Annotated in this window: 35 protein-coding genes (1 of these 35 only partly in view); 13 read left to right on the forward strand and 22 right to left on the reverse strand. The window is 68.4% G+C overall.

Features of this window, described 5'->3' with window-relative positions:
• The 7 genes from AC1DW0_RS27705 to AC1DW0_RS27735 all read right to left on the reverse strand — a co-directional run.
• On the reverse strand, positions 1-1,084 hold the beginning of the coding sequence (locus AC1DW0_RS27705) for a xanthine dehydrogenase family protein molybdopterin-binding subunit (protein WP_477949239.1). Its footprint begins 1,103 nt before the window's first position; the window shows 1,084 of its 2,187 coding nt (coding positions 1-1,084); it begins with the start codon at positions 1,082-1,084; its stop codon lies off the left edge, out of view.
• On the reverse strand, positions 1,081-2,070 hold the full coding sequence (locus tag AC1DW0_RS27710; protein WP_457321984.1) for an FAD binding domain-containing protein: 990 nt from the start codon (positions 2,068-2,070) through the stop codon (positions 1,081-1,083). The genes AC1DW0_RS27705 and AC1DW0_RS27710 overlap by 4 nt, the downstream gene beginning before the upstream one ends.
• Positions 2,067-2,588, reverse strand: coding sequence for a (2Fe-2S)-binding protein (locus tag AC1DW0_RS27715; RefSeq protein WP_457321982.1), 522 nt, complete (start codon positions 2,586-2,588; stop codon positions 2,067-2,069). Before AC1DW0_RS27715 ends, AC1DW0_RS27710 begins: the two co-directional genes overlap by 4 nt.
• Before the next feature lie 89 nt (positions 2,589-2,677).
• Entirely contained in the window at positions 2,678-3,472 is a 795-nt protein-coding gene (locus AC1DW0_RS27720; protein WP_457389661.1) for a helix-turn-helix transcriptional regulator, read from the reverse strand.
• Positions 3,473-3,612: 140 nt separating this feature from the next.
• Positions 3,613-6,045 carry an apolipoprotein N-acyltransferase gene (lnt, locus tag AC1DW0_RS27725; RefSeq protein WP_477949241.1) on the reverse strand — a complete coding sequence of 811 codons (2,433 nt, stop codon included), beginning with the start codon at positions 6,043-6,045 and terminating at the stop codon, positions 3,613-3,615.
• An 11-nt stretch (positions 6,046-6,056) separates the two neighbouring features.
• Positions 6,057-6,719: a hypothetical protein gene (locus tag AC1DW0_RS27730; protein ID WP_200955206.1), complete on the reverse strand. Its 663-nt coding sequence runs from the start codon at positions 6,717-6,719 to the stop codon at positions 6,057-6,059.
• A 16-nt stretch (positions 6,720-6,735) separates the two neighbouring features.
• A complete protein-coding gene (locus AC1DW0_RS27735) occupies positions 6,736-7,848 on the reverse strand; it encodes an SGNH/GDSL hydrolase family protein (RefSeq protein WP_477949243.1) in 1,113 nt (370 codons plus the stop codon).
• A gap of 251 nt (positions 7,849-8,099) precedes the next feature.
• On the opposite strand from AC1DW0_RS27735, the gene AC1DW0_RS27740 reads away from it, so the two are divergent.
• The gene (locus AC1DW0_RS27740) at positions 8,100-9,296 is read left to right on the forward strand and encodes a hypothetical protein (protein WP_477949245.1); all 1,197 of its coding nucleotides are present in this window, start codon (positions 8,100-8,102) and stop codon (positions 9,294-9,296) included.
• A 34-nt stretch (positions 9,297-9,330) separates the two neighbouring features.
• On the opposite strand, the gene AC1DW0_RS27745 is transcribed toward AC1DW0_RS27740, so the two are convergent.
• The gene (locus AC1DW0_RS27745) at positions 9,331-10,851 is read right to left on the reverse strand and encodes a TonB C-terminal domain-containing protein (protein ID WP_477949247.1); all 1,521 of its coding nucleotides are present in this window, start codon (positions 10,849-10,851) and stop codon (positions 9,331-9,333) included.
• Between the two features lie 253 nt (positions 10,852-11,104).
• On the opposite strand from AC1DW0_RS27745, the gene AC1DW0_RS27750 reads away from it, so the two are divergent.
• Complete coding sequence (locus AC1DW0_RS27750) at positions 11,105-11,365, forward strand: hypothetical protein (RefSeq protein ID WP_157281053.1); 261 nt, start codon at positions 11,105-11,107, stop codon at positions 11,363-11,365.
• Position 11,366: 1 nt separating this feature from the next.
• Here the strand turns inward: AC1DW0_RS27750 and AC1DW0_RS27755 are convergent, their stop codons facing one another.
• Positions 11,367-12,299 (reverse strand): NAD(P)-dependent oxidoreductase, encoded by a 933-nt coding sequence (locus AC1DW0_RS27755; protein ID WP_457389655.1) that lies wholly within the window; start codon positions 12,297-12,299, stop codon positions 11,367-11,369.
• 162 nt (positions 12,300-12,461) lie between these two features.
• On the opposite strand from AC1DW0_RS27755, the gene AC1DW0_RS27760 reads away from it, so the two are divergent.
• The 3 genes from AC1DW0_RS27760 (at position 12,462) to AC1DW0_RS27770 (ending at position 17,945) form a co-directional block, all read left to right on the forward strand.
• The gene (locus AC1DW0_RS27760; RefSeq protein WP_477949249.1) at positions 12,462-14,519 is read left to right on the forward strand and encodes a M13 family metallopeptidase; all 2,058 of its coding nucleotides are present in this window, start codon (positions 12,462-12,464) and stop codon (positions 14,517-14,519) included.
• Between the two features lie 176 nt (positions 14,520-14,695).
• Positions 14,696-16,270 (forward strand): MFS transporter, encoded by a 1,575-nt coding sequence (locus AC1DW0_RS27765; protein ID WP_457351110.1) that lies wholly within the window; start codon positions 14,696-14,698, stop codon positions 16,268-16,270.
• A 295-nt stretch (positions 16,271-16,565) separates the two neighbouring features.
• Positions 16,566-17,945, forward strand: a complete 1,380-nt coding sequence (locus tag AC1DW0_RS27770; protein WP_457320531.1) for a TAXI family TRAP transporter solute-binding subunit — start codon at positions 16,566-16,568, stop codon at positions 17,943-17,945.
• Positions 17,946-18,167: 222 nt separating this feature from the next.
• Here AC1DW0_RS27770 and AC1DW0_RS27775 read toward each other — a convergent pair whose 3' ends face one another.
• A complete protein-coding gene (locus tag AC1DW0_RS27775; RefSeq protein ID WP_056191920.1) occupies positions 18,168-18,770 on the reverse strand; it encodes a DUF4337 domain-containing protein in 603 nt (200 codons plus the stop codon).
• Between the two features lie 91 nt (positions 18,771-18,861).
• Here AC1DW0_RS27775 and AC1DW0_RS27780 point away from each other — a divergent pair, with 91 nt between their 5' ends.
• On the forward strand, positions 18,862-19,884 hold the full coding sequence (locus AC1DW0_RS27780) for an alpha/beta hydrolase-fold protein (protein WP_457351104.1): 1,023 nt from the start codon (positions 18,862-18,864) through the stop codon (positions 19,882-19,884).
• Between the two features lie 20 nt (positions 19,885-19,904).
• Here AC1DW0_RS27780 and AC1DW0_RS27785 read toward each other — a convergent pair whose 3' ends face one another.
• The 5 genes from AC1DW0_RS27785 to AC1DW0_RS27805 form a co-directional block, all read right to left on the reverse strand.
• The gene (locus AC1DW0_RS27785; RefSeq protein ID WP_477949253.1) at positions 19,905-22,619 is read right to left on the reverse strand and encodes a response regulator; all 2,715 of its coding nucleotides are present in this window, start codon (positions 22,617-22,619) and stop codon (positions 19,905-19,907) included.
• 168 nt (positions 22,620-22,787) lie between these two features.
• Entirely contained in the window at positions 22,788-23,351 is a 564-nt protein-coding gene (locus tag AC1DW0_RS27790; RefSeq protein ID WP_477949255.1) for a YfiR family protein, read from the reverse strand.
• An 8-nt stretch (positions 23,352-23,359) separates the two neighbouring features.
• A complete protein-coding gene (locus tag AC1DW0_RS27795) occupies positions 23,360-25,678 on the reverse strand; it encodes a TonB-dependent siderophore receptor (RefSeq protein ID WP_477949257.1) in 2,319 nt (772 codons plus the stop codon).
• Positions 25,679-25,788: 110 nt separating this feature from the next.
• Positions 25,789-26,949 carry a GGDEF domain-containing protein gene (locus tag AC1DW0_RS27800; protein WP_477949259.1) on the reverse strand — a complete coding sequence of 387 codons (1,161 nt, stop codon included), beginning with the start codon at positions 26,947-26,949 and terminating at the stop codon, positions 25,789-25,791.
• The gene (locus tag AC1DW0_RS27805) at positions 26,946-28,139 is read right to left on the reverse strand and encodes a GGDEF domain-containing protein (protein ID WP_056191933.1); all 1,194 of its coding nucleotides are present in this window, start codon (positions 28,137-28,139) and stop codon (positions 26,946-26,948) included. Before AC1DW0_RS27805 ends, AC1DW0_RS27800 begins: the two co-directional genes overlap by 4 nt.
• Positions 28,140-28,453: 314 nt before the next feature.
• On the opposite strand from AC1DW0_RS27805, the gene AC1DW0_RS27810 reads away from it, so the two are divergent.
• Positions 28,454-29,194, forward strand: coding sequence for an SDR family oxidoreductase (locus AC1DW0_RS27810; protein WP_056191934.1), 741 nt, complete (start codon positions 28,454-28,456; stop codon positions 29,192-29,194).
• On the opposite strand, the gene AC1DW0_RS27815 is transcribed toward AC1DW0_RS27810, so the two are convergent.
• A complete protein-coding gene (locus tag AC1DW0_RS27815; protein WP_477949262.1) occupies positions 29,191-30,084 on the reverse strand; it encodes a septal ring lytic transglycosylase RlpA family protein in 894 nt (297 codons plus the stop codon). The genes AC1DW0_RS27810 and AC1DW0_RS27815 overlap by 4 nt on opposite strands.
• 28 nt (positions 30,085-30,112) lie before the next feature.
• Between AC1DW0_RS27815 and AC1DW0_RS27820 the strand changes: the two genes are divergently transcribed.
• Positions 30,113-30,811, forward strand: a complete 699-nt coding sequence (locus AC1DW0_RS27820; RefSeq protein WP_477949264.1) for a fumarylacetoacetate hydrolase family protein — start codon at positions 30,113-30,115, stop codon at positions 30,809-30,811.
• A 2-nt stretch (positions 30,812-30,813) separates the two neighbouring features.
• On the forward strand, positions 30,814-31,689 hold the full coding sequence (nadC, locus tag AC1DW0_RS27825) for a carboxylating nicotinate-nucleotide diphosphorylase (RefSeq protein ID WP_477949266.1): 876 nt from the start codon (positions 30,814-30,816) through the stop codon (positions 31,687-31,689).
• Here nadC and AC1DW0_RS27830 read toward each other — a convergent pair.
• The 3 genes from AC1DW0_RS27830 to AC1DW0_RS27840 form a co-directional block, all read right to left on the reverse strand.
• The gene (locus tag AC1DW0_RS27830; protein ID WP_056191942.1) at positions 31,686-32,780 is read right to left on the reverse strand and encodes a PEP-CTERM sorting domain-containing protein; all 1,095 of its coding nucleotides are present in this window, start codon (positions 32,778-32,780) and stop codon (positions 31,686-31,688) included. The two genes, nadC and AC1DW0_RS27830, sit on opposite strands and share 4 nt — an antisense overlap.
• A 193-nt stretch (positions 32,781-32,973) precedes the next feature.
• On the reverse strand, positions 32,974-33,711 hold the full coding sequence (locus AC1DW0_RS27835) for a proteasome-type protease (protein ID WP_056191944.1): 738 nt from the start codon (positions 33,709-33,711) through the stop codon (positions 32,974-32,976).
• Between the two features lie 33 nt (positions 33,712-33,744).
• Positions 33,745-34,749: an NAD-dependent epimerase/dehydratase family protein gene (locus AC1DW0_RS27840; RefSeq protein WP_477949269.1), complete on the reverse strand. Its 1,005-nt coding sequence runs from the start codon at positions 34,747-34,749 to the stop codon at positions 33,745-33,747.
• 91 nt (positions 34,750-34,840) lie between these two features.
• Between AC1DW0_RS27840 and AC1DW0_RS27845 the strand changes: the two genes are divergently transcribed.
• Positions 34,841-35,731 carry a LysR family transcriptional regulator gene (locus AC1DW0_RS27845; protein WP_477949271.1) on the forward strand — a complete coding sequence of 297 codons (891 nt, stop codon included), beginning with the start codon at positions 34,841-34,843 and terminating at the stop codon, positions 35,729-35,731.
• A gap of 276 nt (positions 35,732-36,007) precedes the next feature.
• Here AC1DW0_RS27845 and AC1DW0_RS27850 read toward each other — a convergent pair whose 3' ends face one another.
• Positions 36,008-36,517, reverse strand: a complete 510-nt coding sequence (locus AC1DW0_RS27850) for a DUF4142 domain-containing protein (protein ID WP_477949273.1) — start codon at positions 36,515-36,517, stop codon at positions 36,008-36,010.
• A gap of 232 nt (positions 36,518-36,749) precedes the next feature.
• Between AC1DW0_RS27850 and AC1DW0_RS27855 the strand changes: the two genes are divergently transcribed.
• Positions 36,750-37,301 (forward strand): pyridoxamine 5'-phosphate oxidase family protein, encoded by a 552-nt coding sequence (locus tag AC1DW0_RS27855; protein WP_477856427.1) that lies wholly within the window; start codon positions 36,750-36,752, stop codon positions 37,299-37,301.
• Between the two features lie 305 nt (positions 37,302-37,606).
• On the opposite strand, the gene AC1DW0_RS27860 is transcribed toward AC1DW0_RS27855, so the two are convergent.
• The gene (locus AC1DW0_RS27860; RefSeq protein WP_477862263.1) at positions 37,607-38,356 is read right to left on the reverse strand and encodes a TIGR02391 family protein; all 750 of its coding nucleotides are present in this window, start codon (positions 38,354-38,356) and stop codon (positions 37,607-37,609) included.
• 601 nt (positions 38,357-38,957) lie between these two features.
• Here AC1DW0_RS27860 and gapS1 point away from each other — a divergent pair.
• Together gapS1 and AC1DW0_RS27870 are read left to right on the forward strand one after the other, a co-directional pair.
• Positions 38,958-40,577 (forward strand): GapS1 family protein, encoded by a 1,620-nt coding sequence (gapS1, locus tag AC1DW0_RS27865; RefSeq protein ID WP_477949275.1) that lies wholly within the window; start codon positions 38,958-38,960, stop codon positions 40,575-40,577.
• Positions 40,574-41,077: a peptide arginase family protein gene (locus tag AC1DW0_RS27870; RefSeq protein ID WP_477949277.1), complete on the forward strand. Its 504-nt coding sequence runs from the start codon at positions 40,574-40,576 to the stop codon at positions 41,075-41,077. The genes gapS1 and AC1DW0_RS27870 overlap by 4 nt, the downstream gene beginning before the upstream one ends.
• On the opposite strand, the gene AC1DW0_RS27875 is transcribed toward AC1DW0_RS27870, so the two are convergent.
• On the reverse strand, positions 41,027-41,237 hold a 211-nt coding region (locus AC1DW0_RS27875; RefSeq protein ID WP_477949279.1), incomplete at its 5' end, for an integrase core domain-containing protein. The two genes, AC1DW0_RS27870 and AC1DW0_RS27875, sit on opposite strands and share 51 nt — an antisense overlap.

The following is a 41,237-nucleotide window of genomic DNA, read 5'->3' on the forward strand; positions in this document are numbered from 1 at the left end:
GGGCCAACTCGTCGAGCGCCGATTCGAGCGCAAAGCTTCCAGGGCCTTCTCCCGGGGCGCGCATCGGGTTCGGCTGCGGTGCATTCACGCGCACCAGGCGCTGCGTGGTCGCCACATGGGCGCAGCCGTACAACACCCGACTCGGGGTCGCGACTGGATCGAGGTGTTCTGCGAATGTCGACGTCTGCGCAAGCGCGTCGTGCACGATGGCACGCAGACGGCCATCGGCATCCATGCCGATCTTCAGGTCCTGCACCGTCTCCTGCCGCCTGCCAACTGCACAGAACATTTGTGCGCGCGTCAGCTCCAACCGGACGGGTCGCTGCACGTGCCGCGCCGCCATGACTCCCAACACCAGCGCCGGAAACCACGCGCGACCCTTGGATCCGAAGCCACCCCCGACGTACTGGGCGACGACGCGCACCCGCTCCGGCGGCAAATCAAAACAATGCGCAAGAATGCGTCGCGAGCCGAACACCGCCTGGGTGGAGGTGTGCACCGTGAGGCGGCCCTGCTCCCAATGGGTGACGACGGCGTGCGGTTCGAGCGGAAGGTGGTTGTGCGTCGGCGTGGTGTAGCGCTGCGCGAGGACGTGCGCAGCTTGCGTCAACTCGCGTTCGGGCTCGCCGCGGCGGCTGTCCACAGCCACACCGCCGGCCGCCTCTTTGGGTGAAACCACTTCGCCGAGCGCGGCGTTCATCGCGGTGATGGCCGGTGCCGGTTCGATATCGACTTTCACGGCCGCAGCGGCGCGCAGCGCCTGCTGCGGCGACTCAGCGATCACCAGCGCAACGGGCTGCCCGGCGAAATGAACGGTCGCGTCCTGCAGCAGCGCAAGAAAACCGCCATTGCGGACCCTCGGCGCGTTTGCGTGCCAGAGCAACGCGACCACCCCCGGCATTGCCAGCGCGGCAGTGGCATCGACGTTGCGCACCACGCCGCTGGGCACATCTGCCTGCACGAGCGCCGCGTGAAGCAGTCCCTGGACTGTTTGTTCGGCAGCGTAGCGGGCTGCGCCGGTCACTTTCAGTTCGGCTTCAAGCCGCGGCGTGGCACGACCGTTTGGACGCTCAGGTACGGTCATGACCGGTCCCTCGTCTGCAGTAGCGCGCGCAGTACCGCACGGGGCAGCAGATCTACCTTGAATGCGTTGTGACGCAGCGGCGCCGCCCCGACCGAGGCCAACTCGGCAGCACGTTGCAGACTCTCGTCGTCGCAGCGAGCGCCGAGCAGCGCCTCTTCGCAAGCGGGCAGCCGCCACGGCACCGTGCCGACGCCCCCGGCCGCGATGCACGCTGCGCGCACGATGCCATCGGCGATTGACAGGCCGGCAGCAACCGAAACGACGGCGAACTCGAACGACTCACGGTCGCGCAGCTTCAGATAGCTCGATTGCCGCATGCAAGGCGCAAGCCGCAACTCGACGTGGGTGATCAGTTCGCCGGGCTCAAGGTTGGTCTCGCATTCGGGCCGGTCGCCCGGCAGGCGATACAAGCGCTGCAGCGCAAGGCGCCGCTCGCCGCGCGGCCCGATCAGACGCAACTGGGCGTCGGCCGCAATGAGCGCGACTGCCAGGTCCGACGCATGCGTCGCGACGCAGTGTGCACTCGCGCCGAATACCGCATGCAGGCGGTTTTCACCGTCGATGGCGCCGCAGCCGCTGGCCGGCTGCCGCTTGTTGCAGAGGGCCAAGCCGTTGCGGAAGTAGCTGCAGCGGGTTCGTTGCAGCAGGTTGCCTCCGACAGTGGCCATGTGCCGCACTTGCGGTGAAGCGCTTGCGAGCAGCGCCTGCGCGACGGCCGGCGCTTCGCGGCGCACGTCCGCGTTTGCCGCAACGTCGCTCAAGCGTGCCAGCGCGCCGATCGACAACGTGCCATCGTCAATCGCCACTGTGGCTAGCGGCAACCGACCGATGTCCACGACCCGCGTCAACGAGGCGAGGCCGGCCTTGTGCAAAGGGATCAACTCCGTGCCGCCGGCAATGAAAGCCGCACCCGGTTCGGCCTGCACCGCGACAAGCGCGGATTGCAGGTCGACCGCCCTCACATACGAGAACGGGTGCAGGGTCATCGTTGGCCCACCACCTGGAGTATTGCGTCGACGATGTTCGGGTAAGCGCCGCATCGGCACAGGTTGCCGCTCATCGAGGCCTCGACACTGCCGCGATCCGTCACGCCGTCCTCTTGGAGGAGGCCGAGTGCTGAAACGATCTGCCCCGGCGTGCAGTAGCCGCACTGCAGTGCGTCGCAGTCGATGAAAGCCTGCTGCAGTGGGTGCGTCAGGCCGTCGCGCGCCACACCTTCAATCGTCGTGATCTCGCGTCCGTCCTGCATGGCCGCCAACGTCAGGCAGGCGTTGATGCGGCGCCCGTCGGCGAGCACGGTGCAAGCACCGCAGGCGCCCATGCTGCAGCCCTTCTTCGTACCCGCCAGCCCCAAGTGGTCGCGCAACAGGTCCAGCAACGTGGTCGAAGCCGGCACCGTGAGCGTGTAGGCTCGGCCGTTGATCGACAGGCACACAGACGTGCGGTCATCGGCGTTGCCGGCAACACCTGGATCGACGGCGGGTGGGAAAGATTCGGTTCGCATGCGTCGAGGATATCGACGCTGCGTCACCCAACAAGTGCGTTCGCCATACGGGTATCGCCACTACCCGGCTTGCGGAACTGACCGCGCCGTCACACCACGGGTGGTTCGGGCCTGAAGATGGTGAGCCGCAAGTCGGGAGCTCCGTCGGGCGTGAAGGACGTGATGTTGTAGGGGACCTCGCCATGCACGGGGTGCCGTAGCGTCTTTCGAACGGTCGATCGATCGGCCACCACGTCGTGATGAGCCCACCAGGCGCGGAACTCGGGGCTTGCCGCCGCGGTGCGCGCGACCAAGGCTGCAAAGCCGGGGTCCCCGTTCGAGCGGCCGAAGTCGACACGGAAGCGCGCGAGCACGTCCCGCGCGTCGATCTCCCAGTCCGCCATCCGCTCGCGGTAGAGCGGGCTCGTGAAGGTGAGCCATAACTGGTTGCGCGCCTCGGCCGGCAGGCTGCTGAAGTCGCCGAAGAGCTGACACAGCGGTTCATTCCACGCCAGCAGATCCCAACGTTTCGTCTTCAGGTAGGCCGGCAAGGTCAATGATCCGACCAGCGCTGAAAGGTCGTCCACGACGCGGCCGATGGCGGCTGACTCGACAGCCGGCGCAGGGTGGCCCGCGAGCGCCAACAGGTGCGCCCGTTCGGTGCTGCCCAGGCGCAACGCGTCGGCCACCCGTTCGAGTGCGCTCGCCGAAACGCGAATGGGCCGCGCCTGTTCAAGCCACGTGTACCAGGTGACGCCGATGCCGGCCAGCGCCGCGACCTCCTCGCGGCGAAGCCCGCGAGCGCGCCGCCGCGCACCGCTCGGCAGTCCCACGTCGGCCGGTCCCAGGCGAGCCCGGCGGCTGGTGAGGAAGACTGCCAGTTCCTTGCGTGCATCGAGGGTCACGTGAAAATTATCAGGCCTCGCAATCGACTGCCAGCGTGTGACAGCTTCTCGGCAATCAAGGCGGAGAAGTGAATGTCGCTGATAGGCCGATAGCCGGCATTTGCCCGCGCTTCGCTGAAGGACCGCAATCAGCGGCGGATTCAACCGGGCACAGTCCGCAGCAACAACCAAGCGGGCAACCCCAGATATAGCGCCAGCAACCCGAGTCGTTCCAGCCCCGCGCGCGCCGCTGTCGCCCACCCCGGGAGTACCAGCCAGCCAGCAAACGCGCCCAACTCGATCACCGCCCGCACCGCAGCCGCGCACAGCACCACGCCGGCAATCCAGGCCGCCCACCACAGCCCGAAGGCGGTCAGATAGGCCGCCAGCCCGTAGCTGTAGAACTCCCCGAAGGCGCTGCCGTAGGCGATCTTCTGGTGCAGCTGGAAGGCGGGCACGGCCAGCAGGAAAGGCAGCAGCAGGAACTTGAACGCCGGCTGGGCGAGGCGGCTGGGCGGCAGTTGTGCGCGGCTGCGGGCGTAGGCCCACCAGGCAAGCCAGGGCGGCTGTTCATGCATGGGCAGCCCGAGGGCACGGGCCAGGGCCCAGGGGTCGGGCAGGGCGAGGCCGTGGAGCCAGCGCTCGCCTGAGTTCAGACGCAGCGAGGCGCCTGAGCCAGGCAGGTGCAAGCACCAAGGCTCGATGGCGGCGATGTCGCTCAGTGGGACCTCCAGTCGCCGCGAGCCGCGCGTCAGCACCAGTAAGCCTTCCGCCAGCGTGACCTGGGCTGTGCAGGCGCGCAACAGGGCCCAGGCCGCTGCCTCGGGGATGAGGCACAGGGCCGTGAACATGCGCAGCAGCGCGAGGGTGTTGGTCTGCAGCGTGCCATCGCCCCACAGCCAGATTGCACCCATGGCCAGCGCGCCGCCGCGCGAGATCAGCTGCAGCAGGCCCGCCACGGCGCGGGCGGCAGGGGGCAGCACGACGAACTGGCTCGCAAGAGTGGCTGGCAACTCGACGGGAGAGATACCCACCCAACGCCGCAGCACCGACCACATCGCCAGTCCGGCAATGAAGACCGCCGCCGCGCGCCCGACCCAGTCGCCCCAGCGGACCATCAGCGTGGGCGCCGGGTCGCGCACTGGCAGGTCGCCGATGACGAGGGTGCGTTCGCCCATGCGCGTGGCGGCGATGACGGTGCCGCGGGCATCGATGACGGCGCTGAAGCCATTGGTCGTGACGCGAAACTGCGGCAGGCGGGTCTCGATGCTGCGAAAGGCCGCGACGGCCTGGTGCAGGGAGGCGCCCTGCTCGTGGTCAGTGAACCACGAGTCGTTGGACATGGTCAGGATGACTTGCGCGCCCAGGCGTGCGCCGGCGATGGCGAGGCCGGAGTCGGTGTCGTCAAGGCAGATCAGCGGTAACACGGGCACCTCGCGCCTATCGGCCAGGCGCAGCGGGAAGACGCGCACGCCGCTGCCAGGCCGCCAGCTGCCGGCGCCGGGCAGCCAGCCCCGGACGGCGGGCGTGTCCAGCCATTCAGGCAGGGCTTCGGTGAAAGGGAAGAGCCGGGTCTTGCGATACATGCCAGCCAAGCCGCTGCGGGGCAGCACAAACGCGGCCGCGTTGTATTCCCCGTCGGCATCCCGGTCATAGGTGCCAAAGACGAAGGGCACACCTGCCGCGTCGACGATGGCCTGGATCTCGGCGTCCAGTTCGGCACCGGCCGCGCTCTTGGGCTGGCCGAAGCTGGTGGGGTAGACGGTCTCGGACCACAGCACCGCGTCGACATGCTGGCGCTCGACGGCGTCGTAGCTCATGGCGAAGTGCGTATCAAGGACCTCACGCACGACGGCGGCAGCACCCTTGTCGCGGCGCAGGCGCTCGTAGTCGGTGATGTTGGACTGCACCAGGCCCATGCGCAGTGGCTTGGCTGCTGAGGTTTGCTCAGGTTGCAGCGCGAAGAGGCCATAGCCGGCCAGCAGCAGTGGGCCGACGGCAGCAAGCACCAGCGGCGCAACCATCGCGCGCAGGCCTTCGCGGCGGCGCGCCAGTGCGGCGGCGACGGCCTCGTTGGCCAGCAGCAGCACGACGGTCAGCCCGGTGGCGCCGCCCAGCTCGGCGGCCTGGCGCAGCAGCGGCGCGGGGTAGAGGCCGTGGCCCAGCGTGTCGCCCAGCACATGCGGCAGCGCCCATTCGGTGGCGGCCCAGGCGGCCACGCCGGCCGCGGCAGCGAGGGCCGCGCCGTGATGGCGCCGCACCAGGTGGCGCACAACGGCGAAGACGAGGATCTGCGGCTGGAACAGCGGCGCGGCGAGCAGCAGCAGCGCCAGGCCCGCACCCGCGCCGATCTGCGTGTAGGCGCCGAGGGCGCTGCCGAACCAGAAGAACACGGCGGCCGTGTACGCAACCGACATGGCCCAAGCGCCGAGCAGCGTGCGGTCCAGACGGGCTTCGGCATCCAGCGTGCGCAGCCAGGGCACCAAAGCGACGAAGCCCAGCACCCACGAGGGGCCGCCGCGGGCGTACAGGCCGCAGAGCAGCGCGGCCACGACGACGCCGGTCCACCGGCTGCGGGCGAGCCGGCTGGGCAAGGCAGCGAGCGTCAACGCGGGCCGTCCACCGGCGCCGGCACGACGATGCGCCGGATCGGCAACCCCGGCGGCGCCAGTTCAGGCGGCACGACGCGGTCGGCCGGCACGGCGACGCTGCGGCCATTGATGACCAGCGTCTGCGCATCCGGCGAGAACATCAGCATGGGCTCGATGCGCTGGCCGTCGTCGGTGGCCTGGTGGTGGCGCACATAGCCGGGCGGCAACTCGAAGTTCTCGGGCACGGCCAGGCCGATGATGGGCGGGCGCGTGCCGGGGGGATTGAAGGCGCCGAGGCCCGTGCGCACGCCGGCCGCATGCAGGCGCTGGATCACTTCAGCCATGGTGGGGCGTTCGCCTTCGTTGACGTAGTCGGCCAGGTCGGGCGTCTGGTCGCCGTTGGGGTCGCGCAGACGCGGGATGCGGGCGACCGGCGCAGTGGCCGTCCCGGTCATGACCACGGCGACCGTTGTATCCGGGGCACTGGCCCAGGCGGTGGGTGTCTGGGCAGCCACTGATGCCGGCTGAGCCGGTGCCGCAGCAACCGCTGGCGATGCGGGTGCCTCAGCCGCCGGCCACCACCAGGCGAGCCCACCAACTACCACGGCGATCGCAACCACCAGCACCCAGGGGGAGGGCCCCCAGGTGGTGTTGTGGCGGTCGTTGGGTCGCGTCATGACAGCCCCGTTCAGTTCATGGCGCCGCCGGGTTGGACGTCGAAATCGCCCAGCCCATGCGCTCATGCCCGTACTGGTTCCAGATGGGGCTCTTGCCGTTCGTGAATGACGTGTAGCGCGCCGCGCCCGATCCGGTGGTACCGCCGAAGATGCCGGCGGACACAGTGCCGCCGCTGTAGGTCGGGTGGGTGTCGTCGGACTGGATGTAGTCGTAGCTGCTGCTGGCCGAGACGAACTTGGCGTTGGCGTCGCGCAGCGTCGATTTCAGCGTCGACGTGATGCGCGTGACGTAGCTGGCCTCGCTTTCGCCGGCCACATAGCGCAGCGCGTCGGAATCGATCACGCCGTCGCCGTTGCTGTCGTAGTCCGCGCCCATGTACTGCGCGAAGTTGTCGGCGCAAGTGAAGCCCTTCTGGCGCGCGTACTCGCACATCCAGTAGTTCATCGTCGCAATCTTGGGCAGGAAGCGATCGCGCATGTTCACAGTGGCGCCGGTGCTGGCGTCCTTGCAGCTGCTCTGCGTGTTGTCGGCGTTGTAGCCGGGGTAGTGCAGGTTGGAGATCTGCTTGAGCTTCACGCCGGCATAGGCATTGGCGTTGATGAAGTCCATGGCGGCAGCCACATAGGTCTTGCAGCTGTTCACGGCGGCGTCCATGCCTGCGTAGTTGCAGGTGCCGGTCTGGCTCTTGAAGGCGGAGCGGGCCTGCAGGCCGTCGTTGCCACACATCTCGAAGGTGACGACGCGGGTGGACGCCGCCTGCATGTACGACTTCTCGGCCACGATCTTGTTGTTGTAGACGTCGGAGGCGACGGCGCCGGACTTGGCGCGGCGCACGCTCTCGATGCTGGCGTTCCACTTCGCCGCAAGGTATTCCGCGTCCACCGTGGGCGCCGCGTATTTGGCGGCATTCAGCACCGAGCCGTTGTAGCCGGCATAGATGGAATCGCCATAGGCGACGACGCGGTATTTGGCGGTCGTGCCTGTGCGGTTGATGGTCCAGGACACGTTCTGCGTCAGCGTGCTGGCGGCGGCGGGTGTGGCGCATATGACCGCCAGCAGCGGTACGCCCAGGCGGCAGGCGGCGCGGCGTAGCGTGCATTGGATAGCGGCGCGAAGGGAAGTCCTCATCTGTGTCTCCTAGCTTGGTGTTTGCGACGGGAACCAACAGAGCGCCCGGTCGCCGCGTGGGCAGGCCGGAACCACGAACAACACTTCACGCTAGCACCCTGCCTGCGGGGCGAATCGGGGACATTCCCTCTGTGTGCGGTGCAGCAAGAGGGACGGCGGAACCCTGGTAATACGACCAAATCGCCGTGCCGAGGCCGCGGCGAAGATCGCGCACTTGCAGTTCGAGCCCAACAATCTCTGGCTACCGCTTCATGACTGAATTTGTCGTTTTTCTAGCAGTCTTGCTGGTTGTGAATGTGCTGGTGTCGCGCCGCGTCATCGCGACGGGGCGGCGGATACACCTGCCGGTGGGCATGCTGCTGGTGGCGATCTGGCTGTTCCCGTTGGGAGGCGCCTTCATCGCCTTCCTGTCCACACCATGGCGTCGTGTCGTGGACAAGGTCGTCGCGGACGCGGGCTATCGCGATCGCAGCAACGGGCAGGGTCCGGCGCCCGAGGATTTGGCTCACGCGGCGGGGGGTGCGAGTTTTTCAGTCATGGACCATTTGCAATGGGGCCACGAACTGCCGGTGCTGGACTGGCGCGCCCTGAACCGCTGGGCAGCGGGCGACGAGACCAGCCATGCAAGTGACGAGCAGCGCATCGCTGCGCTTGAGGCCGGGCGCCGGGCCTGGCTGCTGCACCTGGGCGAGGCGCTGGGGCCGCAGATGGGCCTGCTGGAGACGGAGGAGGCCATGGTGCTGTCGCCGCTGAACGAGCGCGAGGAGCGCGCGACCGCCGCCTACGTACATACGGCCCGCAGACGCATCGAGCGGCTGCTGGGGCCGCTTGCGAGCTTCCCTGCGGGCCAGCGCAGCCTTGTTCTGGTGCTCAACAGCGAGGACGACTACTACCGCTATGTTTCGCTCTACTACCCGGACGGCGAGTTTGCCGTTTCAGGGGGCATGTTCATAGATGCCGGCTGTCCACACTTCGTCGTGGTGCGTGCCCACCTCGGCGCTGTCGAGCCCGTCATTGCGCACGAGCTGACGCACAGCGCGTTGGCTCACCTGAGGCTGCCGCGCTGGCTGGACGAGGGCATCGCCGTCAACAGCGAACGCCGTGTGGCCGGTGCGCAGCCCTCGCTGCACACGGCGCCGCAATTGCACGTCCTACTGCGCGACCACTGGAATGCGGCCAAGGTGCAGCGGCTGTGGTCGGGCGAATCCTTCCTGCGCGCCGACGACGACACGCTGCTGTCCTATGAGCTGGCGCGCATCCTGGTGGAGCAGATGTCGCGGGACTGGGACGGCTTTGCTGCTTTCGTGCGCGCGGCCGCTCACGCGACCGACGCAGGTGGCAGCGCGGCGCGTGACGCGCTGGGGCTGGACCTGGGCGCCTGCGCGGCGGCGCTGGTGGAAGCGTCATCAGCCGAGGGCTGGTCGCCGCAACCGGCGCTCTGGCGCTGAGTGACGCCGGCAGACGGCTACTCCTGGCGGGCGATCAGTACAGCCGGATCGCCGAATCGAAATGCCAGGTACGGCGGATCTCGATGACGTCGTACTCGCGCGCCAGCGCCGGCGTGAAGGCCGGGTAGTTGGCCTGGCTCTCAATGACGCGGCGGATGGCCTCGTCCAGCGCCGGCACGCCGCTGGAGCGGTAGAAGCTGACCGACTCCACCGTGCCGTCGGCGCGAATGGCAACCGTCACGAGCGGGTCGGTGTAGGGTTGCTTGATCGCGTCGCGGACGAGGTCGAAGGTCTGGTTGAACTGGATCTTGCGCGCCCAGGCCTCGGCGTAGAGCACCATCTCGGCGTTGGCATCGGTGCGGCCGAAGAGGCGGCCGCGGCGGGCGCTGCTCCAGGACGAGGGCAGGTTGGAGGGGGCCTGGCGTGCAGCATCCCGTTGGGCATCACGCTTGGCGGCTTCCTCGTTGAGCTGCTGGCCGATGGCGCGCAGCCGGGCTTCGCGCTGCTCCTCGGCGGCCTTGGCCTCGGCCAGCTTGGCGGCCGCGGCGCGGGCGGCTTCCTGGCGAGCCGCCTCCTGGCGCCCGGCTTCCTGTCGTGCGGCCTCCTGCCTGGCGGACTCGGCGGCCTGACGGGCGGCTTCGGTGCGTGCAGCTTCCTGGCGGGCCGTTTCCTGGCGGGCTGCCTCTTGCCGGGCGGTTTCCGCACGAGCGGCCTCGGCGCGAGCTGTCTCCTGCCGAGCCGCGTCCTGTTGCGCCGCGAGTCGGCGTTCGGTCTCCAGCCGTGCCGCTTCCTGCTTCGCGGCGGCCTGGCGCTGGGCTTCCTGGCGTTCGGCTTCCAGCCGCGCCGCCTCGGCACGGGCCGCTGCCTCTTGACGTGCAGCCTCCTTGCGAGCGGCCTCCTGTCGGGTCGCCTCCTGTTTCGCAGCCTCCAGTCGTTCCGCTTCGGCCAGTTTTTCCGTCTGCTGCTGGGCTTGCTGTTGGGTGTCGCGCCTGGCGCGGTCGAGCTGGGCCATTTCGGCGGCGCGCTCGCGGGCCTCGCGGTCCAGTGCGGCGCGTGTGCTGTCGTCGCGCGTCAGCGTGGTCAGGGCGCTGGAGGCAGCCGAGAGGGCCGCGATGACGGGGGCGGAGGCCGGGGGTTGAGGCGGCACCGTCCAGGTCGTTTCGTTGGGCCGTTCCACGGCGATGACGGCCGGGGCGGGGGCGGGTGGCGGTGCCTCGTCGGCCGCCGGGGCGCGTGGCGCCGGCACAGCCGAGGTTTCGGACGGCGCAAGCGGTTCGGCGGGCAGGGGCGATGGCTCAGCGGCAGGCGCTGGCGGCGGGGTGACCAGCACGACGCGCAGGTCGGGCACCTCGGCGCGGCGGGCCTGCCAGGGCAAGCTCAGGCCGGGCAGGCCCAGGCCTTCACCGCCAAAGGTCAGGCTCAGCAGCAGCCCATGGGCCACCAGAGAGATCAGCAGGGCCCGCGCCGGGCCATGGCGCGATCTCCGCGGCCAGGAGGGGGCGGTTTCAGCGGCGAGCGCCTGCGCGAGGCTGGGGCCTGAAGACCAGCGGCTCAAGCCGGCCCCACCAGGCGGGGGCGAATCAGCTCGGGATGATCCTGGCAGCGCATGCGCCCATTGTCGTCAGACGTGCGGGCCGATCAGCACCGGGTTGCCATCAGGGGCGCCCGGCCCCGCGGATGCGGGGGGCGTGCTGGACCGGCACGCCACCCGCCAACCGCGGAATTAGGGAAGGGTTGATGCGGGGGCGTGTCGCTATCGGCGTCGCAATAACGTCTGTTCCACAAGCCTGACATTTTTCGGAGATTCCATGATGGCCTCCCTGCCCGATCCCCGCCGCCTGCTGACCCTGGATGCGCTGTTCGCGCGCCGACGTCCGGCGCGGGCGGAGCGCGAAGAGCCGCAGTTGACGCGCATGCCCGAAGACGCCGACGTGCTGATGATGCAGGAGATGGCCAGCACCCAGATGGGCCGACTGGCGGCAGAGGTGGCGCTTCAGGAGGGCAGCCGCCGCCAGTACGCCGCGCGCGAAGAGAGCGAAGTCATGGAGGCGCGGCGCGAGCGGCGCTGAATCAGATCGGCGTCAGCAGCGCCTCGCCGCGCCGCCAGGCGTCGACGTTGGCGATGAAGTTCTCCACCGTGGCGCGGATGGACTGGGGCGACCAGCCGGCCACATGGGGCGTCAGGATGACGTTGTCCAGGCCCAGCAGCTCCTGCGGCGGGCGGGGCTCGCTTTCATAGACATCCAATGCCGCACCGGCGATCTGCCCAGCCCGCAGGGCCGCGGCCAGCGCGGTGGTATCCACGCAGCTGCCGCGCGAGATGTTGACGACATGGCCGCCGGCGCCCAGCGCCGCCAGCACCTCGGCGTTGACGATGTGCCGGGTGGCCGCCCCGCCGGGCGTGGCGACGACGAGGTCGTCGGCCCAGGCAGCCAGGGCCATCACGCTGTCGAACCAGGCCGCATCGCCAGCATCCTCCCGCGGGCGGCGGTTGTTGTAGCCAATGACCATGCCGAAAGCGGCGGCACGCGTGGCGATCTTGCGGCCGATGCCGCCCAGGCCGATGACGCCGAGGCGCCTACCCTTGAAGTTGGGGAAGAGGGGCAGGGCGTCCCGCCAGACGCCGGCGCGCAGCGCCACGCCCAGCTGGGGCAGTGCCCGCACGCTGGCCAGCAGCAAGGCCAGGGCGTGGTCGGCCACGCAGTCGTCATTGGTGCCGGCGCCGTTGCAGACGAGCACGCCGCGCGCCTTGGCGGCCGCCACGTCGAGATTCTCGTAGCCGGCGCCCTGGGCGGCCAGCAGCTTGAGGTTGGGCAGCGCGGCGATCTCGTCGGCGGAGAAGCCGGTGCCGCCATTCGTCAGCACGAGGTCGATCTCGGCGGCGTGGGCCGCTATTGCCGCGGCCCGGCCGGTGGCGTCGGGGGCGTCGATGACGCGAAAGCGTTCCAGCAGCAGGGCCTTGTGTTCGGCGGCGATCGGGACGAGCAGCAGCAAGGTTTCCATGGGCAAATTGCAGCAATCAGAAAGCGCCCATCATGGCCGAACCTATCTGCTTCTCCTCCCCCGCCGAATTCCGCGACGGGCTGGCCGCTCCCCCAGGTCTGACGAATGGCTGCTGGCGCGCCCAGCGCCCACAATCGCCCCACTTCAAATTCCTCGCCCACCATGAAACGACTGCTGCTCCCCGCCTTGCTGGCGGCGACATTGGCCCACGCGGCCGGCCCCAATGCTGCGGAAGGTCCGCTGGATGCCCTGCCCTACACGCCCAGCCTGGACGTGACGGCCATGGACCGCAGCGCCGACCCCTGCGACGACCTCTACCGCTACGCCTGCGGCGCCTGGACCAAGACAAACCCCATTCCGGCCGACCAGTCGCGCTGGTCGGTCTACGCCAAGATGGCCAACGAGAACCAGCGCTACCTGTGGGGCGTGCTGAACAAGCTGGGCCAGCCGGGCGCCGAGCGCACGGGGCCTCAAGCCAAGCTGGGTGACTACTTCGCCGCCTGCATGGACGAGGGCGCCGTGCAGGCCACCGGGCTCAAGGGCCTGCAGCCGACGCTGGACCGCATTGCCGCGCTGAAGGACAAGAAGGCCCTGCCGCCCCTGCTCGCCGAGTTGCAGCTGGCGGCCGGCAATGACCGCCTCTTCTTCGGCTTCAGCGCGGGCCAGGACTTCGCCGACGCGACGCGCCAGATCGCCTTCGCCTCGGCCGGCGGCCTGGGCCTGCCCGACCGCGACTACTACCTCAAGCGTGACGACAAGACGCTGAAGATCCGCACCGCCTACGAGGCCCATGTGGCCCGCATCTTCGAGTTGCTGGGCGACACACCCGAGGCCGCCAAGGCGGGGGCGCGCAGCGTGCTGGCCACCGAGACCACGTTGGCCCGCGCGTCGCTCTCCAAGGTCGACAAGCGCGACCCCTACAAGACCTTCCACGTCGTCGACGCGCGCGGCCTGAAGGCGCTGATGCCCGGCTTCGACTGGGCCAGCTACCAGGCGGCCCTGGGCACCACGCCCTGGCATGCCCGCTACAACGTCACCGAGCCGGCCTTCTTCAAGGCACTCGGCGCGCGCCTCAACGCGATGAGCCTGGCGGACCTGAAGACCTATCTGCGCTGGCAGCTGGCCAGCAGCCTCAGCCCCGCGCTGGACAACGGTTTCGTGCAGGCCAATTTCGACTTCTACGGCCAGACCCTGCACGGTACGCCCCAGCTGAAACCGCGCTGGAAGCGCTGCGTGCAGCTCGTCGACGTGCAGATGGGCGAGGCGCTGGGCCAGGAATTCATTGCGCGCAACTTCACGCCCGACCTGAAGGCCGCGGCGGTGCAGATGACCGACGAGATCGAGGTGGCCATGGGCCGGTCCATCGACAGCCTGGCCTGGATGAGCGCCGAGACCAAGGCCCGCGCCCACGCCAAGCTCAAGGCCATCGTCAACAAGGTGGGCTACCCGGAGCGCTGGCGCGACTACTCGGCCTTTGCCGTGCAGCCTGGCGATTTCCTGGGCAACGTCACGCGCGGCAACGCCTTTGAGGCCAAGCGCCGCCTGGCCAAGATCGGCCAGCCGCTGGACCGCGGCGAGTGGGGCATGACGCCGCAGACGGTGAACGCGTATTACGACGCGCAGATGAACGACATCAACTTCCCCGCCGGCGTGCTGCAGGCGCCGCTGTACGACGCAGCTCTCGACGAGGCACCCAACTACGGCAACACCGGCGGCACCATCGGCCACGAGCTGACCCACGGCTTCGACGACGAAGGCCGCCAGTTCGACGCCCAGGGCAACCTGAAGAACTGGTGGACCAAGAAGGACGGCAAGGAATTCGAGAAGCGCGCCGCCTGCGTGGCCGACCAGTACGCCACCTACACCGTCGTCGATGACATCAAGATCAACTCCAAGCTGACGCTGGGCGAAGACCTTGCCGACCTCGGCGGCCTGGTGCTGGCCTGGGAGGCCTGGAAGGTGCACATGACCGGCAAGACGCTGGAGAACCGCGACGGCCTGACGCCCGAGCAGCGCTTCTTCGTCGGCTTCGCGCAGTGGGACTGCGCCGATGCCCGCCCCGAAGCCCTGCGCGTGCAGGCCAAGGTCGACCCGCACTCGCCGGCGCGCTGGCGCATCAACGGCGTCGTCGTCAACATGCCGGAGTTCGAGAAGGCCTTTGCGTGCAAGCCGGGCGCCAAGCTGGTGAAGCCGGCGGGGCAGCATTGCAAGGTGTGGTGATCTACACGGGCTGAGGGCGCTGCTCATTGCCGCCGCGATGAGCAGCGGCGTTGTCGGCAGCGGCCACTGACCGTGAAGGTAGCATTGCGCACGCAGGATGCGCCCATTTCCCGGCGTGCCTGGCGCGGGTGCCTTGGTGAAAGCCGGGTGGCACCTCGATTGCCCGCCGGAGTTCCATGACCGCTGCGCTGCATCCACCCTGCGACCAGGCCGCCATCCGCCACGGCCCTCCGGCATCGCCCTGCTCGCCGGCCAGGCAGCGGTGGGTGCTGGCGACCGCAATCCTCGCGTCCGGCATGGCCTTTATCGACGGCACGGTCGTCAACGTGGCGCTGCCGGCAATCCAGAACGAGTTGCATGCCACGCTGCATCAGGTGCAATGGGTCGTGGAGTCGTATGCGCTGTTGCTGGCCGCGCTGCTCCTGCTTGGCGGCGCGCTGGGCGACCGCTACGGCCGCCGCCGCATCTTCCTGATGGGTGTGGCGATCTTCGGCGTGGCCTCGGTGCTGTGCGCGCTCTCAAGCGGCGTGAACGCATTGATCGCGGCGCGCGCATTGCAGGGCGTGGGTGCAGCCCTGCTGGTGCCGGGGAGCCTGGCGCTGATCAGTGCGGCCTTTCCCGAGCATGAACGGGGCCGGGCCATCGGCACGTGGGCCGGCTTCAGCGGTATCACGGCCGCCGTGGGGCCGGTGATCGGCGGCTGGCTGATCGACCATTACTCCTGGACCTGGGCCTTCCTGGTGAATGCGCCGCTGGCCGCGCTGGTTGCGGCGATGGCGATGCTGCGGGTGCCGGAATCCCGCGACCCACAAGCCACGGGGCGGCTGGACTGGCCGGGGGCGGCGCTCGTCACGGTGGGCCTGGGCGGCATCGTGTTCGCCTTCGTCGAAGGGCCGGCCCGCCAGTGGGATTCGCCCGCCGTGATCGCCGCCCTCGTGATCGGCATCGTCGCGATGGGGGCCTTCGCCTGGGTCGAGAAACGTACGCCTCGGCCCATGCTGCCGCTGCAGTTCTTTCGCGACCCCGTCTTTGCCGGCGCCAATGTGCTGACCTTGCTGGTCTACGCGGCCCTCGGCGGTGGCCTCTTCTTCGTGCCGCTGGCGCTGATCCAGGTCCATGGCCTGTCGGCCGCCGCCGCCGGAGCGGCGCTGCTGCCCTTTATCCTGATCATGTTTGCGCTGTCGCGCTGGGCCGGCGGCCTGGCCGACCGGGTCGGGCCGCGCACACCGCTGGCCATCGGCCCCGTGATTGCGGGCGCCGGCTTCGCTGCGCTGGCGCTGCCTTCCATCGAGGCCAATTACTGGACCGGGTTCCTGCCGGGCATCGTGGTGCTCGGCGTGGGCATGAGCGTGACGGTCGCGCCATTGACCACGGCTGTCATGAATGCGGCGGGCGCCGACGCGGCCGGCGTGGCATCGGGTATCAACAACGCGGTGTCCCGTGCGGCCGGCGTGCTGGCCATCGCTGCGCTGGGTGCATTGATGGCCTGGGCATTCGGTGTTGCGCTTCGAGGCCAGCTCGACCACCACGGCGTGCCTGCCGCTGTGGCGTCGCTGGTGCTGGAGCAACAGAGCCGGCTCGCGGCCATCGAGCTGCCGCGGGACATCGACGCAGCCACCCGAGCCGCGGCCCAGAGCGCCATCCACGAGGCTTTCATCAGCGGATACCGCTGGGTGATGGGCGTGAGCGCCGCGCTGTGCGTACTGGGCGCGGCGGTTGCCGCGATGTTGATGCGCAAGGTTGAGCGTTAAGACACGCAGTGCGCACGGGCTGACTTGGGACGCCTGTGCCAGAACCGACAGCGATTTGGAAGAACGCTTCCAGCCTAGTGCCGTCGCCCGCTTTGCAGCGAAAGCGGGCGTAACAGTCCGCCTGCGCGCCTCCCATACGATCGGCCGGTCCTCCATCGGTAAAGGCCCAGCCCGTGCGACGCCTCGGCATCACGATCATCCTCAGCCTTGCTGCCACCACTCATGCGGGTGCTCGGGAATGCGAGCGACTCTGCAACACGCAGGCCCAGCCTTTGCCCGCTCAGGACGGCAAGCCATGACCCCGATTCAGCAATGGCATGCCACCCGCAGCCTGCGCCTGCTGCTGCAGACGCTGCGCGACTTGATGGTCTCGATGGGGCCGCTGCTACTGCTCGGCGGAGGCCTGCTGGTCGCTGCCTACTGGTGGCTGGATCCGCAGCCGCCGCGCCAGGTAAGGCTAGCGACCGGCCCGGCCGGAAGTGCCTACGCCAGCTTCGGCGAGGGCTATGCGAAAGCGCTGGCACGCGAGCGCATCCAGGTGGAGCTGATCGCCAGCGAAGGCGCGCAGGACGATCTGGCCCATCTGCGCGCGGGCACGGTCGATGTGGGCTTCGTACGCGGCGGCATGGCCGATCCGGTGACCGATACCGAGGCCGGCATCGTCTCGCTGGGCAGTCTGTTTTACGAGCCGATCTGGATCTTCTACCGCCGCGATCTCGGCATCGCGCGCCGCCAGCCCGGGGGCGAACTGCAGCGCCTGGACCAGCTGCGCGGCCTGCGAGTCAATGTGGATCAGGACGGCAGCGGTGTACCGCAGATTGTTGAGAAGCTGCTGGCGCTGAACCAACTGAAGCCGACCGATCTGCGGCTGTCCAATCTGGCGCCCGACGCCGCGGGTGAGGCGCTGCGCCAGGGGCGGCTGGATGCCACGGTGCTGATCTCGGCGCCGCAGGCCCGCCTGATCCGCGAGCTGCTGCGCGACCCGGCCATTGCGCTGATGGCCTTCGAGCAGAACGAGGCCTATTCGCGCCAGCTGCCCTTCCTGTCCACCGTGAGGCTGCCGCGTGGTGTGGTGGGCCTGGCAGCCGATTTACCGCCGCACGACGTGCCGCTGCTCGCCACCACCACCGCACTGCTGGCGCGCGAGCAAACGCACCCTGCGCTGCGCCAGCTGTTCGCGCAGGCGGCCCTGGGTCAGCACAGCGACGCCGGCTGGTTCAATGGCGCGCGCGACTTCCCCAACACCCGCACCAGCGAGCTGCCGGTCAGCGCCGAGGGCGATCGCGCGATCAACGGCACGACGCCGGCGTGGGCGCGCTACCTGCCCTTCTGGGCCGGCAATCTGCTGGAACGCATGTGGCTGGTGGTCGGCGGCCTGCTGGTGCTGATGCTGCCGCTGTCGCGCGTGGTGCCGCCCCTCTACACCTTCCGCGTGCGCTCGCGCGTGTTCCGCTGGTATGCGCGGCTGCGCGAGGTGGAAGCAAAGCTTGAAACCGGCGCAGGCGAGCGCGGCGCTTTACTCGACGAGCTGGATGAGCTGGACCGCGTCACACACCGCATTGCGGTGCCGCTGTCCTATGCCGAAGAGCTTTACGCGCTGCGCAACAACATCTATGCGGTGCGCAAGCGCCTGCTGGCGCAGCGGTCCCGGCCGACAGACGGACCGACCGACTAGTCAACAAGCGGCGCGGCGGCGTGCTGCCTGTCCGTTCTGCCATCCAGTCCGACCCCGGGATGAGCGGACCGGCTGTGAGAAAGGCACTGTTGGACGGTGGCAGCTGCCTTGGCTTTCCGAAAGTCCGGTATCCGCCGCCTGAAGCAGCCCAAGCTCAAAACTGCGCGGCGCCCGGCGTCCCGCAAAGACCGCCTCGCATCTCTCGCTGCTCAAGCAGCAACGCTACGACAGCAACCGGAACAGCATGTTGGGATGGATGGGCAGGTCCATCAGGCCGGCCACGCCCATCAGCACGCCGAAGAAGGTTGGCAGCAGGGCCACGAAGTACAGCGGCCAGAGCCGGGTCAGCGCCGTCACGGCCAGAAGGGCGATGGCGATGGCGAGCAGGGCGTCGGACAGGTCGAACTGGTCGTCGCGGCGGTTCAGCGTCTCGTAAGCGGTCTGGGCTGCCTCGGCCTGGGCCTTGAGTTCGTCGCGCTTCTTGAGCTGGTCGGCCGCCTTGGCGCGGTAGCCAGCGATGGCTTTGTCGTAGTCCGCGGCTTGCGCGTTGGGTGCTCCGGCCTTGGCCAGCTCGAGCTGGGTGGCCGCCTGCTCGGCCACGTCGGCGCGAATCGTGCGCGCCTGGAAGTAGGCCCAGTAATCGAGCTTGTCGGCCTGGGCCTGCTGCATGCCTTGCACGATGTTGTCGTCCTTGACCTTGCAGATGCCCATGAAGGTGGCCAGGATCGCCACCGTGATGGCGACAGCGGCGTTCAGGCGCGCGGTGCGCGCCTCCTGCGCGGCTTCGGCGGCCTGGTCGATGAGGTCTTTGGGATCGAGGTCCATGGAAGGGGTGTGTAGTTGGCAGCGGAACTATGCGCGCAGCACGGGCCTTGTCTGTGGCAATCTCGCGGCCTTCAGTTCCTGCGCAAGCCGAATGAAAGCCAAGACACTGCTGCTGACATTGCTGTTTGCCGTCACCGCCACGGTGCGCGCTGAGCCCGTCACTTTCGCGCTGGAGGCGCCGCAGGCGAGCCGGGTCCTCCTCGCCGGCGAAATGACGGGCTGGGACAAGCACAAGCAGGCCATGGCGCGCGGCGCCGACGGCATCTGGCGCGTGCGCCTGGACCTGGCGCCGGGGCAGTGGCTCTACAAGTTCGTCGTCGACGGCCGCTGGGTGCATGACCCGGCCACGCCAGACCACGATGCCGATGGCCAGGGCGGCCAGCATTCCTTCGTCTTCGTTGGCGAAGGTGCATGGACGCCACCGGCCACCGGTCGAGGCCGTGTCGAGACGTACGAGGTGGCTTCCGCCGCCTTCGGCCGGACCGACAAAGTCAACGTCTATCTGCCGCCCGGCTTCGAGCGCGGCCAGGCCCTGCCGGTGCTGACGCTGCTGCACGGCGGCGGCATGGACGCCGACCAGTGGTTTCGCACCGGCCACATCGAGCGCTATGCCGACCGCCTCATCGCCAGCGGCCGTGCACGGCCCTTCGTCATCGTCATGCCCAGCAGCAACGGCCGGCGCTACGACGGCCCGGCCGAGCGCTTCATCGTCGACGAGTTGCCGGCCTGGCTGAAGGAACAGTACGGCCTCTCACCCATACGCGCGCAGTCGGCCATCGCCGGTATGTCCCTGGGTGGCTATGGCTCGGTCAAGCTGCCGCTGGCGGCGCCGCAGCGCTGGGGCTATGCCTTCGCGCTGAGCGGCTGGTATCCGGACGAGCTGATCGCCGAGGTCCAGCGCGCCGGGCGGCTGCCGGTGCCACTGGTGCTGCGCTGCGGCAGCGAGGACGAATTGGTCACGACGAATCGCGCACTTCAGGCGGCGCTGCGCGCCCAGGGCCAGGCGCCCGACTATCGCGAGGACGCCGGCGCCCATACCTTCCACTACTGGAGCCACGTGACGGCGGAGATGCTGGAGGGCGTCGACGCCTACTTCCGTCGCGCCGGTCCCTGAAGATTCGCTGATCGCGGCGTTCAGGCCAGCGGCGGCGCGGCGCAGAGTGAGCCGCTGGCGGAGATCGCGGGCGCGAGTGCGGTGATCACTTCGTCGAGTGCGGCGTCGACGGCGGCGCCATGGATGCCGGCGATGCACGCCCGCTCCAGCCGCAGCGCGGCTTCGCGCAGCCCGTCCATGCCAAAGGTGCCGGCCAGGGATTGAAGGTCGTGCGCCAGGCGGCGCCCGGCCGCCGCGTCGCCGGCGTTGCGCGCGGCATCGAAGTCCTGTTCAAAGCTGCGGTATTTCTCGGCAAAGCCGCCGAGGGCACGTCGCAGCAGCGCGGCGTCGCCGCCGAGGCGGCCCAGGGCGCCGGCCATGTCGATGCCCGGTGTGGGCAGGCCCACGGCGGCAGCGCTGCCGTTGTCGGCCGGCGCGCGGGGGCGCACCCAGCGTGCCAGGGTGGCATACAGGTGCGCCACGTTGATCGGCTTGGCGACGTGGTCGCTCATACCGGCCGCGAGCGCCTTCTCGCGGTCGCCCAGCATTGCGTTGGCGGTCATGGCGATGATGGGCAGGTCCTGCCAGCGCGGCTGCTGGCGCAGCCGCTGCGTTGCCTCGAAGCCGTCCATCTCCGGCATCTGGCAGTCCATCAGTACGGCGTCGTAGTCGTGCGTGGCCAGCCGCTCCAGGGCCTCGCGGCCATTGCAGGCCATGTCCACCGCGATGCCTATGCGGCCGAGCAATTCGGCGGCGAGGTCGCGGTTGATCTCGTTGTCCTCCACGAGCAGCACCCGTGCGCCGTCCAGGCGCACGTCGAGCCGCGGCGGCAGCGGGGTAGCGGCGTGCTCGCCGCCCAGGCCCGACGCTTGGGCACAGGCGTCCAGCAGCGACCAGGGCGTCACCGGCCTGGCCACCATCACGGTGGCCGCCGCCAGCGCGGTGGGTGGGTCCTGGCGGCCCGCCTCGGCCAGCAGCACCAGGGCCGGCAAGCCGCCCGTAGCCTGGGCGGCGAGGCGGCGCGCGAAGTCCGCCAGGTCCAGGCCGGCCAGCGGATGCTCCAGCACGGCCAGGTCGTAGCCTTGCGCCGCGTCCTCTGACAGCCGCGCCAGCGCCTCGGCGCCGCTGGCGGCGCAGTCAACCTGCAGCCCTGCCTGAGTGAGCGTCGCGGCATGCAGTTGGCGTGCCGCGGCATGCGCAACGACCACCAGCGCCCGCCGCCCGTGCAGGCCGGCGGCGGGCTGGGCGTTTGTCGCCTCGGGCAATGCCGCCAGGCTCAGCATGAACGAGAAGCGGCTGCCCCCGCCGGCGGAGCTGTCGACTTCGAGTTCACCGCCCATCAGCCGCACCAGCTGGCGGCTGATCGCCAGCCCCAGCCCGGTACCGCCGTGGCGGCGGCTGGTTGCGGCGTCGGCCTGCTCGAAGGGTTCGAACAGGCGCTGCCTGAGTTCGTCGGAAATGCCCATGCCGGTGTCGCTGACCGCAAAGCGCAGCACCGCCCGCTCGCGCTCGCGGCTCACCGTCTCGACGCTCACCTGCACCTGGCCGTGATCGGTGAACTTGACCGCGTTGCCGGCCAGGTTGAGCAGCACCTGGCCCAGGCGCACGGGGTCGCCCAGCAGCTGCCGCGGCGGGTCACCCTGCACCGAGAACAGCAGCTCCAGCCCCTTGTCATGCGCCTGCGGGCCCATCATGGAAGCCAGGCTGTCCAGCACCTCGGGCAGGTCGAAGGGCAGGGTCTCGACGACCAGCTTGCCGGCTTCGATCTTGGAGAAGTCGAGGATGTCGTTGAGGATGGTCAGCAGCGAGCGTGCCGCGCGGTTGACCTTCTGGATGTGCACGCGCTCGCGGGGCGGCAGCGCGCCTTCCAGCGCCAGGCCCGACATGCCGATGATCGCGTTCATCGGCGTGCGGATCTCGTGGCTCATGTTGGCGACGAAGGCGCTCTTGGCGATGCTGGCCGCTTCGGCGGCGTCGCGCGCGTGGCTCAGCTCGGCGGTGCGCTGGCCGACGGTGCCCTCCAGGGCCGTGTGCTGGCGGCGCAGCTCGGCGTCGCGCTCGTGCAGCGCGCCCATCAGCGCGTTGAAGCCCTCGCCCAGCCGGGCCAGCTCGTCGGCACCTTCGACCGGCACGCGGCGGTCGTAGTCGGCGCTGACGCGCACCTCGTCGACCACCGCCGCCAGCGTGGCCAGCGGCCGGCCGATGGAGCGTTGCAGCGCCCACAGCAGGCCGAGCATCACCGCGGCCCCCAGCAGCACGAGCGCAGCGCCGAAGGCGACCATGGCGACCAGGTTCTGCCGCTGCAGTTCGGCCAGGCTGGTGACCAGGACCAGGCGCGCATCGCCGTCCAGCGCCTGCACCCAGCGGGCCGCGCCGAGGTCGGTCGCCAGCGCGAAGCCTGGCTCGCTGCCGCCGCCCGGTGCGGAAGGCGGCCACTCGACGGCCTGCGGCGCGCGCAACTGCGCGAGCAGCCGCCCGTCGGCCAGGCGCAACTCGGCCGACAGCACCAGCGGGTTGGGGCGCAGCGAGTCCAGGATCTCCTGCGCGCGCCGCGCGTCACCGAAGGCGACCGCCGCCTCGGCACCGACAGCGATCAATTGCGCCATGGGTTCGACCTGGGCGCGGGCGCGCTGTTCGAGGGTCAGGCGCTGCACCAGCACCAGGCCGGCCGCGCCCGCGGCGAATACCAGCACCGCCGCCACCAGCAGCGACAGCATCAGCACGCTGCGGATGCGACGCGGCCGCGCGGCGTTCATCTCAGCTACCCCTTCCGCATTCGCGACACCTGCAGCGCGCGAACCCCGCGGGCCGAGCGCCGGGCCGCTCCCAAGCCGGCCCGGCATGGCGATGTGCTTGCGGCTCAATGCCGCAGGCATCGCCGTCCCCCCGGGGGACCGGCCAAGGTACTCCTTGGACGAGGGGCTTCATCTCAACCTCCGCAGGCTGCCGTGCTCGACCACTTCGCTGGACACCTCGAGCAGCTTTGCCGGGATGCCCAGCGAGGCCCGGCGTGCCTGGTCGAGATTGATGCTCATCTCGATGTGCTCGCCGGGCAGCAGGCGCACGACGCCGCCCTCGCTGAGGAATTCCGGCGCATTGCCCACGGTCAGGACCGGCAGGCCGCTCAGCTGCGCCAGTGCCGCCCGGCGCGCCGACGAGCTGACGGCGCCGACGAAGACGATGTGGCAGCTGGCGAGCGCCTCGGGCGACACGGCGCGCCTGACGGTGAACGGCCGGCCCTGTTCGAGCCGGCCCTGGAAGGTTTGTTCCAGGGAGGCGTCGAAGTGGTTCTCGTCGACGGTGCAGACGTTCCAGGGCATGGTGCCGTCGGCAAAGGCCCGCGACGGCCAGGTGACGTAGCGGGCGAAGTTGCGCATGAACGCGGCCTCGACCCGGGACTGCCGCTCGACCAGCGGCGCCTGCGCGCCGGCCAGCGGCCCCAGCGCCCAGGCCAGGACCGCCAGCGCGACGGAGCGTCCGAAACGCACGGCGACCCTCACCAGGCCGCTTTCAAAGCCAGCAGCCACTCCCGGGGCCGCGAACGCGTGCTCTGCGAGGGGTGGTAGTGCCGGTCGAGCAGGTTCTTGCCGGACAGTTCGATCGACATGCGGCGCCCGCCGTCCAGCCACGCGTAGCCCGCCAGGGCGTCGATCAGCGCATAGCTCTGCCGCGCCGCCGCCGGGCCCTCGGGCAACAGCGTCTGGTCCCGCACGACGTGGGCCCCGCCGGCCAGGTAGAGGCCGCCGGAGAAATCATGCCGTGCCCAGAGGTTGAACAGATGCGGCGCGCTCATCTGCAGCCGCGCGCCGTGCAGCAGTTGGGCGCTCTTGTAGTTGATGCGCTCGGCGGCATTCAGCGTCGCCGGGTCGCGCGACAGCAGGGCCGCGTCGTTGCCGCTGTACTCCAGGATGCGGGCGGCGGTGCGGCTGTAGGCCAGGTAGATCTGCCAGCCCGCTGCTGGCAGCAAGGTGGCGTCGAACTCGATGCCGCGCGAGCGCTGCTGGCCGCTCTGGACGTTGTAGATGACGACGTTGCCCGAGCTGTCGGTCTGCGCAAGGTCGTTGACGGCGTTGCGGTTGCGCAGGTCGAAGGCGGTCAGCGTGGCCGTGGCGCGGCCGTTCAGCAGCTCCGCCTTGACGCCCAGGTCCCAGCCGCTGCCGCGCGTGGGCAGGGCGGGTGTGCGCGTGCCGTCGGGCCGGTTCAGCACCTGCGCGACGGGCACGAAGGAGCGTGCGAACGAGGCGAACAGCGACCACTCGGGCGCCAGGCGCAGCAGGGCGCCGTATTGCGGCGTCAGCTCATGCGTGGAGAAGGGTTGGGATGCCGCGGTGATCCGGTCGTCGACCCGGGCACGCGCGGCGGTGTAGCGCAGGCCGGCCAGCAGCAGCAGGTCGTCGTCAAGCAGCCCGAGCGTGGCGCCGGCATAGGCCGAGCGGTCCGTCTGATGCAGGCTGCGATCGGTGCGATTCTCGGTCAACGCCGACAGCGGGATGTCCACCTGGCGGTTCCAGGTCGATGGGTCGCGCAGGTCCCACAGCGGCAGGGGCGAGGCGATGGGGCGGCTGCCCAGGGCCGGGTCGTTGGGCGCCTGCGCCGCCGTGTTGTCGAAGCGCCGCCTGAGCGACTGCGCGCCTAGCAGCAGCCGCAGGCTGGCACGGTCGAAGCGGTACACGCCGACGCCGTCGGCGGTCAGCGTCTCGGCCTGGTTGGTGTAGGTCTGGCGACGCAGGCGGCGGCCCTGCAGAAACGTCTGGTTGTCGGACATACCGAGGTTGCCGGAGAACAGCGCATCGATGGCGAAGCGCAGGCGCGAGTAGCCGGCGCGCAGATGCCAGTGGTCGCTGGCCTCGACATCGACCCAGCCGCTGGCGCCCGTGCTGTCGCTGCGGCGGTAGTCGACGTCGGACATGCTGTTCCAGTCGTCCGGCAACCCGGGCACGTCGACGCCAGCGCGGTTCGGGTCGGCCGCGGTCGGCACGAGGCCGGCCTGCCTGCCGTAGCCGGGCTTTTGCATCAGCTGCGGGGCTTCGCGCTTGCTGTACTGCTCGGCCTTGAGGGTCACGCTGACGCGGCGGTCCGGTGTCCAGCGCAGCGAAGGTGCCAGGGTGGTGGCATGCGCGTCGTAGGGCCGCCAGTAGTGGATGTCCTGGTCGAACGAGGCGGCGACGCGCAGCAGCAGGTCGGGCCGCAGCGGCGTGCCCATGTCGGCGTCGAGCCGGTAGCGGCCGTAGCTGCCGGCGCCCACCTCGACCTCGGCGAAGGGCTGGGGCCGCGGGCTCTTCGTGATCACGTTGACGATGCCACCGGGCGCCACCTGGCCGTACAGGAAGGAGGATGGGCCCTTGACGATCTCGATGCGCGAGGCGCTGGTGAGGTCGAAGATCGACGGGCCGACGAAGCCGTCGCGCAGCACCTGGTAGGCGCCAGGCACCTGGCTCACCGCAAAGCCGCGGATCGCCAGGTTGGCATTGCCCTCATTGAAGTCGTTGCTCCGGTAGGTCACGCCTGGCGAATAGCGGGCCACGTCGAACAGGCCTTGCGGCTTCTGGTCGCGGATGAATTGCTCGTTGAAGGCCTGGATGGCGAACGGCAGGTCGTGGATCGGCGCGTCGAAGCGCGAGGCGGACACGGCGTGGGCGGCGCGATAGCCGCGGTCGAGGTTGGCGGCAACGTCGAAGGGCGACAGCCGCACCTGCACGAGTTCGCCGATGTCGAGGTCGGCGACGCTGGAGGAACTCGCCGCGACCCCGGTGGCAGCCGCCAGGCCGGCGGCCAGCACCAACAGCTGCGCTGCGCCCGCGACCCGCAAGCGCATGGCGGTTCCCTGTCTCCTGCCCCCGGCTGCTGTCATCGATCACTCGATTCCATTGGGCTTGTTTGCATCGAGTTTATTCCTGTGCGCCGCCGCAAGGGGCGGCCTGCCGTTCAGGCCTGCACGACGTTGCGGCCCTGGCCCTTGGCCCGGTAAAGCGCCGCATCGGCGCGCGCCAGCACCGCGCCGCCACTGGCATCGGCGCGTTCGGCTTCGGCGATGCCGAAGCTGGCGCTGAGCGACCAGTCCTGCTCCAGCCACCGCAGTGGCGCCATATTGACCAGCCAGCGCATGCGCTCGGCCACCAGCGCCGCGCCGGCGATGTCGGTGTCGGGCAGCAGCACGCAGAATTCCTCGCCACCCAGGCGGCCGAAGCGGTCCACCTCGCGCACGCAGGGCTGCAGCTCCTTGACCATCAGGCGCAAGGCCGCGTCGCCGGCGGCGTGGCCCAGGGTGTCGTTGAGCTGCTTGAAGCGGTCCATGTCGATCATGACCAGGGCATAGCCGCGGCCGCGCGCCAGCCAGGCGTGGGCGCGCTCCAGGGCCCGGTCGAAGGCGCCGCGGTTCAGCGTGTCGGTCAGCGGGTCGCGCTCCAGCAGGCGCTCGATGCGCGTGATCAACCGCATCAGCACCAGGAAGGCCAGCGTCGCGTTCTGCAGCAAGGCCAGCACCAGGGCCGTCCACAGAAAGGCGATGTTGAACCCGGTCGGCACGCGCAGGTCGGGTGTGCGGCCGGGGTTGACGAAGGTCTCCAGGCCGCGCGCCGCCATCAACGCCGCGATGAGGAACAGGGGCAGGGCCAGCGGCGCGGGCGTGCGCCGGCCGCCGGCCGAGCGCGCCAGGCTGCGCCAGGCGACAACGCCGGCCGCCAGCGTCAGCGCGGCGCCGGCACCGTTGACGATGCGGGCCTGCCAGCGCAGGTCGCCTTCATAGGGCAGCGCCAGCAGCAGCAGCGCCGTGGCAGCCACGGCGGCGGCGCCGGGCTTCCAGTTCAGCGCCCGCGTCGTGATGCCCGGCACCGCCGCGCCGAGCAGCGCGAAGGAGGCGATGGCGAGCACGTCGCCGGGCCAGTAGGTCAGGGCGTCGGGCAGCACACCTCGCAGCACATGCAGGGTCAGCGAACCGGCGGCGGCTGCGTTCGCTCCGGCCATCGCCAGAGAGGCCCGCGGCGCGATGCGCGCGACCAGGGCCAGTGCCATCCACACCAGGGTCGCCGCCGCCGCGACGAAGATGATGCTGGCCAGCAGCGTCTGGGTCTGCGCTGGCGTGATCATGCCGTGGCGATCCCGCCGAGGTGCGTTGCCACGCAGACGCGGTTGCGGCCCTCGGCCTTGGCGCGGTAGAGCTCGCCGTCGGCGCGCGCCATGCCGACTTCGCCCCGCGGGTCGTCGGCCACCGGCAGGGCCACGCCGAAGCTGGCCGACAACGGCAGCTCCACGTCCTTCCAGCGCAGCGGCTGGGCGGCCAGGCTGTGGCGCAGGCGCTCGGCCACGCTGGCGGCGGTGGCGAGATCAGCGGGGCCGGTCAGCGGCAGCAGCGCGCAGAACTCCTCGCCGCCCAGGCGCCCGAGGCAGTCCACCTCGCGCAGGCAGGCCTGCCACACGCGCACGCAATGCTGCAGGGCCGCGTCGCCGGCCTGATGGCCGTGCTGGTCGTTGACGCGCTTGAAGTGGTCGATGTCGATCATGGCCAGCGCGAAGCCGCGGCCGCGTTGCAGCTGGGCCTGGGCCTCGCCGAGCGCCTGCTCGAAGGCGCGGCGATTGAGGGCGCCGGTCAGCGGGTCGCGGTAGGTCAGGTGCTGAATGCGCGTGATGAGGCGCCAGATCATCAGCGCGATCAGGCTGAGGGTGATGGCGGCGGTGACGACGAACCACAGCGCCGCGCGCGCCGGCGACGGCAGTTCGCCATTGAGGATGTGGTCATCCCAGCCCGGCACGAGCAGCAGCTCCGCGGCGTGCGTCAGCGTCACGGCTGCCATTGCGGCGAAGGGCAGAGTGGTGCAGGCGGTGACGACGCGCGACAGCTGGTTGCCGATGCCACGCACGACCTCGCGCACGGACAGCAGGGCCAGCAGCGCCACGCTGAAAGTGCTGGCCACCTGCGGCGCCAGGCCCGAGCCGCTGGCCAGGCCCAGCGCGATGCCGATGGCACCGAGGCCGCCTATCCAGCTGATGTCGCGCGGGCGCTGGCGGCTGCGCAGCATGCGGCGCAGCGCCATCAGCAGCAGCACGGCACAGGCCAGCAGGCCGAACTCGGGAATCGCCTGGCGCAGCAGGCCGGGCCAGCCGGCCATGCAGTCGCCGCAGCCCTGGGAGGCGATGCGCACCAGATGAGCCGCCGCCATCAGCCGGCCGGCGCGCGGCGCGATGCGAAAGGTCTGCGCGAGCGTCAGCCAGGCCAGGGCCGCCATCAGATTGAAGAGGGCGCTGACCTTGAGGACCGTCGGGACGTCGAGGAATTCCATGCAGCGAGGTGGGCCTGTGAACGCTACGGCAATGGGCTGAGAAGGCTCGCCGCCAGGGGCCAAGCAAGGCGCAGCACGCCGCCCGCACTCATGTGCGGGCAAGTGGTGCAACGCCGAGTGGCCCCTGGCGGCGAGCCTTCCCGCAGGGTTGTGACCAGAAAGGCCGCGCGCCGCGTTGCAAATCCTCGCCGGGTACCCCACCCCGCTCCGGTTTGCGCCTTGCTCGCAGCCTTTCTGGTCACAACTCAGCCTATTGCCGTAGCGTTCACAGTCCCCGGACGCGCATCTTCTCCGACAACGCCACAATGCCGGCCATGTCGGCTTGGGTACTGATCACCGGAGGCTCGCGTGGCATTGGAAGCGCGACGGCGCTGCGTTGCGCCGAGGCCGGCTGGGACGTGGCCATCAACTATGCCCAGGATAGCCTCGCTGCGGACAAGCTCGCGGCCAGATTGCACGGACTCGGCCGGCGCGCGCTGACCCTGCAGGCCGACGTGGCCGACGAAGTTCAGGTGGCGGCCATGTTCGAGCAACTGGACACGGCGGGTGGCCGGCTGGCAGGCCTGGTCAACAACGCCGGCATCGTGGCGCCGGCGGCGCGGCTGGAGGCGATGACGACCGAGCGCTGGCGCCGCCTCTTCGACGTCAACGTGATCGGCACGCTGCTGTGCTGCCAGCAGGCCGCGCGGCGCATGAGCACCCGGCAGGGCGGCGCAGGCGGGGCGATCGTCAACCTCAGCTCGCGCGCGGCCGAGTTCGGCTCGGCGGGCATCTATGTGGACTACGCCGCCACCAAGGGCGCCATCGACACCCTGACCAAAGGCCTGGGGCGCGAACTGATCAGCGAGGGCATCCGCGTCAATGGCGTGCGGCCCGGCATCATCGAGACCGACATCCATGCGGCCAGCGGCATGGACGCGAGTAGCGCTGTGTCGACCATTCCGATCCAGCGCCTGGGCCGGCCCGAGGAGATCGCCGAGGCCATCGTCTGGCTGCTGAGCGATGCGGCCAGCTACACGGTCGGCACCTTGCTGGATGTGGCTGGAGGCCGCTAGCGCTTCTCGACCAGCGTCGATTCAACGCCGCTCTCGTCGCGCAGCCGAACGGCGGTGGCACGCGCCTCGTCGGCGCTCGGGAAGGGCCCGGCGCGCAGCCGGTGCACGCCGCCTTCGCGGACGACGGTCAGCAGCGGCAGCAAAGTCAAGTCAGCCTCGGCAATACGCTGGCGCAGGGCTTCCGCGCCGTCCAGCTTGGCGAAGGCGCCGAACTGCAGCCAGGCGCCGGGGCCGGTGCTGGCAACCGTGGCTGCCATGTTGCCGGTTGTCTCGCGCTGCGGCGCGCCGGGCGGCGTGTCGGGCACGAAAACAGGCGTCGGTTCGCCCGCCGGCTTCTGGAAGGTGCCGGCGCGGATCTCGGCATAGGTGATGCGTCGCACCTCCACCGGCGCCACGCCGCGCAGCAGATCGAGCTTGAGGGCGGCCGTGTAGCTGAGGTCGACGATGCGGCCCTTGTGGAAGGGGCCGCGGTCGTTGATGCGCACGATGACCTCGCGGCCGTTGGCCGGGTTGCGCACGCGGGCATAGCTGGGGATGGGCAGCGTCGGATGAGCCGCCGTCATCGCATACATGTTGTAGACCTCGCCGCTGGCGGTGGGCCGGCCGTGGAACTTGCGGCCGTACCAGGAGGCCAGGCCGCGGTCGGCATAAGGGCTGTCGCCGGTGATGGGCTCGTAGCGCTCGCCCTGCACCTCATAGGGCTTGTTGGGGCCGCCGCTGCGCACGGGCTCGATGCGCGGCGCGGCGTCGGGCACCTTGGCGAGGTCGGACGGCGGATTGGGCAGCGGGCCGTCACGCTCGATGCCGACCGGCGCCACGGCCGAGCGGGTCGCGCAGCCGGTCATCAGTGCGAGCAGCAGCAGTGCGATGGGCAGGCCAGTATGCTGCACGCTGTTCCTGCAATGTCGAAGCCATGCCATGAGCAATTTCGTCTTTCCTCCAGCCGAGATCCCCAGTGCCGCCGTGCGCGGCACGGATGCCCGTTACGCGGTCAGCCGCATCTTCTGCGTCGGCCGCAACTATGCCGATCATGCCCGCGAGATGGGCGCCGACCCGACGCGCGAGCCGCCGTTCTACTTCACCAAGCCGGCCACGGCACTGACGCCCTCGGGCTCGACGGTGCCCTACCCGACCGAGACCAAGAACTACCACTACGAGATGGAACTGGTGCTGGCCATCGGCGCGCCGGTGTTCAAGGTCACGCCCGAGGCGGCCGTCGCCGCCATCTGGGGCTATGCCGCGGGTCTGGACATGACGCGCCGCGACCTGCAGGCGGTGGCCAAGGCGGCCGGCAGGCCTTGGGACACCGCCAAGGGCTTCGACCAGTCGGCCATCCTCGGCGACATCGTGCGCAAGAGCGAACTGGGCGCGCTCGACAAGGGCGCCATCACGCTGGCCGTGAACGGTGTTGAGAAGCAGCGCGGCGACCTGGCCGAGATGATCTGGAACCAGGCGGAGATCGTCTCCAACCTGAGCCACCTCTACCACCTGCATCCGGGCGACCTGATCTACACCGGCACGCCGGCCGGCGTGGGCGCCGTGGTGGCGGGTGACGTCATCGTCGGGCGCATCGAAGGCCTGGGCGAGATCACGCTGACCATCGGCCCGGCGGAGTAACGATGTTCTCCACCGAAGAGACTTTGGCGCAGGCGCGCTCACGCAATATCCACGAGGCCTTGGCCGAGGACATCGGCAAATGCGACTGGACGGCGCTGCTCGTGCCCTTGGCCAAGCGCGTGGCCGCCCAGGTGCGCGTGCGCGAGGCCGCGGTGCTGTGCGGCCGCGACTGGTTCGACGGTGTGTTTGCCGCACTGGATGCAACGGCGCGCATTGAATGGCTGTACGAGGAAGGCGCCGTGATGGTGGCGGACAGCATCGCCTGCCGCATCGAGGCCGATGGCCGTGCGCTGCTCAGTGCCGAGCGGCCGGCGCTGAATTTCCTGCAGCTGCTGTCGGGCACGGCGACGATCACGCGCGCCCATGTCGACGCGGTAGCCGGCGCCAGTCCCAACGCCCAGGGCTGCGCCATCCTGGACACACGCAAGACCATCCCCGGCCTGCGCCTGGCGCAGAAGTACGCGGTGCGCGTGGGCGGCGGGCAGAACCAGCGGCTGGCGCTTTATGCCGGCATCCTCATCAAGGAGAACCACATCGCCGCGGCCGGTGGCGTGGGCCCCGCCTTGCGCGCTGCCCAGGCGCTGAATGCCGGCGTGGACATCCAGATCGAAGTCGAAACCATCGCGCAATTGCACGAGGCGCTGGACGCCGGCGCGGTCAGCGTGCTGCTGGACAACTTCAGCGAAGCGCAAATGCGCGAGGCCGTGGCGGTGAATGCCGCGTATTCGGCTCAAGCGCTGCTGGAGGTCTCGGGCGGTGTCGCATTGGATCAGCTGCGCTGGATTGCCGCGACCGGCGTGGACCGCATCTCCATCGGCCGCCTAACCAAGGATGTCAGGGCGGTCGACTACTCGATGCGGGTGCTCGGTCCGGTCTAGCGACGACGCTTCAGCAGGCCAAGCAGGGCCAGGCCGGTGAGGCCCAGGGTGCCGGGCTCGGGCAGGCGGCCCGGCAATTCAGCGCCGGCCAGCAGGAAGATGTCGCCAAAGCCACCGGTGTCGCAGGGGCCGACGGATCCGCCGTTCTCCAAGGCCGGGCCCGAGCCCCTGACCCCGGTGTTGAAGCAGCCCATCCAGACCTGGACCGACATCGTGTCGTAACCCTGGTTCTCCAGGCCCCGCAGATCCAGCGTTGGCAGGTAGTTGATGAATTCGACCTCGTTGGAGGCGCGATTGGTCTTGACGAGGTCGCCGCCGTTCGGGCAGTTGCTGCCATCCGGCGAGGGGTAGGAGACCGTGGCGTTGACGACGCAGATCGCGCCAACGGTCAGCGCGAAGTCGGCGGCGCCGGGCGTCGTGATGGCGCTGCCGTCGAAGGTCTTGTCCGACGAATACAGCGATGGATCCTTGAAGATGTTGTTGGGGTCCAGCGCCTGGGTCTCGAAGTATTTGTTGCCCAGGTTACCGTCGGTGTCGCGCACCGTGACCAACGCCCAGATGGGAATGCTGGAGGTGTCGTTCTGCGGGTTGTTGAAGTCGAAGGCGATGGCCATCTCGTGATAGGCCCCGCCGAAGGTCAACTTCTGGTTGAGGGTGCTCAGGCCGGTGTCCCAGCTGAAGGGCGTATCGCCCGCCAGGCCGCCGTTGTTCGCCGGGTCGTTGCCGTCGCCGGTGAAGAAATACTTCTTGGTGCCGCCGTTGTTCGTGGAGAAGCCATCCTCCGACGGCATGAGTTGGTCGCCGTTGTTCAGGATGTTGCCGTTGTTGGCGGTGACGACGATGGTGTCGATCAGTGCGCCCTGGCTGGCGGCAAAGCTGTAGGGGCCGTTGAAGCCCGCGTAGCCCTTGGCGGCCAGGTGGTCCAGCACCGTCGTCGAACAGGAGACGACGTTGCCATAGGTGGCACAGGCGGAGTTGGGAGAGGGGTAGGTCGGCGAGTAGACCGGCAGCGGCGCTGCGGCGGCCAGGCCGGCAGGGAAGAGCAGGGCGAGAAGCCACTGCGGTTGGATGCCCCAGGAAGTCTTCTTCATATGTCACCTCTCACGCGAAGCGTTGGCTTCGCGATGAGAAATGAGCATTTATCGGGCCAGGCCCCCTAAGTTGTTGAATTGGCTGCGTTTGACTTTTTCCCCGTCGCCGCGCTGTCAAAGGACTCGACAGCCGCGAATGAGTGGGACACCGTTGTCAACCTTCGCGCGCCGAGATGGCTGGCGCGACGAGTTCTCAGCCGTCGAACCAGGGCTCGTTGGGCAGGTCGTCAAAGACTTTCCTGAGCCCGGCGCTCCAGCCCGTGCGCAGGGCCTGGAAATAAGGATCGTCGCGGCCGATGCGGTTGGGCGGCTTCATGGCCTGCTCGAACTGGTTGGCGCGCAGCATGATCATGTCGATGGGCAGGCCGACCGACAGATTGGACTGGATGGTCGAGTCGAAGCTGACGAGGGTGCACTTGGCGGCTTCGTCCAGCGCCGTCGTGTCGTAGCGGATGACGCGGTCGATGATGGGCTTGCCGTATTTGCTCTCGCCGATCTGGAAGTAGGGCGTGTCCTCGGTCGCTTCGATGAAATTGCCCTGCGGGTAGACATGGAAGAGGCGCGGGCCTTCACCCTTGATCTGGCCGCCAAGCAGCATGTTGGCGCCGAAGTCGACGCCGTTGTGCTGGTTGTCGCTGTCGCGGTTGACGATCTCCTTGAGCGTGCGGCCCAGCAGCACGGCCGCGTCGTACAGGGTGGGCACGTTGAGCAGGTGTTCGCCGTCGCCATGCAGGCGCTGGTTCAGCACGGAGATGACGGATTGCGTCGTCGCCAGGTTGCCTGCGGTCAGGATGACGATCTCGCGCTGGTGCGGGATCTGGAACTGGTACATCTTGCGAAAGCTGGCGATGTGGTCGACGCCGGCGTTGGTGCGGGTGTCGGACGCGAACAGCAGGCCCGCACGCAGGCGCATGGCGACGCAATAGGTCATGGTGTGGTCCCGGCGAATGAGCTGGAGGGCATGTTACGGCTGGCCTGTGCCCTTGCTGGCGCAATGGGCAGGCAGGCAGCCCAGGCCGCGCAGCGACGCCTCGACGGCTTCATCCAGCGGCGTATGGGGCTCGCGGCCCAGGGCGGCGACGAGGCGGCTGTTGTCCATGCGCACCGGCTGGCGCCACAGATAGCGCATCTCGCGCATCTCCTTGAAGGTCGTGACGAAGGGCGAAGCGAGAGTCAGCAGCCACCAGGGGAAGGCGGAGATACGCGGCGGCTTGCCGCCCTGGGCGACGACGACGCGCTGGATGGCCTCGGCCAGTTCGCGGCCGCTGGCGTCCCAGTGGCCGCTCATGTGGAAGTTGGCGAAGGCGGGCAGTGTCGCGCGTCGTTCCAGCAACTCCACCATCGTGCGGGCGACATCCGGCAGATAGGCCCATTGGTGGCCAGCGCCGGCGGCGGCCGGGTTGCTGATGGACGTCACCGGCTTGTCGGGCTTCACCAGGCCTTGCGAGAACCAGTTGTTGCCGACCCGCGGACCGAAGAAGTCGCCGGCGCGCAGCACGATGACGCGCAGCCCCGTCTCGCTGGCCGCTCGCAGCCGCGCCTCCATCTCGGCGCGGATGGCGCCCTTGCGCGTCGCCGGCCGCTGCGGCGCGTCCTCGTGCAGCAGCGGGAAAGCGTCGGGGCCGTAGTTGTAGACCGTGCCCGGCAGCAGCAGCGTCGCACCCAGGGCGCGGGCGGCGGCGATGCTGTGCTCCAGCATCGGCAGCACGAGGCGGTCCCAGTCGCGGTAGCCCGGCGGGTTGACGGCATGAACGATGACGTCGCAGCCCTGGGCGGCAGCGAGCACGTCGGCCGCGTTCAGCGCATCGCCGCGCAGCCATTGGATGCCGTCACTTTGCGCGTGCGCCGTCGGGAGGCCACGCTTGAGCCCCTTGACCAGCCAGCCCGTGTCGCGCAACTGGCGTGCCACCTCGCCGCCAATGCCGCCACTCGCGCCGAGCACCAGGACCGTCTTGCTGCTTGTTTCCATGTCGTTCTCCAGAAGTTGATGGAACGGATTCTGGGAAGTGACGGCTTGATTGGGAATTGCTGAAGGTAGTGTCGTAGATATACATTTATGCATGGCTTCGACACTGCCCTGGGACCTGCTGCACACCTTTCTCGGCGTGCTTCGCGAGGGCTCGCTGTCGGGCGCGGCGCGGGCGCTGGGGTTGACGCAGCCCACCGTCGGCCGCCATGTCGCCGCGCTGGAGCAGGCGCTTGGCCAGCCCCTCTTCACCCGCTCGCCCACCGGCCTGCTGGCCACCGAGGCGGCGCTGGCCCTGCGGGGCCACGCCGAGCAGATGGAAGCCGCGGCGGCCGCGCTGCAACGGGCGGCGACGGCGCGCGGTGCCGAAGTGAGGGGCACGGTGCGGGTGACGGCCAGTGAGATCATCGGGGCCGAGGTGCTGGCAGGCGTGTTTGCTGCGCTGCGCGAGGCTCATCCCGGGCTGGTCCTGGAACTGGCCCTGAGCAACCAGCTGCAGGACCTGTTGCGCCGCGAAGCCGACATCGCCGTGCGCATGACGCCGCCCGAACAGGGCCAGCTGATCGCGCGCCGCATCGGCAGCATTGAGCTGGGCCTGCATGCGCGCACCGACTACCTCGACCGCCACGGCCGGCCGGCGACGCTGGCAGAACTGCAGGACCACACGCTGATCGGCTTCGACACCGTGACGCCCTTCATCCGCGCCGGGTCCAAGCGCCTGGGCGGCATCAGCCGTGACAGCTTTGCGCTGCGCAGCGATTCCGACCTCGCCCAGTTGGCACTGGTGCGTGCTGGCGCCGGCATCGGCACGTGTCAGGTCGCACTGGCGCGGCGTGCGCCCGTGCTGGAGCGCGTGCTGGCCGACCAGTTCGCCTGGCCGCTGGAGACCTGGGTCGCCATGCACGAGGACCTGCGCCAGAACACGCCCTGCCGAGTCGTCTTCGAGGCGCTGGTGGACGGGCTCACGCGCCACATCGCCGTCTGAGGCTCAGCGCACGGGATTCGATGCCGGTGTGGACGCCGGTCCTGAGGCTGGCGGGAAGGATGGCGGCGAGGAGGAGGCGGRCGAAGACGGTGGCGGCAGCGGCGGCGGCGCAGCCTGCGAGGTGGCGGCGTTGGCCGACGGCAGCGGCTGCTGCTCGGAACGGCAGGCCGCCAGCGGCGCCACGGTGATCACGACCGCGAGCGTCAGTGCGCATCGACAGGATGTCAAAGCAGGGAGTGACATGGGCACCTCACTCAGCAGCGGCAAATGGATGCGTCACTTCTTGGGCGCAGCGCTGAGCGCCTGGGCCATCTCCAGGTGGTGCCTCAGGCCGGGCAGGGTCCTTTCGGCCCAGGCCTTGATCTCGGGATCCTTGGCATTCTGGGCGGCGTCCTGGAAGAGCTTGATCGTGTTCTGGTGGGCCTTCACGCCGAAGGTCTTGGCGTAGCGTTCGTCGAACTTGTCGTTGTCGCCAGCGTCGATGAGCTTGATCTCGGCCTTCTGCTTGACGGAGGGACCGTCGGGCAGCGTGACGTTCTTGCTGACAGCCAGGGCCTTGAGCTCATCAGCCACCTTGGTGTGGTCGATGATCATCGAATCGGCGAAGGACTTCACATCGGCATTCTTGGCCTTGGACTGTGCGAGCTTGCTGGCCTCGATCTCGGCCGCGCCGGCGTTAGCTGCCTCCTTCATGAAGGACTTGTCCGAGCGGGCGTGGGCCTGGCCGGCAAAGGCGGCACTGGCAAGCAGCAGGGTGACGCTCATGAATTTCTGGGCGGTGCGCATGGGGGCTCCTTGACGGGTTGAGGCGGACGGCTGAAGCCGGCATGCGCAACGGCACCACCGGACTAACGGCCAATCTAGGCGGCGGTGCGTGCCGACGGCGTCAGCCGAGGACGAAGCCGCTGTAGGAGAACCGGCGGCCGGCAGCTTCCGACAGCGGCGCGTGGCGCCGGCCGACAACCCGCCAGCCTCCTGCTGTCTAGGCTGCAGGATCAGTCAACGCCAAGGAGTCGACATGCAAGACGACGACAGCCGCAGCTATCCATCGGACAACGATGTGAGCACCGAAGAAGACCTCAGCGGCCCGGCCGCCGCGAAGAAGATCGCCGACCTCGTCAAGGCCGGCAACAGCTGCTTTTTCTGCACCCTCGGCATGGGCACGCGGCAACTGCATGCGCGGCCGATGACCGTCATCGAGGTCGACGACAGCGGCGCCCTGTGGTTCTTCAGCGAGATCGACAGCCTGAAGAACATCGAACTCGACCGCGATCCGCGCGTCACGCTGTTCTTCAAGGAGGGGGACAACGGCGGCCACCTGAAGCTCGACGGCAGCGTCGAGCAGGTGACTGACAAGGCCACCATCCACCGGCTCTGGAGCCCCAAGCTGCGGGCTTGGTTCACGCAAGGCGAGGACGACCCCCGTATCTGCTTACTGCGCGTGGACGCGATCAGCGGCGAATACTGGGACAACCGCCACGGCAGCGCCATCGCCGGCCTCAAGATGCTGTTCGGCGCCATCACGGCCCAGCGCGTCGACGAGGGTGTGCATGGGCATCTGAAGCTCTGAGGCACCTCCCCATTCGGCGCCCAACAAAAAGCACCTGGCATTGTCAATTCCACTTTGTAATCGCCGCTTGTCCGTCATCTGATTGCCGCCTTCAAGGCCCGTTTTCGGCATCAAATGTCCGGCATCCGCATGGCAATTTTGTATTTGTCCGGCATCGCCCTGCTGTTTTTGACAAGGCGAATAAGTGGTTGATTTGATTGAATTTTCCAGGAAAATTTTTCGCCAAATCCGGTCTTGCCCGTTCTTTGTGCAGCTCAAGATTCGCGTCGGCGCAGACAGTTCCTGGCTGACGACTACGCCGCCTCTCAAGCCCCCATTGCCTTCACCCGCTCATCCACGATGCGCAGCAGGTGGCTGGCAATCATCAGCTGCTCTTGGGCCGCCCGAACATCGTCGATAGTCACCGTTCGATGCGAGTGCGGGTTCTTGAACGTCCCGATGGCGCCGGCGAAGAGGTGCGCCGTCGACTCTCGCTCCGCCTCCGGCAGCGACTTGTCGGTCAGCGGGCCGTTTTTGTAGTCGAAGGCTGCTCGCATCAGCGGCACGCCGACATCCTTGTCCGAGAACTTGCCAGCCGTGCGCACGGCGACCTCGACGGCCCGGAACGCTTTGAACACGGCCGTGCCAGGATCACCTCGAACGATGTCCAGCCACACATCCTCGGCAATCGCGGGGTGTAGCAGCGCCTTGGGAAACTCAAGGCTGCCGACGTAGGTCTTGAAGGCTTCCGCTTCCAGCAGCTGTTGGGCGCGCCTGCTTGGTCGCACCCAGCCATTGGACCCGTTGGTGTCCATTTCCGTCACCAGCAATCCCTGGGTGCAAAGCCAGCTCCACGCCTCGGCCACGGCCATCTGGGCCTCTTGGCGTCGGTTGGGCGGATAAGGACAAGGGTTGCCGTAGCCCTCCTCAAAATCCTTCCGGAGCGCGCTTGGGTGGACCATCCCGCTTTGCTGCCGGCGTTGATTCGCCACGCGGAGGACAGTTCCCGCCAGCTCTTCAGGAGCGAGTTGCAACAGAACTTCAACGTCAGGGATGAGTGTGGTGATCTTGTCCATGGCAGGGCGGATTCGGCAAATCCACAAGTTGAGAGCGGCGTTGACGATACCGCTGGGCTGAGAGTGACTCGGCGTCGAGCTCCATGCTGGATCGTCCCGTCCAACAGGCCGCCAAGCCAGCGCTACGCTTCGGACATGTCATCCATCGACCCAGCTGAGCTTCAAGAGTTTTGCGCGGCCGCCCGCCGCGGCGCGGCGCGGAGTCATTGAGACACCAGAAGGACTCCGCATTCCACGGCTTTCCCAGAGGCCAATGTGGTCCCATCTCCGAAATTCTTGGGCACCTGCTCAAGGAGCGCTTCGGCGTGAACGCCGTGTACGTCTGCCGCTACCGGTATGACCGTTCAAAGTCGATGAGTACGCATGCCTGGTTGGAGGTGGGGGACGTCCTGGTAGACCTGACACACGACCAATTTCCGCGAACCAACCTGAAGGGCTGGATATTTCCCGTGGACAACCCGTGGCATCTCAAGCGGTTCCCACACCTCCAGACTCGCTCGTCGGCCGGTGAACCTCGGCCCGGCCTACCCACAGATGTCTATGAGGCCATGCGCCGCGAATTGGGCGACTGGCCGGCGAAGGGCTTGCAAGATGCTCCTGTATGACCTCATTCCGCCAAAAGTCTCCCTACAAGTACGTCTACCGCACTGAGCTGCCGGCTGAACACAGGGAGCCAGGTCGTGCTGCGGTTCTACAGCGGCTCCGCAGGTACTCGGTTCAGTCACTTGTTTCGGCAGCACACCGAGTTCTGTGGGCGACCTACCCAACAAAGCTCGAGGGGCTTCACACGGCACCCTGGCACATCCTGCTGATGCTGAAGTGGGCCCTGCGAGACCCCTATGTCCCGTTACGGGCTGGTAGCCCGGTGTCCGAGCATGACTTCAATGCTCTGCGCCAAATGATGCTTGACCTTGTCGGGGCCGAATACAAGCGCAAGAAGCCGGACAACATGTACCTGATGCTGCGCGCACTTTTTCAGCAGATTGATTTCCAGCGGCCTGAAGGATGGACATACCTTCGCTGGCCTGCACTCATCGCCAGGCAGCCCAACAGCCACCCGTCACGTCGGCAGTTCGTCAGCGAAATTGGAATGCCTCCTGAGCATTTCATGGACCTCGCGTTTTGCTTGATCGCCGCTGTCATGGATGGAACGACGTCCTTCGCCGCGGATTGGCTGGCACCGATGCAGAAGGCCTACGGCAAGAGCGTGGACGCAATGTGGCAACTCGTTGCGCGCGACTTGATAAGCATGCGCGCTGAGATGCAGCAAGAGGGCGCTTCACGCTTGCCGCTTGGGCAGGAGTTGCACGAGCCGCCGTACCTCAAGCGTTTCCCGTTCCTCAAGAAGAGAGACGGGCGGTATGCATGTTGGCATCCGAGGATAGTTGCGCGCGGCCTTGAAGAAATCGTGCACTTTCGTCTGTCAGGTCTTCAGGGCCAATACACGCAGCCGTTCAGCCGGTTGTTCGAACGCTATGTGATGGAGCTGGCCAAAGCTATGGACGGCGGGGCCATTCTTGACGACCAGTACCAGGCCCTTATTCACGGGAGCAAGCCGAGCAATGTGGAGGCCCTGATCCCCTGTGGCGATTGCAACGTCATGGTCGAAGCGAAGATGAGTCTGTTTGGAGATGACGCTTTGCTGGTCGACAACGAGGTACAGGCGTTTCAAAAGACAAAGAAGATTCGCGATGGCATCAAACAAGCGTGGAGCGTCGGCAAGGACGTTCGTGCTGTCGAGAGTCCCGTGCCTGCCTGCAAGACGGCGGAGCGGGACTACTTGCTGGTGGTGACTAGCCGAGAACTCTTTGTCGGCAGTGGAGAAATGCTGCTTCGCTTGTATAGGGAAGGCGAGTTCACCTATCCGGATGACGCCTGCAGAGAGAACCTTCCGTTGACGAACGTCTTCGTTATTTCCATTGAGAACTTCGAGAGGCTATCAACTGCGGTATCTGCGGGAAACGTGAAGCTGCCCGACCTATTGAAAGAGGCTGTAGAGCGCAATCGGGACCCTTCTACTTCGGCCATCCTCTTCGACGCATATCTTGAAAAGTATGTCAGTAGCTGGGGGCTGCCTGACCTCATCTTGACCGCTCGCGACGAGTCAGAAGCGCGGATTCGTGAGCTGGGTGAGTGGGGCTCGGGGGATGACAGCGACGAGGCCGAGGCAGAAGACACTGAGCTCGGAGAACATGCTGCGAAGGTAGATGCTCAAACATGAATTCAATCGACTACCAGTCCCTCACCGAGGAGGACTCGCTGCTCATTGAGTTGCCCCATGACGTGTGGCTGATGGACAACCACAAGTGGGCGCTACTCGCGTGGGAGCGACATCGAGCGCAAGCTGCGAGTGCGCCATATGCGCTGATTCACGCGGATTTTCACTGGGACGGTGTCGACGATTTTGCTTGGGACGAAGATGCACGCCGCAAGCTTGCCGGTGCAGACCTGACCGAACTGGAGGCGATGACTTTCGACGACGAGTTCATCCGATATGACTCGTTCATCGCTCCAGCAATACGCCGCGGAACGGTTTCGGAGGTTCACTTCTTCTGCTATCAGGACGATGGCACCGATGAAGGCATTTCAGGCGAGATGTGCGCCCAGCTCGATGTCTCGCAGACTCTCCATGAAGATGTCGAAATGACCTGCCCCCAATCGCCGTACCAGTCATTGCGAGGGAGCCCTGGGGGTCAAGGGTATCGCCAGTGCGGCGGTTGAAGCTGAACCTTCCTCGACAGCCTGCTGCCGTTGAAGGCGTGCGAAGCACCTGGGTGGCATGCGGCCGATGCTCGAATGCGGCCGCACCTCGTTGTAGTCCTGTACCCAGGCCTGGATCACGACCCGGGCCTGCGCCAGCGTCTCGAACCAGTGCTCGTTG

It is taken from the genome of Roseateles sp. P4_D2 (assembly GCF_056401875.1).

Bases quoted from the DNA above. Each gene is read 5' to 3' on its own strand.
- AC1DW0_RS27710 (WP_457321984.1), bottom strand. From the start codon at position 2,070: ATGACCCTGCACCCGTTCTCGTATGTGAGGGCGGTCGACCTGCAATCC.
- AC1DW0_RS27715 (WP_457321982.1), bottom strand. From the start codon at position 2,588: ATGCGAACCGAATCTTTCCCACCCGCCGTCGATCCAGGTGTTGCCGGC.
- AC1DW0_RS27730 (WP_200955206.1), bottom strand. From the start codon at position 6,719: ATGACGCGACCCAACGACCGCCACAACACCACCTGGGGGCCCTCCCCC.
- AC1DW0_RS27735 (WP_477949243.1), bottom strand. From the start codon at position 7,848: ATGAGGACTTCCCTTCGCGCCGCTATCCAATGCACGCTACGCCGCGCC.
- AC1DW0_RS27740 (WP_477949245.1), top strand. From the start codon at position 8,100: ATGACTGAATTTGTCGTTTTTCTAGCAGTCTTGCTGGTTGTGAATGTG.
- AC1DW0_RS27750 (WP_157281053.1), top strand. From the start codon at position 11,105: ATGATGGCCTCCCTGCCCGATCCCCGCCGCCTGCTGACCCTGGATGCG.
- AC1DW0_RS27755 (WP_457389655.1), bottom strand. From the start codon at position 12,299: ATGGAAACCTTGCTGCTGCTCGTCCCGATCGCCGCCGAACACAAGGCC.
- AC1DW0_RS27760 (WP_477949249.1), top strand. From the start codon at position 12,462: ATGAAACGACTGCTGCTCCCCGCCTTGCTGGCGGCGACATTGGCCCAC.
- AC1DW0_RS27765 (WP_457351110.1), top strand. From the start codon at position 14,696: ATGACCGCTGCGCTGCATCCACCCTGCGACCAGGCCGCCATCCGCCAC.
- AC1DW0_RS27770 (WP_457320531.1), top strand. From the start codon at position 16,566: ATGACCCCGATTCAGCAATGGCATGCCACCCGCAGCCTGCGCCTGCTG.
- AC1DW0_RS27775 (WP_056191920.1), bottom strand. From the start codon at position 18,770: ATGGACCTCGATCCCAAAGACCTCATCGACCAGGCCGCCGAAGCCGCG.
- AC1DW0_RS27780 (WP_457351104.1), top strand. From the start codon at position 18,862: ATGAAAGCCAAGACACTGCTGCTGACATTGCTGTTTGCCGTCACCGCC.
- AC1DW0_RS27785 (WP_477949253.1), bottom strand. From the start codon at position 22,619: ATGAACGCCGCGCGGCCGCGTCGCATCCGCAGCGTGCTGATGCTGTCG.
- AC1DW0_RS27795 (WP_477949257.1), bottom strand. From the start codon at position 25,678: ATGCGCTTGCGGGTCGCGGGCGCAGCGCAGCTGTTGGTGCTGGCCGCC.
- AC1DW0_RS27800 (WP_477949259.1), bottom strand. From the start codon at position 26,949: ATGATCACGCCAGCGCAGACCCAGACGCTGCTGGCCAGCATCATCTTC.
- AC1DW0_RS27805 (WP_056191933.1), bottom strand. From the start codon at position 28,139: ATGGAATTCCTCGACGTCCCGACGGTCCTCAAGGTCAGCGCCCTCTTC.
- AC1DW0_RS27810 (WP_056191934.1), top strand. From the start codon at position 28,454: ATGTCGGCTTGGGTACTGATCACCGGAGGCTCGCGTGGCATTGGAAGC.
- AC1DW0_RS27820 (WP_477949264.1), top strand. From the start codon at position 30,113: ATGAGCAATTTCGTCTTTCCTCCAGCCGAGATCCCCAGTGCCGCCGTG.
- nadC (WP_477949266.1), top strand. From the start codon at position 30,814: ATGTTCTCCACCGAAGAGACTTTGGCGCAGGCGCGCTCACGCAATATC.
- AC1DW0_RS27830 (WP_056191942.1), bottom strand. From the start codon at position 32,780: ATGAAGAAGACTTCCTGGGGCATCCAACCGCAGTGGCTTCTCGCCCTG.
- AC1DW0_RS27835 (WP_056191944.1), bottom strand. From the start codon at position 33,711: ATGACCTATTGCGTCGCCATGCGCCTGCGTGCGGGCCTGCTGTTCGCG.
- AC1DW0_RS27840 (WP_477949269.1), bottom strand. From the start codon at position 34,749: ATGGAAACAAGCAGCAAGACGGTCCTGGTGCTCGGCGCGAGTGGCGGC.
- AC1DW0_RS27845 (WP_477949271.1), top strand. From the start codon at position 34,841: ATGGCTTCGACACTGCCCTGGGACCTGCTGCACACCTTTCTCGGCGTG.
- AC1DW0_RS27850 (WP_477949273.1), bottom strand. From the start codon at position 36,517: ATGCGCACCGCCCAGAAATTCATGAGCGTCACCCTGCTGCTTGCCAGT.
- AC1DW0_RS27855 (WP_477856427.1), top strand. From the start codon at position 36,750: ATGCAAGACGACGACAGCCGCAGCTATCCATCGGACAACGATGTGAGC.
- AC1DW0_RS27860 (WP_477862263.1), bottom strand. From the start codon at position 38,356: ATGGACAAGATCACCACACTCATCCCTGACGTTGAAGTTCTGTTGCAA.
- gapS1 (WP_477949275.1), top strand. From the start codon at position 38,958: ATGACCTCATTCCGCCAAAAGTCTCCCTACAAGTACGTCTACCGCACT.
- AC1DW0_RS27870 (WP_477949277.1), top strand. From the start codon at position 40,574: ATGAATTCAATCGACTACCAGTCCCTCACCGAGGAGGACTCGCTGCTC.